Below are 57671 nucleotides of genomic sequence, written 5' to 3'. Positions count from 1 at the left end.
TGATCGGCGAACAGCCGAGCCACGGCTATGAACTGATCAAGGCAATCGACGCGCGCTCGAACGGCTTCTACGCTCCGAGCCCCGGCATGGTGTATCCGGCGCTCACGTACCTCGAAGAACTCGGGTACGTGACGGTGCAGATGGAAGGCAACCGCAAGCGTTACGAACTGGCCGACGCGGGCCGCGCCTATCTCGCGGCCAACCGCGAGCGTGCGGACCTGATGCTCGCCAAGCTCAGCCATATCGCGCGCAAGATGGATATGGTGCGGCGCGCGTTCGCCGGCGAAGCAGGCGGCGAAGCAGGCGGCAACGCAGGCGGCGAAGCAGGCGGCAACGCAGGCGGCGACGAGTTCGGCGGCGCAACGGGCGCAGGCGGCCACGGCTGGCTGCCCGAATTCATCGAAGCGCGCCGCGCGCTGAAGCACGCACTGCTGCTGCGCGACAACGCCTCGCCTGACGAGCAGCGCCGCATCGCCGCGATTCTCGCGCGCGCCACGGCTGAAATCGAACGCAAAACTGAAGACGGCGGCAAGGCCTGACGCCAGGCCTTGGGCCTCCCTCTCGTCCATCCAAAGGTGTTTCCGTATGCAAAACCGCTCCGATCTTGCGGTGACGCGCGTGCGCCATCCGCTGAAGTTTCGCCTGCTGCAAGTCACGCAGGTCCGGCATCTGACGCCGCACCTGACGCGCGTGACGCTGACCGGCGACGACCTGCACGACTTCGAGTCGGCGTCGTTTGACGATCATGTCAAAGTCTTCTTCCCCGCCCCGGGCGCGGACAAGCCGGTAATCCCGCAAGCCGGCCCAGACGGTCCGGTATTCGCTGAAGGCGACGCACGCCCGGTCGCTCGTGACTTCACGCCGCGCCGTTACGACCGCGCCACGCGCGAACTCGACCTCGAATTCGCCATGCACGAAGCGGGGCCCGCCGCCGAATGGGCCGCGCGCGCACAGCCCGGGCAATACCTCGGCATCGGCGGACCGCGCGGCTCGATGGTGATTCCGACGGGCTTCGACTGGCATGTGCTGATCGGCGACGATACCGCGCTGCCGGCCATCGCGCGGCGCCTCGAAGAATTGCCGAAGGGCACGCGCGTCGCGACCCTTATCGAAGTCGGCGATCCTTCCGCGCGCATCGAGTTCGCCACCGAGGCCAATGTGTACAGCGAATGGCGCTATCGCAGCGAAACCGGCGGTCGCGGCGTCGCGTTGCTGCAAGCGGTGCGCGAAACCTGGTTGCCGGATGGCGAAGGCTATGTGTGGGCGGCCGGCGAAGCGGCGACGATGCGCGCGGTGCGCTATCACCTCGTCAACGAACGCGGCATCGACAAGGCGAGGATTCGCGCCGCGAGTTATTGGAAACAGGGCGCAGTCGCCGTGCACGAAACGCTCGACGATTGATCGGCCGTTGCGGGCCGCGGCAGGCCGCACCGGTTGGTGGCGGCGATGGCCGGCATTTGCATCCGGCGTGTGGCGGGATATTCGATGGTGACGCTTCCCGGCCGTCGGTGAGAACGCGCCATGGTGACGTTTCCACGGCCATCGGCGAGGCACGCCACGGTGACGTTTCCACGGCCGCCAGTGAGACACGCCGCGGTGACGTTTCCCCGGCCGCCGGTGATCTGCACGATGTCGCTTCTGCTCGTGCCCTGATGCTTTTTTCAACCGCGCGCGCCCGCACCCGGAACCAACGCGCAGGCGCGAGACGACGCGCCCGCGTCTCCCTATCACGCTGCATCGGCCTCGCGCCGGTACAGCTTGATCACCGCGGAAAAATCGAGCTTGCCCGCGCCGTCCGTGCTCATCGCCTGATAAAGCTGCTGTGCGAGCGCGCCGAGAAAAACCGGCTGCCGCGCGAGCTTCGCCGCATCGGTCGCGAGACCGAGATCCTTCAGCATCAGGTCGGTGCCGAACCCGCCCGTATAGCCGCGCGACGCGGGCGCGCTCCCGATCACGCCGGGAAACGGGTTGCAGGTATCCGAACTCCAGCAGCGCCCGGTCGACGTATTCATGATGCCGGCCAGCACCTGCGGATCGATGCCGAGCGCTTCGCCGAGCGCCATCCCTTCCGCGACGCCCGCCATCGTGATGCCGAGCACGAGGTTGTTGCAGATCTTCGCGACCTGCCCGGTGCCGGTGTCGCCGCAATGCACGATATTGCGGCCCATCCCCGACAGCACCGGCTTCACACGCTCATAGTCGCTCGCGCTGCCGCCCACCATAAAGGTCAGCGTGCCCGCCACCGCACCGCCGGTGCCGCCCGACACCGGCGCATCGACGAATGCGTTGCCCTGCTGCTGCGCGAGTGCGGCGAACGCCTTGACGCTCGCCGGATCGATCGTGCTCGAATCGACGATCGTCACGCCGCGGGCGATGCCGGCCAGAACGCCATCGTCGCCGGTCAGCACGCTGCGCACGTGTGCGGCAGCCGGCAACATCGTCATCACGTATTCGACGTCCGTGGCCGCCGCTTTCGGCGAAGCGGCTGCCTGCGCGCCCGCTTCCACCAGCGTTTGCAGCGCGCTCGCGCTGACGTCGAACACCTGCAGCGCATGCCCCGCTTTCAGCAGATTGCGCGCCATCGGCGCCCCCATATTGCCGAGCCCTACAAAACCGATTTTCATCATGGTGTCTCCGGTTCCCGTTCGTCGCGTCCTATCGCGTGGCTGGCGTCAACGCAGGCTGATGGTCGTATTGACGCCGCTCGCCGGCTCGTCGTCGAACCAGCGCGCGGTGATCGTCTTGGTCTGCGTATAGAACTGCACGACCTGCTTGCCGTACGGTCCGAGATCGCCGAGCTTCGAGCCGCGCGAGCCGGTGAAGCTGAAAAACGGCACCGGCACCGGAATCGGAATGTTGATACCGACCTGGCCAATGTCGATCTCGCTCTGAAACTTGCGCGCCGCCGCACCGCTCTGCGTGAAGACGCCGACACCGTTGCCGAACGGGTTGCGATTGACGAGCGCGATCGCATCGTCGAGCGTCGGCACGTGCAGCACGACGAGCACCGGCCCGAAAATCTCGCTCGTATAGATGTCCATGTCGGTCGTGACATCGGTGAAGATCGTCGGGCCGATGAAATTGCCGTTTTCGTACCCGCTGACCTTCACGCCGCGCCCGTCGAGCGCAAGCGTCGCCCCTTGTTTCACACCGCTGTCGATCAAGCCGAGAATCCGTTCCTTCGCCGCGCGCGACACGACCGGTCCGACGTCGGTGTGCGGCTCGCTGCCCGCGTTCACCGTCAGTTGCTTCGCCTTTGCGACGAGTTCCGGCACCCACTCGCGCGCCGCGCCGACCAGCACCGCGACCGAGGTCGCCATGCAGCGCTGACCGGCCGCGCCGAAGCTCGCGCCGACCAGCGCGTTCAGCGACTGCTCGCGGTTCGCATCGGGCAGCACCACCGCGTGGTTTTTCGCGCCCATCATCGCCTGCACGCGCTTGCCGTGCTCGCTGCCGAGCCGGTACACATGCGTGCCGACGGCCGTCGAACCGACAAACGAAATCGCCTTCACGAGCTCATGCGTGCACAGCGCATCGACGACCGCCTTGCCGCCGTGCACGACGTTCAGCACACCTTTCGGCACCCCTGCTTCGAGCGCGAGTTCGACCAGCTGCATGGTCGACATCGGGTCCTGTTCGGAAGGTTTCAGCACGAACGTATTGCCGCACACGAGCGCCATCGGAAACATCCATAGCGGAATCATCGCGGGGAAGTTGAACGGCGTGATGCCTGCACACACGCCGATCGGCTGTCGCAGCGTATAGGTGTCGACACCGCCCGCGACGTTCTCCGCGAATTCGCCCTGCTGCAATGTGCCGATCGAGCACGCGTGCTCGACCACTTCAAGGCCGCGGAAAATATCGCCCTCCGCGTCCGGTATCGTCTTGCCCTGCTCAGCGGACAGCGTGTGCGCAATGCGCGGCATATGCTCGCGCACCAGCGCCTGATACTTCAGCATGATCCGCATCCGCGCGCCAATCGGCGTGTTCTTCCAGGTGGCGAACGCCGCATGCGCGGCGCGGATCGCGGCGTCGGTTTCCGCGGCAGTCGCAAACGGCACGCGCGCAAGCAATTGCTGCGTCGCCGGGTTCACGATGTCGCGCCACTCAGTGGATGTCGATTCGACAAACTCGCCGTCGATCAGCAATTTGACGGTGTCGACGTCGCGGCCGGCGACGGGGGTGGGAATGGCGCTCATGCTCGGTGTCTCCTTTGTCCGCATCGGACTGCGGGTATCGGTGGATGTCGGTGGGTATCGATGTCTGCGCGGCGCGCGCCGTCGCTGATGTATCTGAATCCGGCTCGCGCGCTCAGCGCAAGTCGGGGAAATCCTCTTCCCAGTACTCGCCTGGAAAACGTTCCGGCTGCCCGGTGCGCTCGTGCTCCCGGCAGCGCAACTCGACGCGGCGGATCTTGTCGGAGATCGTCTTCGGCAATTCGCTGAACTGCAGCCGGCGAATCCGCTTGTACGGCGAGAGCTTTTCGCGCGCGAAGCGGAACACATCGCGCGCCACTTCAGCGCTCGGGTCGAACCCCTGGCGCACGGTAACGAACGCCTTCGGCACGGACAGGCGCACCGCGTCCGGACTCGGCACCACCGCCGCTTCAGCGATCGCCTCGTGTTCGATCAGCACGCTTTCGATCTCGAACGGGCTCAACCGGTAATCGGACGACTTGAACACGTCGTCGGAACGGCCGACGTAGACGAGATAACCATCGTCGCGCCGCAATGCGACGTCAGACGTGTGGTAGTAGCCGTTGCGCATCGCCTGCCCGGTCGCCGCGTCGTTGTTCGCGTAGCCGGTCATCAGGCCGAGCGGACGCTGGGCGAGCGGCAGCGCGATTTCGCCTTCGTTCACGGGCTGATCGTCCGCATCGACGAGTTCGATCCGGTAGCCAGGCAGCGGCCGTCCCATCGAACCGGGCACGACCGGCTGCCCCGGCGAGTTGCCGATCTGGCATGTGGTTTCGGTCTGCCCGTAGCCGTCGCGAATCGTAATGCCCCATGCACGCCGCACGCGCTCGATAATCTCGGGGTTCAGCGGCTCGCCCGCGCCGACGATCTCACGCAGCGTCACCGGGTACGATGCGAGCGGCTCCTGGACCAGCATCCGCCATACCGTCGGAGGCGCGCAAAGCGTCGTCACCTTGCAGCGCACCAGCACCTCGAGCGTGTCTTTCGGCACGAAGCGCGCGAAGTTATGGACGAACACGCAGGCCTGCGCATTCCACGGCGCGAAGAAACAGCTCCATGCGTGCTTCGCCCAGCCAGGCGAACTGATATTCCAATGAATATCGCCCGGTTGCAGGCCGATCCAGTACATCGTCGACAGGTGGCCGACCGGGTAGCTTGCGTGCGTATGCTCGACAAGCTTCGGTCTGGACGTCGTGCCGGACGTGAAATACAGCAGCATCGGGTCCGTTGCAGGCGTGAGGCGGTCGGGCGTGAACAACGGCGATGCGTGTGCGGCGGCCGCGATATCGGTCCAGCCGGCGCGCGGCGCGCCAACCGAAATGCGCGTGAGTGGTTTATCGAGCGCATCGAACTTCGCGAGCTCCGCACTATCGACGACCGCGACATTCGCACCGCCGACGCGCACACGGTCACGCACGTCGTCGGCGGAAAGCTGCGTGGTGGCGGGCAAGACGATTGCGCCGAGCTTCATGGCGGCGAGCATCACATCCCACAGCTCCACGCGGTTCGGCAACATCAGCAGCAGCCGGTCGCCGCGGCCTACGCCCAGCTCGCGCAGAAAATTCGCGGTCCGGTTCGAGCGCTCGGCCATCTGCGCATACGACAGCTTCAGGCCGTCGTCTTCAGGACCGTCGACAATCCACAGCGCCGGGTTGTCGTTATCGCGCGCGACGGTATCGAAGTAATCGAGCGCCCAGTTGAACTCGCCGAGCGCCGGCCATTCAAACTCGCGATACGCGCGTTCGTAGTCGGTACGATGACGCAACAACAGATCGCGTGCCTCGACAAAGCCGTCGGCTGCCGTCATGGTTGTCTCCTATCCTGCGCCGCATACGGAGGTTAGCGCTGCAGCGCATCCCTCGACTCACATGGCGCATAGATCAGTGTTGGCGCATTGACGCAAACGCGCTCTATTGGCGAATCATTTTGCACTCAAACGTGGCGGGCGATAACCATTCTTTGAACTTCGCTTGTTCCTTCGTAGATCTGCGTAATGCGCGCGTCGCGATAGTGACGTTCGACCGCATAGTCTTCGAGATACCCATATCCGCCGTGAATCTGAATCGCATTCGAACAGACCTCTTCGGCCATTTCGGACGCGTACAGTTTCGCCTGCGAGGCCTCCGACAGGCACGGCCGCCCGGCGCTACGCAATCGCGCCGCGTGATGCACGAGCAGGCGCGCGGCGTTCAGACGCGTCGTCATGTCAGCGAGCATGTTCGCCACGCTCTGATGTTCCTTGAGCGGCTTGCCGAACTGCGTCCGCCCGGCCGCATACGCGCATGCCGCATCGAACGCGGCGCGCGCGATGCCGACCGCTTGCGCGGCAATGCCGATACGCCCGCCTTCGAGATTCGACAGCGCGATTTTCAGGCCCTCGCCGCGCTCGCCAAGCAGGTTTGCCTCGGGTACCGCGCATTCGTCGAGCGAGATCGGGCATGTGTCGGACGCGCGGATGCCGAGCTTTTTCTCCGGCGGTCCGACGTTGAAGCCGGGTGTGCCGGTCGGCACGATAAAAGCGGACAGGCCGCGCTTGCCGCGCTCCGGATCCGTCACCGCGAACACGATCGCGAGGTCCGCGCGCGAGCCGTTGGTCACGAACTGCTTGCTGCCGTTCAGTACCCACTGCCCATCGCGCAGTTCCGCGCGCGTGCGCAAGCTGCCGGCGTCGGAACCCGCCTGCGGCTCGGTCAGACAGAACGCGCCGAGCAGGCGCCCGGTGGCAAGCTCGCGCAAATAGCGTTCTTTTTGCGCATCGCTGCCGTAGTTCAGGACCGGCCCGCAGCCGACCGAATTGTGTACGCTGACCAGCGTCGCGCACGACGCGCAGCCGGCTGCGATTTCCTCTATCGCCAGCGCGTAGGCAATGTAATCCGTGAAGGTGCCGTCCCATTCAGGCGGCACGATCATGCCCAGCAGGCCGAGCTCGGCCATTTGCGTGACGACCGTATCGGGCAGCCGGCCGTCGCGGTCCCACTGCGCGGCGTGCGGCTTCAGGCATTCGACCGAGAAATCGCGTGCGGCGTCGCGAATCATCCGCTGCTCGTCGGTATAGAAGTCGTCCATGGCGTGCGCGGAATTCTCCGCATCGTGTGTGATACGACTCAGTGTAGGCGACGCGCTGGACAGGTTCGATGCCAGGCCCGATCATTGTGAGTGAGCGCATTTGCCATAACACACGCCCGCGTGCGGATGTGTGCAGTGCAAAATCGCGGCACGAACGGCCGCGACGCGCATTCAATCTGAGCGCGTTTGCCATAATGCAATGATTGCGAAAGCCGAAAAAGGCACGATCTCCGCGGTTCTCGTCGAAGAAACACTGGCGCTCGCGCGCGCTCGCGGCGTCGACGTCGCGCCGCTCGTCGCAGCGGCCGGCATCGCGCCGCCGCTGCTCGCGTCGCGCAGGAACCGCGTGTCCTCCGCGCAATATGGCGCGTTGTGGGCCGGCCTCGCGCGCGCGCTCGACGACGAGTTCCTCGGCCAGGATTCGCACCCGATGAAAAGCGGCAGCTTCATCGCGATGACGCGTACGGCGCTCACCGCGCGCAACGGCGCGCAGGCGCTCGCGCGCGCCGTCGGCTTTATGCGCCTTGTGCTCGACGATCTCAGCGCGCAACTCACGACCGACGAAAAGCGCACCCGCATCGCGTTCATCGAGCGTGACGGCGCACCGGCACCGACGATGTTTGCGTATGCAACTTACTTCATCCTCGTCTACGGGCTCGTGTGCTGGCTGGTCGGGCGGCGCATTCCATTGATCGAAGCGCGTTTTCGCTGCGCGGAGCCGCCGGCCGCACAGGAATACCGGCTGATGTTCTGCGACGACCTCGCATTCGGCCAGCCCGATTCGTATATCGATCTGTCGCCGGCATTCGCCGAACTGCCGGTCGTGCAGACCGCGAAGTCAGTCAAGACCTTCTTGCGCAATGCGCCCGCCAGTTTCGTCGTCAAATACCGTCACCCCGGCTCGCTCGCCGCGCGTGTTCGCCGCGCGTTGCGCGCGCTGCCGCCCACCGCGTGGCCGGGCGCAGACGGAATCGCACGGCATCTGCATATCGCTGAAGCCACGATGCGGCGTCACCTGAAGCACGAAGGCTATACGTACCAGTCGATCAAGGACGACCTGCGGCGCGAGCTCGCGATCGCGGCGCTGTGCAATGAGGATCGCAGCGTCGCCGATGTCGCCGCATCGGTCGGCTTCGCGGAACCGAGCGCATTTCATCGCGCGTTCCGGCGTTGGACCGGCATGCGTCCCGCCGATTATCGCGATACACATCGCGCCACACGTGCCGGTCTCACGCATTCGCCGGAATCCGACTAAGCTTAATAACACGCCTCCTTTCGAGGCCGGTCGCCGCCGGCGCCATGATCCGTCGAGCGGCGCACCGGCCGCCGACGATGAGAACCTACCCGACTCTCCCGTACCGGCAAACCGGCATGCGGTCCATGCACCTCACCGCATGTGGGCTGGCGCGGGCGGCGCGAGCGATCGCGTATCGAACCCTGCGCCGCGGGTGTCTGCGTGCGGTGCGCGCGGTTTTGCCGGTCGCGCTCGCAGCGCTGGCCGGCGGAGGGGGGACCGCCTTCAGCCCGCTTGCCGCGCAGGCCGCCGGCGCGCCGGGTGAGGTGGTCGTCATCCCGGTCAATGGTGCAATCGGCCCGGCGAGCGCCGACTTTATCGTGCGCAGCCTCGCGCACGCCGCGCAGGACCGCGCGGCTCTGGTGGTACTCCAGCTCGACACGCCGGGCGGCCTCGATACGTCGATGCGGCAAATCATCAAGGCGATGCTCGGCTCGCCGGTGCCGGTTGCCGCGTATATCGCGCCGGGCGGCGCACGGGCGGCCAGCGCGGGCACGTACATCGTCTATGCGAGCCACATCGCCGCGATGGCGCCCGGCACCAATCTCGGCGCCGCGACGCCGGTGCAGATCGGCATGGGCGGCGCGGATGAGCCGAAGCCCGGCGCGGCCCCCGCATTGCCGCGCGCCGCGCCCGGCGGCAAAGCCGATCAGCCGACGTCCGGCGCCTCCGCATCCCCAGCCGCCACGCCGCCCGCCGTCGATACGCAATCGACCGAAACGCGCAAGCAGGTGCAAGACGCCGCCGCGTACATTCGCGGCCTCGCGCAACTGCGCGGCCGCAATGCGGCCTGGGCGGAGCGCGCAGTGCGCGAAGCGGTGAGCCTGTCGGCACGCGAAGCGCTCGAACAGAAAGTGATCGACATCGTGGCGCGTGATATGCCGGACCTGCTACGTCAACTGGACGGCCGCGCCGTCACGACCGCGAGCGGCGAGCAACGGCTCGCGCTCGCGCATGCGAATGTGCTGACGTTCGAGCCGGACTGGCGCAGCCGCTTCCTGTCGGTCATTACCGATCCGAACGTGGCGCTGATCCTGCTGATGATCGGCATGTACGGCCTGTTCTTCGAGTTCGCGAACCCCGGCTTCGTGCTGCCGGGCGTGGCCGGCACCATCAGCCTGCTGGTCGGGCTGTTCGCGCTGCAATTGCTGCCGATCAACTACGTCGGACTCGGCCTTATTTTTCTCGGCCTCGCATTCCTGATTGCCGAGGCGTTCCTGCCGACGTTCGGCTCGCTCGGCTTCGGCGGCGTCGTCGCATTCGCGATCGGCGCGTTGATGCTGATCGACACCGACGTCCCCGGTTTCGGCATTCCGTTGCCGGTAATCGCGTGCGTGACGCTGTTCGGCGCGCTATTCGTGTTCGCGGTGTCGGGCGTGGCGTTGCGCGCGCGTAAGCGCCCGGTCGTGACGGGCTCGGAGGCGCTGATCGGCAGCGTCGGCGTGATGCTCGACGATGGGCTTACGCCGCCCGGCGGCAACGAAGGCGGCTCAGGCTCCGGCTGGGCGCGCGTGCACGGCGAGCGCTGGCATGTCGAAAGCGACGAACCGCTGCCGGCGGGCCGCACGGTGCGCGTCACCGGACGCCGCGGGCTCACGCTGACGGTCGTGGCGTCCGGTGCAACATCACAACAAGGAGAACGCAGATGATCGGTTTCACATTCGGTTTCAGCAGCATTCTGATTGTGGTCGTCGCGTTGCTGATCGCATCGTCGATCCGCATTTTTCGCGAGTACGAACGCGGCGTCGTGTTCATGCTGGGGCGCTTCTGGAAAGTGAAGGGACCGGGGCTCGTGCTGATCATTCCGGTCGTGCAGCAGGTCGTGCGGATGGACCTGCGCACCGTCGTATTCGACGTGCCGCCGCAGGATGTCATCACGCGCGACAATGTGTCGGTGAAGGTCAACGCGGTGGTCTACTTTCGCGTGGTCGATCCGGAACGCGCGGTGATCCAGGTCGCGCGTTATCTCGAGGCCACCAGCCAGCTCGCGCAGACGACACTGCGCGCGGTGCTCGGCAAACATGAGCTCGACGAACTGCTGTCCGAGCGCGAGCAGTTGAATGCGGATATCCAGAAAGTGCTCGATGCGCAAACGGACGCGTGGGGGATCAAGGTCTCGACGGTCGAGATCAAGCACGTGGACATCAACGAGACGATGATCCGCGCAATTGCCCGGCAAGCGGAAGCGGAGCGCGAGCGGCGCGCGAAGGTGATTCACGCGGAGGGTGAACTGCAGGCGTCGGAAAAACTGCTGCAGGCGGCGCAGATGCTTGCGCAGCAGCCGCAGGCGATGCAATTGCGTTACCTTCAGACGCTCACGACAATTGCCGCGGACAAGAACTCGACGATCGTGTTTCCGTTGCCTATCGATTTGCTGAACGCGGTGCTGGACCGGATCGGGAAGACCACGCCGACGTGAAGGCGGGGTTGTGTTTAGCCGACGTCGAGGAATCCCCTGCTGCCCGGCCGGCCGATTCATGTTTACAATCCGCCCCGTGGCTGTCCGACCACGGCCGCTTTGCTGGCAGTCTCCTTTGACAACAATACTCAACCCGACGAGAGAATCGGCCCATGGACTCGGTAAAACGGTATTTCGGTTTCGACGAAGCAGGCACGACCCTGCGCACGGAAGTGCTGGCAGGTGTGACAACCTTCCTGACGATGGCCTACATCATCTTCGTCAACCCCGCGATTCTCGGCGACGCAGGGATGCCGAAAGATTCCGTGTTCGTCGCAACCTGCATCGTCGCGGCGCTCGCGTCGGTCATCATGGGCCTCTACGCGAATTACCCGATCGCGCTCGCACCCGGCATGGGGCTCAACGCGTACTTCGCGTATACGGTCGTCAAGGGCATGCACTTTCCATGGCAGGCGGCGCTGGGCGCCGTATTCATCTCCGGCTGCCTCTTTATGATCGTCACGCTGTTTCGGGTGCGCGAGGTGATCGTCAACGGCATTCCGCATTCAATCAGGATCGCAATCACCGGCGGCATCGGGCTCTTTCTCGCGATCATCTCGCTGAAGTCCGCGGGCATCGTCACCGGCAACCCCGCCACGCTCGTCACGCTCGGCAACCTGCACGACGCGCATGTGGTGCTCGCGGTCATCGGCTTCTTCGCGATCGTCACGCTCGACTATCTGCACGTGCGCGGCGCGATCCTGATCGGCATCGTCGGCGTGACCGTGCTGAGCTTCTTCTTCGGCGGCAACGAATTCCACGGCATCGTCTCCGCGCCGCCGTCGATCGAACCGACGCTCTTCAAGCTCGACATTCATGGCGCGCTGTCGACCGGCATACTCAACGTCGTGCTGGTGTTCTTCCTCGTCGAACTGTTCGACGCCACCGGTACGCTGATGGGCGTCGCGAATCGCGCGGGCCTGCTCGTCGAAGGCAAGATGCACCGGCTGAACCGCGCGCTGCTGGCGGACAGCACCGCGATTCTCGCCGGCTCGGTGCTCGGCACGTCGTCGACCACCGCGTATATCGAAAGCGCTTCGGGTGTTCAGGCGGGCGGCCGCACGGGCGTAACCGCATTGACGGTCGCCGTGCTGTTCCTGCTGAGCCTGTTCTTTGCGCCGCTCGCCGGCGTCGTGCCGCCGTACGCGACCGCTCCGGCCCTGCTGTATGTGTCGTGCCTGATGCTGCGCGAATTGGCCGACCTGCCTTGGGACGACGCCACCGAAGTCGTGCCGGCCGCCCTCACCGCCTTGATGATGCCGTTCACCTATTCGATTGCGAATGGTGTCGCGTTCGGCTTCATTTCCTATGCGGGCCTGAAGCTGCTGACGGGGCACGCGCGGCAGGTGAAGCTGGTGGTCTGGATCATTGCGGTGGTGTTCCTGCTCCGCTTTTTCTATCTGGGTGCGGAGTAGCTTGCCCGCGCCAGCGGGCCGATCGTGCTTCGCGTGCGGGTAAACCGCGGGTAAACACGAGCGGGCGCGGTCCCACGGTTGTCGCCGGGCGACGGCGCGCCGCGCGCGACGACAGATGTCCGACGTTCCGGGGAAGGATTTATACGCGGACGTTTGCTTCGTAAAACCGCACATAGCCGCTGCGCAGCACCACGCACTGCGCGCGCGTCTCGTACAAAAGCCGCCTTGCCGCGGCTTCGATACGCTGACGGTGCGCGTCGAACGCGCCGAGCATGTCTTCGATGCGCGGCGACGCCGCGCCGAAATGGTCCTCGAGCGCCTCGGCGGTAATCATGCATTCCACCCTTTCACCATCGACCATCGCCGGAAACGCCAGCGTAAGCTCTCGCCCCGAATACTCGGGGGTTTCGTTCAGGAAAATGATCTGCATGGGAATTGCCTGCCGGGTTGAACGCATGTCGCCAGGGCCGCGCCTGCCCTTCGGGTGCCTTCATCGCGGAACGCGAGCGCGGGTCGAATCGTCGAGGACCGTGCGCAAGCGCACGATCCAGACGATTTCATTCACTTTAGACGACTTGCGCCGCGCCGCAAGTTTTCCGTTACCGCACCCCATGCCGGTGCAGACGAGCCGCGAATCCGGCCCTGCGGCGGTGCAAAACGGCGGGGGCGGCATCAGCGTCGCGGCACCGGATTCGGGGTCAGCGACACGCGCAAGCCGACCGGATATCAGCGGTTCAGCCGCTGCTCGCCGCTCGGCCACAGCGTCGGTATCGGCATCGGCGGCACGTATCCGATAGTGCCGGGCGCGATTGACGCAATCGACGCAATCGAAATTGACGGCTCGCCCAGCCGGAACACGTCCGTACGCTCGTCGAACACGCCATGGATGGCCAACACAATGCCTGCGTGCGTGACAAACGCCGCTATCGTCGAGATGACGTCTCCCAGCTCCATGCGCACCACGCCGTGTTCCGTCAAAACATGGCGATGAAAAAAGCGCCGCGACGCACTCGCGCATATCGCCGCGCCGTGCCCATGCTTGCGTGTACGGCGCGTCACGTCGAATGAACGTATAACACTTCTAATCATCTCGTCCGGCACATCAGCGCCACGTCCTGTAAGATGACTGCTGACTAGAATTGACATGCTGCAGTGCCAAATAAATGGCACGAAGAGATGCTGAAACCGGACGCTTCCCGCATGCAAACCGGTTCGCATTCCCACCGGAGACAAGCCTGTGAATCCTCGTTCCGCTATCGGGCAACCCGCCGCGCAACTCGAGGTGATCGCGCAAGCTCACGCGCGCTCGCGCGACTTCGGTCTGCATCAGCACGAGGCGCCCGATTTTCATCCGCTGCGGCACAACCTGTTGCTGGATCTCGTCGATCGCAATCAGTCGCTGTATTCGCATGCGCTGCCGGTGATGGAAACGCTGCATGCGCAAATCGTCGATACGCAAAGCATGGTGCTGCTCACCGACAGCAACGGCGTGATCCTGCATAGCCTTGGCGACAGCGATTTCGTCGAAAAAGCGCGGCGCGTCGCGCTGTGCGCCGGCGTTTCATGGGCAGAAGCCGACCGCGGCACAAACGCGATCGGCACCGCGCTCGCGGACGCGCAACCGACGGTCGTGCACGGCGGCGAGCACTTTCTGCATGCGAACCGCATCCTGACGTGTTCCTGCGCGCCGATCGTCGATCCGTACGGCCGCACGATCGGCGCGCTCGACGTCAGCGGCGACACACGCGGCGACACCCGCGGCTTTCACAAGCACACGCTCGCGCTGGTGCGGATGTCCGCGCAGATCATCGAGAACCATCTGTTTGCGAATCAGTTTGCCGACGCATTGCGCGTGCGCTTTCATGCGCGCGCCGAGTTCATCGGCACGCTGTTCGAAGGTCTTGCCGCGTTCGCGCCTGACGGCCGCTTCCTGTCGGCGAACCGCAGTGCGCTCTTTCAGCTCGGCCGCTCGCTCGCGGTGCTCGACCGGCAGCCTTTCGACGTGCTGTTCGGCACGCCGTTCGCAGCGCTCGTGCAGCAGGCGGAACGCGCGCCGAGCGAATGCATGACGCTCACGTTGCCAAGCGGCGTGCGCGTGGTCGCGCGAGCCGAGTGCCGGGCGCGGCCGGCATTCGTGGCCGCCCCAACGGCGCGCCGCGACGCGCGAGACCTCGCGCAAAGCGCAGGCGGCCGGGCCGCGACCGATGCCGCCGACACGCGCTCCGGCGCGCATCCCGCCAGCTTCGCCACGCTCGATACCGGCGACGCAAAAATGGCCGCGGTTCTGCGCCGGGTCGAGAAGATAGGCGAGCGCGACATTCCGCTGCTCGTGCTCGGCAAGACCGGCACCGGCAAGGAATGGCTCGCCCGCGCGTTTCATCACGAATCGCCGCGCCGCGCGGCGCCGTTTGTCGCGGTCAATTGCGCGTCGCTGCCTGAGACGCTGATCGAAGCCGAGCTGTTTGGCTACGAAGACGGCGCCTTCACCGGCGCGCGCAAGCGCGGCAGCGTCGGCAAGATCCTGCAAGCCGACGGCGGCACGCTCTTTCTCGATGAAATCGGCGACATGCCGCTTGCGCAGCAAGTCCGGCTGATGCGCGTGCTGCAGGAGCGCTCGATCGTGCCGCTCGGCGGCACACGTGCGATTCCGGTCGACGTGCGGATCATCTGCGCGACGCATCGCAACCTGCGCGAAATGATCGACGCCGGCACCTTCCGCGAGGACCTGTATTACCGGATCAACGGGCTCGTCGTCACGTTGCCCGCGTTATGCGAGCGGACCGATCTCGCGACACTCGTGCAAAGCATGCTGGACGCGCGGCGACGCGAAGACAGCCGGACCCCCGCGCGCGTGAGCGCCGACGTGCTCGCGCTGTTTGCGCAATGCCGCTGGCCCGGGAATTTGCGGCAGCTGTCGAACGTGCTGCGCACCGCGAGCATCATGGCGGATGGCGCGGACGCGATCGGCATCGAGCATCTGCCGGAAGATTTCCTCGATGAACATGCGGCCGCGCGCTCAAAGGCGGACGAAGAACCGTCCGTTGACATCGATGACAAGCACGCGTTCCGGACGCAGCATGGTTCGCCGTTCCGCGCCACGCCGCGCCCCCTTCAGCGCATGACCGAATGGCAAGCCGCGTTGATCGAGCAGACGCTCGCCCGCCATGGTGGCAACATCTCCGCGGCTTCGCGTGAACTGGGACTCGCGCGCAACACGGTCTATCGTTACCTGCGCATGCGCGGCGCGCACTGACCGCGCGACTGCGCCGATCTCGCGGCGGCGTAGGCCGGCATGCATCGACTGCCGCGGCCTTCAACATCATCCATCCTGCCGCCGGCAACTTCTGTCGCGCTCCCGGGTTAAGCTTCGGAATACACCCCACATACGCGCTCAGCAATGGCCACGCGTCACGAACTCAAACGATTCCGCACCAACCTCGCCGACGAACTCGACAGCGCCGCGTTGTATGACACCCTTGCGCGCGTCGAAAAAGAACCGGCACGCCGCGCCGTCTTCGCACAGCTGGCCAACTCGGAACGCGAGCACGCGAACATCTGGCTCGACAAACTCCAGGCAAGCGGCGTGCACGTGCGCGCGCACCGTCTGAGCGCGAAAACCCATCTGATGCGCGGCCTGATCCACACGCTCGGACCGTCGTTCGTGCTGCCGGCGCTCGCGGCAGCCGAAACCGCGGACCGCGACAAATATGCGCATCAGCCCGATGCCGCTCAGCTTTCCGCCGACGAACAGCGTCACGCGGCCGTTATGCAGGCGGTGGTCGCAGAAGACCTGCAGCGCGCCAAGTCGCTGCTCGCCGTGCGCGCGCGCCGGCACCGTGCGCCGTCTGCCGCACGGCCGGCGGTCGAGGCGGAGGCATGGCACAAGGGCATCGCGTCGGGCAACGATCTGCGGGCCGCGGTGCTCGGCGCAAACGACGGACTCGTGTCGAACTTCTGCCTGATGATGGGCATCGCGGGCGCCGGTACAAGCAACAAGGCAATCCTGCTGACCGGGCTTGCGGGGTTGATCGCCGGCGCGTGCTCGATGGCGCTCGGCGAATGGCTGTCGGTAACGAACGCACGCGAACTCGCGCGTACGCAAATCGCGAAGGAAGCGGACGAAATCGAGCACGCGCCGGACGCGGAGCGCCGCGAGCTCGCGTTGATTTACGAGGCGAAAGGCATCGACCCGGCGGAAGCGCAACGCGTCGCCGCACAAATCATGCATGACAAACAGAAAGCGCTCGACACGCTCACGCGCGAGGAACTGGGCATCGACCCGGCGCAACTCGGCGGCAACCCGTGGTCGGCGGCCGGTGTGTCGTTTTGCCTGTTCTCGCTGGGCGCGGTGTTCCCGGTGGCGCCGTTTCTGTGGACTCGCGGCGGTGCGGCGATTGCGCAGTGCGTGGCGTTGAGCGCGTTAGGACTGGCGGCGGTCGGCGTGTTCACATCGCTTTTCAACGGGCGAAGCGCCGCGTTTTCGGCATGGCGGCAGATTGCGATCGGTCTGATCGCAGCCGCGTTTACGTTTGGGGTCGGCCGTCTGCTGGGTGTGTCGATGTCGTGAATGCGCATCCCGCCTGCGGGTGCGGAGCACGTGCCGCGCGACGCCGCGCGTTAAACTCGGCTACGCTTTGCGACACCCGTTCACCGTATCTTTCACCATGCCGATTGAGCCGATTGCCATGACCGAGCCCGACGCCGCGTTTACCGTGCTCATCCAGCCTCTCGGCCGCACGTTCGAAGCACCCGACTCGTTGACCGTACTCGAAGCGGCTAGCTTCGCCGGCCTGCGGCTGCCGCGCTCCTGCCGCAACGGCACATGCCGCACCTGTCTGTGCAAGATGACCGCGGGCCGCGTGCGCTATCAGATCGAATGGCCCGGCGTCAGCGCCGAGGAAAAAGCGGAAGGCTATATCTTGCCCTGCGTGGCAATCGCCGAAAGCGACCTCGTGATCGAGGTATCGGGCGTGCAGCAGATATGAGCCGCTTGCGTTCGCGGCGTGAGCACGGCGATCCGCATGCTCGCACATCACACCTGCATGCTGACCATACGAAAACTCTGAAAAGCGATTCGACGCGGACGCTCCCCCTATAATCGTCGGCAGGCCAGCATCGCAGCCGTTCGAACTCCGCTCCACCCACTCCACAACAAGCACCCCAGCATGGACTTCGACGTGATCGTTCTGGGCGCCGGCATTGTCGGTGTCTCATCGGCTGTGCATCTGCAGGATCGGGCGCTACGGGTCGCGCTGGTCGATCAGCGTGGCCCCGGCGAAGAAACGAGCTTCGGCAACGCGGGGCTGATCGAGCGTTCATCGATCGTTCCGTACGGCTTTCCACGCACCCTGCGCACCCTGTTGCGCTACGCGCGCAACCAGTCGACCGATCTCTATTGGGACTACAAGGCGCTGCCGGCATACGCCGGATGGCTGATGCGCTACTGGTGGGAATCCGCGCCGCGGCGCCACGCGGCCGCCGCGCGCGACATGCTGCCGCTCATCAGCGCGTGCGTCACGGAACACGATGCGTTGATCGCGCGCGCCGGCGCCGCTCATCTGGTGCACGACGGTGGCTGGGTCGAGGCCTATCGCACGCAGGCCGCGCTTGATGCCGAATGCGCGGCGGCCGAAGCTGCCGCACGCGTACACGGCCTGCGCGTCGAACCGCTCGACGCCGCGGCGTTGCGCGCGCGCGAGCCCGGCATCGGCGAAAGCCTGTGCGGCGCTCTGCACTGGCGCGATCCGAAAAGCGTGCGCAGCCCCGGCGCCCTCGTGAAAAGTTACGCGCGACTGTTCGAAAGCATCGGCGGCACGTTCGTGAATGGCGACGCGACGACGCTACGCGCCGATGGCGGCGCATGGACCGTCGACACGCGGTCCGGACGGCTGAGCGCGCGACACGTCGTGGTCGCGCTCGGCCCGTGGTCCGATAAAGTGTTCGCGCCGCTCGGCTATCGCATTCCGTTGCGCGCGAAGCGCGGTTATCACATGCATTACCGGCCGACGCGCCCGCTGCTGTCGATGCCCGTCATCGATATCGAGCGCGGTTACGTGGTCGCGCCGATGGAACACAACCGGCTGAGGGTCACCACGGGCGCCGAGCTGGCGCTGCGCGGCGCGCCGCCTACCGGCATTCAGCTCGCGCGCGTCGAGCCGCTTGCACGCGAGGCGTTCGGCATCGGTGAGCGGCTCGATGCGGCGCCCTGGCTCGGCATGCGGCCCTGCACGCCGGATATGCGACCGGTGATCGGACCCGCGCCGCGGCATCCGGGTCTGTGGTTCGCGTTCGGCCACAACCATCATGGGCTCACGCTCGGGCCGGTCACGGGCCGGCTGCTCGCCGAGATGATCACCGGCGCCGCACCGTTCACCGACCCACGGCCCTATCGCGCGGAGCGGTTCGGCTGACTGTTCGGCTGACTGTTCGGCTGACTGTTCGGCTGACGGTTCAGGCGCCGGCGGCACGCCCGCGCCGCCGCAAATGCTATATGCCGTGGCGCTGCATCACCACTAACAGCAGCGACAGTGTCACGAGCGACGCGAGTGTCGAATAGAGAATGGTCTGCGACGTCACGTGCGCCTCGCGTCGATAGAACTCGGCGAGCATGTACGGTCCCGTGCCGGTCGGCAGTGCGGCAAGCAGCACGGCCATATCGACGGCGTCGGCCGGCAGCGCGAACACGCGTGCCGCCATCCACCACGTGAACGCGGGCTGCGCGACGAGCTTGATCGCAGTGAATACGAGCGATGTCCGCCGGCCGTTGCCCGCCGGCCGTTTCTCCGCGAGAAAGAGCCCGAGACTCACCAGCGCGCAGGGACTGGCGGCGCCGCTCAACAGCTTGAGAAACGTCTCGGCGCTGTGCGGCAGCGTCCAATGCGCGCTCGCCACCAGCGCACCGGCGATCGGCGAAACGATCAGCGGATTTTTCGCAAGCGAACGCAGCACCTTCAGGCCGAGCTTGTGTGGCGCGCGCTCGGCCTGCAAGCCGACCTCGATCAGCACAATGGCGAACGCGAACAGCACGCACGCGACGATGATCGTCGCGATGGTCGTCGGCGTGAGGCTGGCGTTGCCGAACACGATCATTCCGAGCGGAAAGCCGATGTAACCGGTGTTCGGATAGGACGCGGCGATCGCGTCGACGCTCGCGTCCGCGAGATGCCGTCCCTGCACGAGCCGCACCACCACCACGCCCAGAAACACCGCGGCGCACGCAACGGAGAACGTCATGACGAAGCCCGGCTGGTCGAGCTGACGCCAGGTGGAATGCGCCATCGTGTCGAACAGCAGCGCGGGCAGCGCGAGCCACACGACGAAACGGTTCAGTTCGGAAGCCGCAGTGGGACCGAGCAAATTGCGCCGCCGGCAAGCGAAGCCGGCGAAGATCAGCGCGAAGACGGGAAGCAGGATTTCGAGCGTGGACAGCATCAGTTGCGCAATGGGCGGACAGAGCCCGTCAGGGTAAACCTGAACAACGATACAATCCAATGCTGATTGAATCTCTCAACAATACTTTTTTTGCATCGTTCGCATCATGATCGACGTGAAGCCGCTCCGCTACTTCGTCGCGCTCGCCGAAACGCGCCATTTCGGCCGCACCGCCGCGCGGCTCAATCTGTCACAACCGCCATTGAGCCGGCAGCTGGCGGCGCTCGAAGCGTCGCTCGGCGTCACGCTGATCGAGCGCAACTCGCGCAACGTCACGCTGACCGCCGCCGGCGCGCGCTTCTACGCGGACGCGAAGGCCATTCTCGCCGCGCTCGACCAGGCGGGCCGCAACGCGCGCGCCGCGGTGCTCGGCGAGCGCGGCGAGCTGACTATCGGCTTCACGATGTGCGCCGCGTACAGCGTGCTGCCCACTTACGCGCGCAGCTACAGTGCGGCCTTTCCGGACGTCAAATTGAACCTGCAGGAAATCGTGTCGAACGACCTCGCGCCGCAAGTGCTCAGCGCGCAGCTCGACGCGGCGATCATGCTGTCCGGCGCGCTGCACCACGGGCTGGCCGCGCGCACCGTGCTGACCGAGCCGCTGTGCGTCGCGCTGCCGCGCCGGCATCCACTGGCACGCGCGCGGCAGCTTCGCATCGCGCAGCTCGCGCCAGATCCGTTCGTGATCGCGGTGCGGGACGTCAGCGAAGCGCTGCACACGACGATCGTCGAACACTGCCGCGCAGGCGGCTTCGAGCCTGACGTGCGCTTCGCGGTGCGTTTGCAGCAGACCGTATTGAGTCTGGTCGATGAAGGGGCGGGGGTCGCGCTGGTGCCCGCGTCGATGCAGCGGGCGCAGCTGGCAAACGTCGTGTTCAAGCCGCTTGTGAACGCGCCGTCGATTTCCCAGGTGCTGGTGTGGCTGCCGGCGAATCGCAACCCGTGTCTTGCGCGATTTCTCGAACAGGTCGCGCAGCCCTATGCCGGCGCGCATCAGGCGAAAGACGGCCGTCGCGCAAGTACCACGCGGGCCGTCTAACGCGGTGGCCGCGGCGTCAGCCCGCGAGCCGCTGCTCCGCCTGCGCCGCACGTTGCACGCGCTGCATGCGTTCGGCGAGCGCGCCGAACAGCAATCCGGTCGTCGCCCACAGCAACGCCTGCATGCCGAGCGCCGCCACGCGGAATTTCCACAGCACGACCGCGGGGAAAGCAGCCGGCACCTCGTTGATATCCGGCAGGCCGGCCTGCACCGCGGCGATGATCGCGATGAACACCACGCCCGCGACGATCGCGCCGTTCCACGCACCGACGCGCGCCGCCGCGTGACGCCGCACCTTCATCGAAAACACGAGCGCGGTCAGCGAAATCGCGATCATCAGGAAGTAGAGTCCGGTGCGGTAGCCGATCGTTTCAGGGTCGCCGACCGACGGCGGATTGGGCGGATACTTGAGGGCCGGCACGATCGCGACCGCGATAAACGCGCCGAGCGCAAGCCATGCGGACAGCGCGCGTACGCCCAGCTTGCCGACGCGGCCATACAGATACGCGAAGGTCAGCGAAAACAGGCCGCCGATCGCCGCGCCATACACGACGACGCCGGTCGCGAGACCCAGGCCCGCCTGCGTGCCACGGCTCACGAGTTCCGGCTCGGGTGCTTCGCCCTTCGCCGCGTCTGCTTTCTCTTCGAATGAAATAGCCTGGTTGACCTGCGGTTCGCCGGCCACACGGGCGAATCCGAACGTGAGCAACCCCGCGGCGATGCCTGCGAGCATCCCGCGCACCAGCAATTTACCAACCATGGTTCGCCTCCTGCGTCAGTGGCAGGGGAAGCCAAGCAGATGGCGGCCGTCGTGAACGAATTCGTGCACGTACATGCCCGGAATCAGCGAAGTCGCGCCCTCTTCCGCCCCGACGAAATACAGTGCGAGCAGCAACAGGAGCCCGCCGAATACGATCCACGGCAGCAGTTCGCGCAGCGGAATCGGGGTGGGTGCGGCAGCCGGCTCGAGCGCGTCGAGCGATTTGAAAACAGCGTCAGTCATGACGGACATCTCCCTGGGGTTACGCGCCCCGATAGACGATTGGAAAGAAGAAATGGCGAAGCCTGGGTCTGACTTCCGGACCAACCAGTGGCCGTTTACAGTGGCGCGACCGCGCCGGACTTGCACCGGCTTCCACGCCTCGCGTGGCGTTTATTCTACGCGCTAAACTGTGCGACGCCTGAAACGCCGCGCCCGGCTCGCCGATGAGTGCGCCGGGCGCATCGAATGGAATGACATGCAGACACGTGTATCGCTGATCAGCCACGCATCGACCGCCGCGCAACGCCGTGCGGCGTTCGCCGGCGCGCACGAAGCGCTCGACGCGCGCGGCGTCGCGCAAGCGCAAGCGTATGTGCAACACGGGCGCCTCCCGGCCGGCTGCTCGCACGCCGAACGCGTGCACGCGCTGACGAGTCCCGCGGCGTGTGCGCGCGATACCGCACTGGCGTTCGGCCTCACAGCGACCATCGCCCCTGAACTTGCCGACACACATTACGGCGCATGGGAGGGCCAACGTATCGCCGACGTCGCGGCGCAAGCGCCGCAGGCGCTCGAAGCGTGGCTGCGCGACCCCGCCGCGGCGCCGCCCGGCGGCGAATCGTTCGAAGCCGTCGTGACGCGCGTCGGCGCATGGCTCGACGCGCTTGCGGCGAGCCATCCGGCCGACTTCAACGTGGTGGCCATCACCCACGCAGCCGTGCTGCGTGCCGCGCTCATTCATGTGCTGCGCGCGCCAGCCGCATCGTTCACGCAGATCGAAATCGCGCCGCTTGCTTCGGTCGAACTGCGCTATTCAAAGCGCGGCTGGATGTGGTTGGCAGGTTGGCAAGGGAACCAGCGGGCGTGAGCGCGGCGTAACCCGTTGCATCGCGAACGCACCGTGCGCACCAGCAGGCCGGGACGTGAAATACACATCCGATCGGGGGATGTTGCCAAGGTCCGCGCATCGATATCATTGCCCTTCCGCAATGGCCGGTCATGTGCGAGCGGCATCCTGGACATACCGACCAATGCCGCTCTATCCCGATATCGAAGACAAAATTTGTGCGCACTTGCGTCGCGTGGCCGAAGGCGAACGTGTGAAGGCAATAGCCATCGGTCGACTCACTGACGATCAACACCGGGCCATCAGCAAGCTACGGCTGTCTGTGGGGCTGCCGGGTCTGGACGACCCGGAAATCCTGCTGGTCGGACGTCATATGCATCAGAGCCGCGTGGTCAAGGATCGCTACAGCGTCGACGACGTTTTATGTCAGATCGGCAGTTCGCTCGCGGAAACGTCGATCATTCACGGCTCGTCGAAAATGACGATCGTCCAAAGCACGATACTGCGCGCCGACGGCTATGGGTCGATGGTCAGGGATGAGGCTGTGCTTGAGTTGCTCGCCCGCAAGCCGAAGGCGGAACTGTTCTCCGTGATTCCCAAAGGCGACATATCGCCTGCGAGACGGGAACAGAAGCAGAAAAAGGAAAGGCCGCTCGAGAGCGGCCTGGAAACTCGATGAATTTGCTCGCCCGGGTAACGAAAAGCTGGTCCGGCGCCCCAGCAAATTCAACGTTGCAATCCTATCCGTTATTGGCGGTTCGCGCAAGCCGCCACGGACAGCGAATCACACACGCTCAACCGGCTCAACCCGCTCAATCCGGCTTGTCGTCCGGCCCGCTCATCCGCGGCATCAGCGAATCGCTCGCCCGCGAGATATCGAGCACCTTGCGTGCGGACTCCACGCCCACCACCGGCAATCCGCGCGGGTCGAGCAGGCCGAGCTGCGCGAGCACGGTTGCCTGATCCCAATACACGTGCAGATTGTCGATCTTGTCGCCGCGAAAACAGATCACCGCGACCATCGCGACTTCGAAGTACTTGCCGGTCGGCTCGACGCCCGGCAGCATCCATTGCATCTCGCAGGTGTGCGTGCAGCTGAACACGAATTCGTCGACGATGCGGTCGACGCCGACCGTAAACGACACCGGCACATGCTGCGCATCCGGCGGAAACGAGTACATGAACTGTTCGATATAGAAGCGCTTGAGCGACTCCTTGCCGATCCCGCCCGTCATCGTCGGCACGTCGTTGAAATACGGGTCGGCGACCATCGTGTCCATCACCGCTTCCGCGTCGCGCGTCACGTACTTATGGTACGAGTGCCGCTTCCACACGCGCTCGATCGCGTAGACCGGCCCCATCGTCTTCTTGAGCAATGACAACGAGCGCGAATACGACAGTGACGCGGCAGTCCGGTCGAACTCGGGACCGGGCACCGTGAACGACTCCCCGCATTCGTATTCGTGAACCGTGACACCCGGCCGGTATTCGAACGCCGCGCGAATCTTGCCGCGCACGAGCACGTCGTTCGCCGAGGCGACACGTCCGGCCAGATGCAACACAAACGGGCAGCGCAGATACCGCGCATCGGAAAGACTGCCCTCCAGCGACGCGCCGCCATAGCCGACCGCACAATCGACGTCGGTGCGCGCCGCCGCGAGCACCGCCAGGCTGCCGCCGAGCCCGAAGCCGAGCGCGCCGACCTTGCCGTCTTGCGCCGGATGTTCGCGCAGCGCTTCGAACGTCGCGTTGATGTCGTCGACCGCATGTTCGAGGTCGAGCCGCCGCTCGAATTCGTGCGCACGCTCGAGGTCGGCGCCGTGCCGGCTGAACGACGCGCGCGGCGAGAGCCGCCAGTAAAGGTCGGGCACGACAACCACGTAGCCTTCCTCGGCATAGCGCCGGGCCATCTGCTTCGTATGATCGTCGATGCCGAAGATATCGTGCAGCAGCACGAGGCCCGGCGCACGATCGTGTCCGGGCAATGCGATATAGCCTGTGAAACCCTGGCCATGGCTCGCAGCGATTTCAATAAAGTCGTCCATCTTGTTGTCGCGCCGGGGTCGGTGCTTGCGTGAGAGCCAATAGGTTTCCAGAACGTCTTCGGCGCACCAATATTCCAAACGAAAGAAAATTGAAAGCATCATGGCGTCGCATCGGCGCGCCATCGCGCTAAAGCGGTGCACCGATGCGCGCGCGCACTGCTGCGGTGCAATACAAAAACCCTTCGCAGTGCGCGCATTCCGTTGCCAGACAAGGATTCCATCGTTTGTTGCCGAGTGGCATGACCGTTGCTTTAAGCGATCGTCCCCTGCAAAGACGCAGGGCGGCATCGAGCGGGAACGCGTCACGCCATCGGCGGCGGCCCGCGCAACACCTGGCGGCAGTCCGCGCGCGGCAATTCACCGCACCTGGCGGACGGCGGCCGATACCGGTCGGGCAATGGCGTTCGACGTACGTCGCATCGGGTTCCTGTGACCTGCTGCGCGATACCTCGGCAGAACGGACATCATGAGCAAACCCCGACTCGTCGTCATCGGCAACGGCATGGCCGGCATTCGCACGCTTGAAGAATTGCTGACGATCGCTCCCGATCATTACGACATCACGGTCTTCGGCGCCGAGCCCCATCCGAACTACGACCGCATCCTGCTGTCGCCGGTGCTGGCCGGCGAGCAGACCTTCAACGACATCGTGCTCAACCCGCTCGAGTGGTATGAGCAGAACGCCATTCGCCTGCATCTGGGCAAGTCGGTCGAAAAGATCGACCGCGTGCGCCGCAAGGTGGTGGCCGCGGACGGCACCGAAGTCCCGTACGACCGCCTGCTGATCGCGACCGGCTCGACGCCGTTCATCCTGCCGGTGCCGGGCAACACGCTCAAAGGCGTGATCACGTACCGCGACATCTACGACACGCAATCGATGATCGACGCAGCCGCCGTGAAGCGCCATGCGGTCGTGATCGGCGGCGGCCTGCTCGGGCTCGAAGCGGCCAACGGGCTGAAGCTGCGCGGCATGGACGTGACCGTCGTGCACCTCGCCGACACGCTGCTCGAGCGGCAGCTCGATGCGACCGCGGGCAGGCTGCTGCAACGCTCGCTCGAAGCGCGCGGACTCAAGTTTCTGCTCAGCAAGTCGACTGCGGAAATCGTCGGCAACGAGGCGGGCGAAGTGAGCGGCGTGATCTTCAAGGACGGCGATGCGATTCCCACCGATCTCGTCGTGATGGCTGCGGGCATCCGCCCGAACACCGCGCTCGCCGAAGCGGCCGGCCTGCACTGCAATCGCGGCATCGTCGTGAGCGACGCGCTGCAGACTTACGATCCGCGCATCTATGCGGTCGGCGAATGCGTGAGCCATCGCGGCATCGCCTACGGCCTCGTCGCGCCGCTCTTCGAGCAGGCGAAAGTCGCCGCGAACCATCTCGCGCTGATGGGCATCGGCAGCTACAAGGGCTCGGTGCTGTCGACCAAGCTGAAGGTGACCGGCATCGACCTGTTCTCGGCCGGCGATTTCATGGGCAGCGACGGCACCGAGGAAATCGTGCTGTCGGACCCGGCGGGCGGCGTCTACAAGAAGCTCGTGATCAAGGACGATCAACTGGTCGGCGCGTGCCTGTATGGCGACACCGCCGACGGTGCGTGGTACTTCAAGCTGCTGCGCGAAGGCCGCAAGCTCGGCGAGTTGCGCGATCACATCATGTTCGGCGAATCGAGCGTCGGCGACGCGGGCGTGCAAGGACAAAGCCGCGCCGCCGCGATGGCCGACACCGATGAAGTGTGCGGCTGCAACGGCGTCTGCAAAGGCACGATCGTCAAAGCGATTACCGAAAAGGGCCTGTTTACGCTCGACGACGTGAAGAAGCATACGAAAGCGTCGAGCTCATGCGGTTCGTGCACCGGTCTTGTCGAGCAGATCCTGATGAGCACGGTCGGCGCGAACTTCCAGGAACCGCCGAAGACGAAAGCCGTCTGCGGCTGTACGGACCGCAACCACGCCGAAGTGCGCAAGGCGATTCGCGACCATCATCTGCTCACTCACCGCGAGGTCTACGACTTTCTCGAATGGCGCACGCCGAACGGCTGCGCGACGTGCCGGCCGGCGATCAACTACTACCTGCTGTCGACGTGGCCGCGCGAGGCGGTCGACGATCCGCAAAGCCGCTTCGTCAACGAGCGCGTGCACGCGAACATCCAGAAGGACAACACGTTCTCGGTAATCCCGCAGATGAAAGGCGGCGTGACGAACTCAGCCGAGTTGCGCCGCATCGCGGACGTCGCCGACAAATACAACGTGCCGATGGTGAAGGTGACCGGCGGCCAGCGTATCGACCTGTTCGGCATCAAAAAGGAAGACCTGCCGAACGTGTGGAAGGACCTCGGCATGAAGTCCGGCCACGGCTACGGCAAATCGATCCGCACCGTGAAAACCTGCGTGGGCAGCGAGTTCTGCCGCTTCGGCACGCAGAACAGCACGCAGATGGGTATCGATCTCGAGACGATGCTCGCGAATATGTGGGCGCCGCACAAGACCAAGCTCGCGGTGTCCGGCTGCCCGCGCAACTGCGCGGAAGCCGGCATCAAGGACGTCGGCGTGATCGCGGTGGAGAGCGGCTGGGAGTTGTATGTCGGCGGCAACGGCGGCATCAAGACCGAGGTCGCGCAATTCCTCGTCAAGGTGAAAACGCCCGACGAAGTGAAGGAGTACAGCGGCGCCTTTATCCAGCTCTATCGCGAGGAAGCGTATTACCTCGACCGCACCGTGCACTACATCGCACGCGTCGGGCTCGACTACGTGAAGCAGAAAGTGGTCGACGATGCGGCGAACCGCAAGGCGCTGTACGAACGGCTGCTCTATTCGCTCGAAGGCCTGCCCGACCCATGGGAAGCACGCATCGGCGGCATGCAGAAGAACGAATACATCCCGCTCAAAGTCGTGGCCTGACGTCTCCGGTGAAAGGATAGAACCATGGATATGCAAGTGACCCGCGCGTGGACGCGCATCTGCACCGTCGCCGACATTCCGCCGCTCGGCAGCCGTGTGCTCGAACGCGCGGACGGCAATATCGCGCTGTTCCGCACCGCGCAGGACAACGTGTTTGCGCTGCTCGACCGCTGCCCGCACAAGGGCGGCGCGCTGTCGCTCGGCATCGTGCACGGCGAGAGCGTCACGTGCCCGCTGCACGCGTGGAACATCGACCTTGCGAGCGGCGTCGCGAAAGCGCCAGACGAAGGTTGCGCGCGCCACTTTCCGGTGCGTGTCGACGAGGACGGCGCAGTCTATCTGTGTCTCGAGTAGTGGCGCGCGGCACCCGCGGGCGGCACGGCCCATCGCATTGCGCGCCGTGCTGTCCTGCGTGTTGCGCTAAGGAGGCTGGATGAAAACTGTCACCCGTTCCACCTGCTGTTATTGCGGCGTCGGCTGCGGCGTGCTGATCGAAGCGGAGAACGGACGCATCACCGGCGTACAGGGCGACCCCGAGCACCCGGCCAATTTCGGCAAGCTGTGCAGCAAAGGCATGGCGCTGGCCGACAGCGCTCGCAGCCAGACCGGCCGCATCCTTCAGCCGCAACTGCGCACGCGGCGCGACGAGCCGCGCCGCGACGTGCCGTGGTCCGAAGCGCTCGATACGGTTGCACAGCGCTTCGCCGATATCGTCACCGAACACGGGCCCGATACGGTCGCGTTCTACGCGTCCGGCCAGTTGCTGACCGAAGACTATTACGTCTTCAACAAACTCGCGAAGGGCCTCGTCGGCACCAACAACATCGATACGAACTCGCGCCTGTGCATGTCGAGCGCGGTGAGCGCGTACAAGATGGCGCTCGGCGCGGACGGACCGCCGACCTGCTACGAAGATCTCGAACAGGCGCACACCGTCATGTTCGCCGGCAGCAATATGGCGTGGGCGCATCCGGTCCTGTTTCGCCGGCTCGAAGCGGCGAAGGCCGCGAACCCGGCAATCCGCTGGATCGTCGTCGATCCGCGGCGCACCGATACCGCCGCGATGGCCGACCTGCATCTCGCGATCGCGCCCGGCACCGATGTCGCGCTCTTCAACGGGATGTTGCATCACCTGATCTGGGAAGGCCTGATCGATCGCGCGTATATCGATGCGCACACAAGCGGTTTCGCCGAGCTCAAGGCGCTCGTGCGCGAATTCACGCCGCGTGTGGCGGCCGAGCTGTGCGGCATTGCCGAGCGCGACCTGCTGCAGGCAGCCGAATGGTTCGGCGCAAGCCCCGCTGCGCTGTCGCTGTATTGCATGGGATTGAACCAGTCGAGCCACGGCACCGACAAGAATCTCGCGCTGATCAACCTGCATCTCGCGACGCGGCAGATCGGCCGCCCCGGCGCCGGACCGTTTTCGCTCACGGGCCAGCCGAATGCGATGGGCGGCCGCGAAGTCGGCGGGATGGCGACGATGCTCGCCGCGCATCGCGAGATCGGCAATGCCGCGCACCGCGAAGAAGTCGCGCGTTTCTGGGGCCTCGCCGACGCCGCGCGTCTGTCGGCCGCCCCGGGCCTGCCCGCGGTCGACATGTTCGAGGCGGTGCGCAGCGGCAAGATCAAGGCGATCTGGATTGTGTGCACGAACCCCGTGCATTCGATGCCGGACATCGCGAAGGTACGCGAAGCGCTCGACACGGCCGAATTCGTCGTCGTGCAGGACGCATTCATGCAAACCGATACGGTGCCGTACGCGGACGTGCTGCTGCCCGCCGCGAGCTGGGGCGAAAAGGCCGGCACGGTCACCAATTCGGAGCGGCGCATCACGCGCGTGCGCGCCGCGGTCGCGCCCGCCGGCGACGCGAAGCCCGACTGGTGGATCGCGAACGAAGTGGCGCGCCGCATCGCGAAGCGGCTCGAACGCGAAGCGCCGAGGTTCGGCTTCGAGACGACCGAAGCGGTCTTCGACGAACATCGCGCGTTGACCGCGGGCCGCGACCTCGATATCGGCGGCATCAGCTACGCGCTGCTCGACGCGGCCGGTCCGCAGCAGTGGCCGTTCCCGGCCGGCGCCGCGGGCGGCGCCGCGCGCCGTTACACCGATGGGCAGTTCGCCACCGCGGACGGCCGCGCGCGCTTTCATGCGACGCAATACCTGCCCGTCGCCGACGAGGTCAACGCGCGGTTCCCGTTCCGTCTGACCACCGGGCGGCTGCGCGACCAGTGGCATGGCATGAGCCGCACGGGCCGCGTCGCGAAGCTGTTCTCGCATGCGCCGGAGCCGGGGTTGACGATGCACCCGGGCGATGCCGCGCGGCGCGGTCTGGCCGAAGGCGACCTGGTGCAGGTGAAGAGCCGGCGCGGCGCGCTGGTCCTGCCGCTGCAGGTGTCGGACGACGTGCAATCCGGCTCGCTATTCGCCGCGATGCACTGGAACGGGCAATTCGCCGCGAGCGGCGGCATCAACGAAACGACGTATGGCGCGGTCGACCCGCACTCGAAGCAGCCGGAACTGAAGCATGCGGCGGTGCGCGTCGAGCGCGCGGACCTGCCGTGGCGCATGATCGCGGCGCGGCGCGGCGACGCGCTGGCGCTGCAGGCGACGCTGCAACCGCTGCTGAAGGAGTGCGCGTACGCATCGGTCACGTTCGACGCGGACGATCTCGTGATCCTGCGCGCCGCGCACACCGGCGCGCCGCAAGGCTGGATCGAGCGCGTCTATGCAGCGCTCGGGATGCCGTCCGGCGACGACACGCTCGAGTACCGCGACGCGCGGCGCGGGCTTGACAAGCGGGCGATCTGGCGCGACAACGTGATCGACGGCTTCGTGCTGGCCGGCGACACTGCCAACGGCGCCGCATTGCTGGCAAAATTGCGCGACGCGAAACCGTGGACCGGTCCGCGCTTTGCCGCCTTCGCGGCGCTGCGCGTCGAGCCCGCGGTGCGCGATCGGGTCGTGTGCAGTTGCATGCAGGTGAAAGCGTCCCGCATCAACGAAGCGATCGCGAACGGCGCGAGCGTCGCCGAGCTGAAGGCGACGCTCGGCTGCGGCACCGTGTGCGGGTCGTGCGTGCCGGAACTGAAACGGCTCGTCGACACCGCCGCGGTCGCCGGCTGACGCGACGCGCGCGAAGCGCTCCCTGCCCTGCTGAAGAATCGAACTGGAAGACCATGCTGCGTGTACTGCTCGTCACCGACACCGACAAGCCGATAGGCGAGTTGCGCGAAACGCTCGCGCAGCTCGGCTACGAGATGCTGGCCGGCACGGCGACGCCGCAGGCGCTGCACCGGAGCGTCGAAAGCGAGCGGCCCGACGTGATCATCATCGATACCGAGTCGCCTTCGCGCGATACGCTCGAGCAGCTCGCGGTCATGAACGCGACCGCGCCGCGCCCGGTGCTGATGTTCAGCAACGACGCGAACCAGCAGCTGATTCGCGATGCGGTCGGCGCGGGCGTGACCGCTTACCTCGTCGAAGGCCTCGCGACCGAGCGCCTCGCGCCTATTCTCGAAGTGGCGCTCGCGCGCTTCGCGCAGGAATCGCAACTGCGCGAACGGCTCGCGCAGGCCGAAAACGAACTCGCCGAACGCAAGCTGATCGATCGCGCGAAACGCGTGCTGATGGAGCGTCAGAAAATGACCGAACATGCCGCGTACGCGACGCTGCGCAAACGGGCGATGGACCAGAGCATCAAACTTGTCGACGTCGCGCGCCAGATCGTCGCGTCGGCGGGTTTGCCGCCATGATGGGCTGCTTATGACTCAATCTGCACACTCCCCCGCACCGGCCGCTGCGCGCCCCGCAAGCGGCGGCCTCGAAAAGACGCATCTGCGGCTCGGATTTGTCGCGCTCAGCGACGCCGCGCCGCTGGTAGCCGCGAAGCTCTACGAATTCGGCCATGCGCACGGGCTCACGCTCGAACTCGTGCGGCAGCCGTCGTGGGCCGCCGTGCGCGACAAGCTGATCTCAGGCGACCTCGACGCCGCGCATGCGTTGTATGGGCTCGTGTACGGCGTGCAGTTGGGCCTCGGCGGCCCGCAACACGACATGGCCGTGCTGATGGTGCTGAACCGCAACGGCCAGGCGATCACGCTGTCGCGCCGCCTGACCGAAGCGCTCGCCGAATGCGGCACGCTGCCGCAAGCGCTGGCGACGCTCGGCCGCAAGCCGGTCTTCGCGCAGACCTTCCCGACCGGCACGCACGCGATGTGGCTCTACTACTGGCTCGCCGCACAACACGTCCACCCGCTGCGCGACATCGAAAGCGTCGTGATTCCACCACCGCAGATGGTCGACGCGCTTGCGCAGGACCGGCTCGACGGCCTGTGCGTCGGCGAGCCGTGGAATGCGGTTGCGCAGGCTCGAGGGGTCGGTGCGACGGTTGTGTATAGCAGCGAGATCTGGCCGGACCATCCGGAGAAAGTGCTCGCATGCCGGCGCGATTTCGTGAGCCGCTATCCGAACACATCGCGCGCACTCGTGCAGACGATGCTCGAAGCGTGCCGCTGGCTCGATGAAGACCGTCATGGCGAAGAAATCGCGCGGCGGCTCGCGCAGCCCGAATTCATCGGCGTGCCCGCCGACATGATCGCACCGCGCCTGCAGGGCGAGCCGGTGCATGCCACGCGTTTGCCGGTGCGTTTCTTCGCCGGCGGCCACGTAAACTACCCGCGGCCCGATGATGGCGTGTGGTTTCTCACGCAGTATCAGCGCTGGGGAATGATTGACAGACGTGACGACTATGCGGCAATGGCCGCGCAGATCAACCAGACGGCGCTGTATCGTGAAGCGGCGCACAACGTCGGTGTGCCGGTGCCGGACAATCGTGCTTCGCAGGTGTTGATCGATGGCCGCGTGTGGGATGGTACGGATCCGGTGGGATATGCGGATACGTTTGCGATACGAGGGGTTTGACACGCAGCTTTTTGACGGAGCGGTTGCGGCACACTACCACAGCACACTACCGCAGCACATTACCACTGCTCACTACAGCGGCACACCACAGCAGCACACTACGGGCGCGCCTGCCGCCGGTCACCGAACGCCCCGAGGCTTGCCGCGAAACGCCGCGCACACTCGAGTCCGAACGGTGTCGGCGCGATGCCGCGATCGTGCGCCACGTCCGCGCCCATCCGCCACGCGGCGATGCGCTTGCCGTAACAGGTCAGCGTGTCCAGCGATTGCATCACGAACACGATTGTGGGCAATAGTTGCGCGTACAAGCGTTCTGCACGTGCGGCATCGCCCGCTGCAAACGCCTGATAAATTGCGGCCTGCCAGTCGAACGTATCCGGCGCGACAATCAGTCCCGCACAACCTGCACGCAGATTGTCGACGAGTTCCTGCCCGCCTCTGCCGTTAAACACCGCCCAAGGTTTGCCCAGCGCGCGCAGACGTTCGATGGTCGTCTGAATCGTGACGGCGGGCCCCTCGCCCTTCAGCCAGCGAAACTGCGGGCATTGGGCGGCAAGCGCAACGACCGATTGTGTGGACAGGCCGACGCCGAGATACTCGGGCGCGTTCTGGATACCGGCCGGCAAGCGCGTGCGTTGCATGACCGCCGCAAAGAAATCGAAATAGAACGATTCCGGCCGGCCGCGCATCGAAGGCGGTTGCAAAATCAGACCTGTTGCGCCGCGATCGGCCGCGTAATCGGCCAACGCAACCTGCGCATCCACCGTATCGCCGGTGACCGTTACCGCGAGCGGCACACGCAATGCAATATCCGCCGCCGCCCAGTCGATGACGCACTGCTTCTCTGCGAGCGACAGACGGTTCACCTCGGTAGCCAGACCGAGAATGACCACGCCGCTCGCACCGGCTTCGATCGTCGCGTCGACCTGCCGGCGCATCATGTCGCGATCGAGCCGGTTCTGCGCGTCGAAGTACGCGTACAGCACAGGCCACATGCCGGCCGGCGCAGACAATGTTCCAGCGGTGCTCATCGCGCGTCGCGCTCAATGCGATTCGCGCGGCACCGGTGCGCCGCTCGAACCGACCAGAAAATCGAGGTCCGCGCCCTGGTCCGCCTGCAACACGTGCTCGACATACAGCCGGTAATAGCCGCGCTGCGGCAATTCGGGCGCCTGCCATTGCGCGCGACGGCGGGCGAGTTCCTCGTCGGAGACGTCCAGATGCAGCCGGCGCGCCCCCACGTCGAGTTCGATCATGTCGCCGGTGCGCACCAGCGCGAGCGGCCCGCCCGCGGCGGCCTCCGGCGACACGTGCAACACCACCGCGCCGTACGCGGTGCCGCTCATGCGCCCGTCGGAGATACGCACCATATCGGTAATGCCTTTTTGCAGCACCTTCTTCGGCAGCGGCATATTGCCGACTTCCGCAAAACCCGGGTAGCCTTTCGGGCCCGCGCCCTTCAATACCATCACACAGTGTTCGTCGATATCGAGTGAATCGTCGTCGATCTTTTCATGCAACTCCTCGACGTTCTCGAACACCACCGCGCGGCCGCGATGCTTGAGCAGCGACGCGGTAGCGGCCGACGGCTTGATCACCGCGCCGTTCGGCGCGAGGTTGCCCTTGAGCACCGCAATGCCCGCGTGCGGCTTGAACGGCTCGGCGAACGTCGTGATGACCTGCTGGTTGTAGTTCGCGGCGTCGCTCACGTTGTCCCAGATCGTCTTGCCGTTCACCGTCAGTGCATCGCGATGCAGCAGCCCCTGTTCGCCCAGTTGACGCAATACCGCGGGCAAACCGCCGGCGTAATAGAAGTCTTCCATCAGGAATTCGCCGGACGGCTGCAGATTCACGAGACACGGCACCTCGGAGCCGAGTTCCCAGTCTTCGAGCGTCAGCTCGACGCCGATGCGTTTCGCGAGCGCGATCAGATGCACAACCGCATTGGTCGAGCCGCCGATTGCCGCATTCGTGCGAATCGCGTTTTCGAATGCCTGACGGGTCAGGATTTTATCCATGGTCAGGTCGTCGCGCACCATGTCGACGATACGGCGCCCGGCCATATGCGCGAGCACCTGACGGCGCGCGTCGACCGCCGGGATGGCCGCATTGTGCGGCAGCCCCATGCCGAGCGATTCGACCATCGACGCCATCGTCGACGCGGTGCCCATTGTCATGCAGTGGCCGCGCGAGCGGTTCATGCACGATTCGGCCTCGACAAACTCCTGCTGCGTCATCGTGCCGGCCCGCACCTCCTCGGACATTTGCCAGACGCCCGTGCCCGAGCCGAGCGTGCCGCCACGAAAGCGGCCGTTCAGCATCGGACCGCCGGACACCGCGAGCGCGGGCAGATTGCATGACGCGGCGCCCATCAACAGCGCGGGCGTCGTCTTGTCGCAGCCGACCAGCAGGATCACGCCGTCGATCGGATTGCCGCGAATCGACTCTTCGACATCCATCGACGCGAGATTGCGAAACAGCATCGCGGTCGGGCGCAGATTCGTTTCACCGAGCGACATCACCGGGAATTCGAGCGGCAAGCCGCCGGCTTCGCGCACGCCGCGCTTCACATAGTCGGCCAGTTCGCGGAAATGCGCGTTGCATGGGGTGAGTTCGGACCACGTATTACAGATGCCGATCACCGGGCGGCCATCGAATTCGTCATGCGGAATACCCTGATTTTTCATCCAAGAACGGTGGATGAAACCATCTTTGTCGTCCCTGCCGAACCAGCTCTGCGAGCGGAGCTTGCGCATGTCGCCTCCTGTATCCTTTTTTGGGGTTGCCGTCTGTCGCGGCGAGTGTTCAGCTTACCCCATCGGCACCCCGCCGGCAGGAACCGCGTGCACGCGCGAGGCCGTGTTATCCCTTATGCCGGCGGCTTGTTGTCGCCGCTTTGCACCATCAGCAGTGTGCTGATGGCCGCAATGTCGTCGAGATTCAGCGTCGCGGTATCGGCCTTCAGCTGCAGCAGCGCGACAATCGTGTCATAACGCGCAGCACGCCAGTCGCGCTGCGCGACATACAGCGCATTCATCGCACGCAGCACGTCGGTGCTGGTGCGGCTGCCGACCTTATAGCCGGCCTGCGTCGCGGCCAGCGTGTCGCGACACGCAGCGACAAAGTCGAGCAGCATCGCGGTCCGCTCGCGCCCCGCTTCGTAACGGGCAAAACTGTCGCGCGCGGCCGCTTCGGCGTCGCGTTGCGCCGCAAGCAAACCGTTGCGCGCCTTGTCTTCGAGTGCGGCGGACGCCCGCACTTTCGCCTGCAGTTCGCCGCCGGAGAAAATCGGCACCGTCACCGTCAGCATCGCGGTGGTCGTGGTCGTCGGGCGCGCGTAGCCCGCCGCCGCACCCGCAGGCGTGTAGGTCGCCGTCACGCCCGCAACCGGATAGTGCGCAGCTTGCGCCTTGCTGACGTCGTACTGCGCGATCCGCCAGTCGAGTTGCCGCATCTGCACATCGAAACCATGCTCGCGCGCCTGCGCCGCCCATGCATCCGGGTCGGCGGGCGCAGCAGCAGGCAGCACCGTGGCGCCGTTCAAACGCACCAGCGGCTCGAAAGGCGCGCCCGTCACCTGCTCGAGCGCCCGACGCTTCGTTTGCAGCGCGTTCTGCGCGACGCGTTGCTGCAAAACGATTTCACTGCGCAGCGTCTGCGCTTCGCGCAAGTCGATGACGGTCGCCTCGCCCGCATCGCGCCGGCGCTGCAACTGGTCGGATTCGGCATCGACGGCCGCGAGGTAATCGTCGATGCGGCGCAGCTCGTCTTCCGCGGCCAGCTCATCGAAATACGCCTTCGCCGCGCGCAGAATCGACGCCTGCTGCGCACCGCCGAATTCGACCGCGCCGCGCGCTTCGATAACGTCGGCCTGCTTGTATGCGGTCCAGCGCGTCCAGTCGAACAGCGGCTGCGTCAGGCTGACGGTCCAGCCGCTTTGCCAGTACGTGCTGCGCGGAAAATCCTCGGTATCGATGCGGTTATAGCCGCGCCCCCAGCCGCCCGACAGCTGCGGCAACAGCGCGGCGCGCGCGGTGGGCACCGCCTGGCGCGCCGCGTCGTATGACGCACGCGCTTGCGCGACATTCGCGTCGTGTTCGACGGCCTGTTCCACTACCTGCGGCAGATCCGCCGCCGATGCGTGGCCGTGACTGAACAGCAGTACGGCAAGCACGCTCGCTGTCAGGCGTCGATCAATCATGTGCAGCCTCCGTGACGAGGCTCGGTTGCCCCGGTGTCTCGCGCAGCAACGCGCCATCGTGCAGCCGGTAACGGATGTCGAATGCCGCGGCCAGCGTCAGGTCATGCGTGATCACGACCACCGTGCATTCGAGCTGCCGCAGCAGCGCGGCGATATGCCGGACCGACAACGGATCGAGATTGGAGGTCGGTTCGTCGAGCAACAGCAGACTGCGCCGCTGATACAGCACACGCGCCAGCAGCAGTCGCTGGCGTTGCCCGGCCGAAATATTCGCGATCGTGTCGCTGATCACGGTGCGGGTGCGCATCGGCAGACGCATCACGTCGTCGAGCAGGCCGACCGCGGCGAGCGTCGCGTGCACGCGCTCTTCATCGACGCTCGCCGCAAACAGCGACACGTTGTCGGCAATCGAGCCGTGCAGAATCAGGTCGCCCTGGCGCATATGCGCCGCGTGGCGGCGAATTTCGTCGACGCTCAGATTGCGCCAGTCGATGCCGTTCAGCGCGATGTGCCCTTGCTGCAGCGGCTCGGCTGCGGACAGCAGCTTGAATAGCGTCGACTTGCCGCTGCCCGATGGGCCAATGATCGCAATCTTGTCGCCGCTGACAATATCGATGCTCGCGTTTCTCAGCACCGGCTGGTCCGACACGCCGTAGCGGAATGTCACGTCGCGCACCTCGATCTGCTCGAATGCGCGGACCTCCGCCGCTCTCAGGCTGTCCGCGAGCGGCGTGTAACGTTCTTCTTCACAGTCGGCGATATCGGCCACGCGTCCCGCCGGCACGCTCAGCATCAGATACGAAAAGCCCGCGTTGATCGCATGCGCAAAGCGCTCCGAAAGCAGCGATTTGTAGATCAGGAACGAGTAGAACACGCCGACGGACACCGTTCCGCTCAGCATCAGGCGCGTGGCGAACCAGGTAATTGCAAGCGTGTCCGCGTAATTGACGAGCTTCAGGATCGCATCTCGCGTATTCGTCAGGCGCGCGCTCGACAGCGTCGCCGCGATATATGCGTTGTACTGCGTCATAAAGAGCGCGGTGCGACGCGTCTCGCCCCGCGCGAGCTTGATGAGCGATGCCGCGCGGATGGTTTCGATCAGCGCGTCGTCGCAACGCGCCGAGCGCTCGACCACCAGCGCGTGGGTGTCGCGCATGCGCGCGAACATGGCCACCGCAATCGCGACATAAATGGCAAACATCGCCAGCGCGACCAGCGTGAGGCGCCGGTTTTGCATCAGCATCAGGCACAATGCCAGCAGGCCGACCGTCACGTCGATGCACAGCGACACAACAGTACGCGTCGCGTACACGCTGATTTCGTCCTGCGCCTTGACGCGCGCGAAGACATCGCCGACATGGCGCTTCTCGAACCACGACATCGGGTTGCGCAGCAGGTGGCCGAGCAATCCCTCGGTCGAATTGATCCGCACCCGGCCGTGCAGCAGTTCGACGAGCGTCGCTTCAACGTAGTGACTCAACGCGCCGGCCGCGAAAATGCTGGCGAACGTCAGCACCAGCACGCTCAGCAGATTCAGGTTGTCGGCCGCCACGACATAGTCGAGCACGAGATTCCCGAGGTAAGGCATCGCCAGGATCGCGAACTGGCTGCCGAGCGCGACCCATAGCACCTTCGCGAGTTGCTGCCGGAGCGACGGGTTCAGCGCCCGCACGCGCGCGAGCGCCGCCGGAATTCGCGACTTCGCGCGAATGCGCGGCAGCGCCGGCGTCGCCGCGCATTCGAGCAGATAGCCCGACGCGCTCGCGACGAACGTATCGATCGAGATGCGTCTTCTGCCGGTAGCCGGATCGATGACCTGCACGTAGCCGCGGCCGGCCTTCTCGAACACCACGAAATGCGCGCCGCCGAAGTGCAGGATCGAACCACGCGCAATCGAGTGCAGATCGGCCGCCGAATCGAAACGATAGGCCTGCACCGCGAGGCCGAACTCGACGGCCACGTCATACAGGTCCATCAGAGAAAGGCCGTTAGCCGAGATGGGCCGGAACGCCGACAGTTCGCGCGGTTCGGTCGCCCGGCCAAGATTGGACAGCACCATTGCAAGACAGGCATAGCCGCATTCGGCCACTTCGTTCTGGTAGATGATGCGCACGCTCAGCCCCTCCATACACGGAACAGCGGCGCGAGCACCCACTCCGCAATCGTTCTTCTTTCGACGACGATGCTGGCCGTCGCCCGCATGCCCGGCAGGATGTCAAAGTGCTGCCCTTCGTAATCGAACGTGCGGCCGCGCAGCGTCGTCCATGCCATGTAGCTGTCGCCGGCTGGCTTGCCGGCATTTTTCTGGTTGCCGTCCGGCGTCGCGGGGGCGTCCACCGTCGTATCCGATAGTGCGTCGATACGCGCCTCGTACGTACCGAACTTCGCGTATGGAAACGCATCGAATTTGAGCCGTACCGTCTGACCGATCCGCACGAATCCGCGGCGCCGCGATGGAATCAATAGAGCGGCGCGCAGGCGGCGGTCGTCGCCGGTCGCGATCACCAGCGCCACATCTTCGGGCGCCAGCATGCGGCCGGGCACGAGACTCGAAAACGTGACCGTGCCCGCTTTCGGCGCGGAAATCGTCGTATCCTGGCGGGACTGCTCGAAACGCAGCTGGATGTCCTGCACGTCGCGCGCATGACGCGCGTCGAGTTCCTTCGATTGCGCGTCGAGATCGGCGCGCGTATTGCGCAACGCGCCGATTTCGCCGACCAGTTGCGCACGCCGCGCGATGCTCTGCGCGACGCTCGCCTTCGCCTGATGGACTTCCGCGCTGGCGTCCTCGACGCGGTTTGCGGTGACAAAGCCGGCGGCGGCTTCAAGCCGCCGCAGCTTGCGCTCCGATCCCGCGGCCAGCGCATCCGTCTGCGCGATCTGCTCGTCGAGCGCGGACAGTTCGGCGCGCCGGCTCGCGTCGGTCGCGCGCGCACCATCCAGTTGCGCGCGCAACTGCGCTTTGCGCTGCACCCACTGCGTATCGGCGGCCGCCAGCTGTTCGTCATGCATCCGCGCATCGAAGTCGACGCGCTGGCGGCCGTCGCTCGCGAGCGACAGGTCGCGCTGCAGCCTGAAAAGCGGCGCGCCCTGTGCGACCTGCGTGCGCGGCTGAACGTAGATCGACGACACCAGCCCGCTGATGCCGCGAATTTTCACTTCGGATGACGACACGATTTCGCATGGCACGTCCTGCTTGATTTCAATCTCGCGATTGAACGCGAAGACGATCGCCGCCATGAGCAGCGCTGAGCTCGCATAGGCAATCCATCGCCACGGGACGTCGCGAAACTGGGGCAGACTGGTTGGATCCATTGCAGTAAGGCAAAAACCCGCCACGGCAGGCGGCAAAGAGGGCTGGGAAGTCGCGGTGCGGGCCGTGCGCCGCACGTGTCAGCGGGACGGAGAAAACGAATAGATCGCCGAATGGCCGGTCACGAGCGAACGGGCGAAGTTATCGGTGAGCGCGCTTTCGATGCAATCCGCGACACGTTGGGGCGCGTCCGCAGCCGCGAGCGGGATTGCATCGCACAGCTGCGCACCGAACCGTCCTCGCTCGAAGCGCAAATAGAACGGCAACAGCCATGCGTCGGCAGGCGCGCCCAGACGAAACACACCGTGGTGAATCCGCGCCGCGCGGCCGAACATCGTGACATTGACTGTTTCCATCGGAAAGCGCATCAGCGTGTAAGGCGGCACATCCGCGAACAACACCACCACGCCGTTGCGCCGCAGCGACCGGGCCACCCGCAGACCGAGGCCGTGGCGGTTTTCGCCGCTGTAGGTGTGCAGCACGTCGATCGCCGGAATCAGCGCGTCGTCGTCGCCATACAGATTGCGCGGCACGCCGGATACGACGCCGATCGACTCCAGCCCGAGCTGCTTGCGCAGTTCGTCGACCACATAGATGTTCGCGTACTGGGACACGTAATGAAGCGGCGCGACGATAACCGGCCGCCCCGGCGCCTGGGCTTTCAGTACGGCCATCGTGTTTGCAATAGCCGCGGCAACCGCCTGCAGATCCGGCCATGTCTCGGCACGGCATAACTGCCGGCCGAAATGCAGCCGCTGATCAATCAGCCTTTCAAGACGCGCGCCAATCAGCACGTCACGCCGTTTCAGCGCTTGCAGCCGCAGCACGTCTCGGCCGGTTTCCCATCGCTCGAGGCCGGCCCAACGCGCGCGTGCGTCGACGATGCTGCGTATCGCCCATCCCGCCAGCGCCAGGTGCTCGATCGTGCGCAGCGACATACGGCACAACAGCCGCGCACGGAGCCGGTAATGCCATACCGCGCCAAGGCGCACGGCACGCAACAGAAGGCGCCACGGGGAAAGCAGAAATTTCATCGATTCGATGCCGCGCCAACCGGCGTAACCGCGGCGCTTTCCTGCACGCTGCAAGAATGCGCCGCGGGCGCGGGCGCCTGAAGCGGCGTTACCCGATTAGTGGTGCGACGGCGGAGGCGTGGGCGTTTGCGATGCGCTCGCCTGCACCACGACTATCGACGTGGACGTGGCGGAGCTGTAGCCGCCCTTGTTGCTGCCACCGGCGATGCCCGCATGCGCCAATGCGTGACGGTCGATTTTTTGCATCGTCAGCTCACTTTCACCACGACGACCGTCGTCGCCTGGGCGGAACTCGAACTACGCTTATTGCAGCCCCCCGCAACCTTGGCTTCGATCAATGCATTACGCTCAATTTTCTGCATGGTCAGCCTACCTTCACCACGACCACCGACGTCGCGCTGGCGGAGGCGGAGCTACGCTTGTTGCACCCACCGGCGACGTTGGCTTGAGTCAATGCGCTGCGATCGATTTTCTGCATGTTTTTTTACCCTCATTGGTTAATGACAAACGGTCCGAATGCATCGTCCGAAAGGTCGATTCGAACCGACTGCAGTATCCGGATTGCCGATCGCAAGGACTATAGGAATTCTTCGAATTTACGTGATCGACCGTAAAATATCGTCACTTTGCTGCGTAAGCAGCCATCGACGGCTAGAATCGCGGCGTTACGAAAGCTGCGGTCATGCACCGCATTCAGCATGCACGCACCATCATATGAACCCTTGTCACGCGAGCTCCGGATCGCCGTCGCTGACGATCATCCGGTGATCCGCCATGCAGCCGCCGCCGCGTTCAGCCGTGTCGCCGGCATGTGCATCGCCGCCAGTGTCGCGTCGGGCGCTGAACTGCTCGACGCATTGCAGACCGGAGCATGGCATCTGATCGTCACCGATCTGTTGATGCATGGCGTCGAAGCCGATCGCGACGGATTGCATCTCGTGAGGCGCCTGAAGCGGCTCTATCCGGCTACGCCGATCATCGTGTTCACGATGGTCCGCAATCGCGACATCCTGCAGGAGCTCGACCAGATGGACGTGGCCGGCATCGTGACGAAAACCGAAAGCGTCGGCATATTCATTGAAGCGGCGCTCCAGGTTGCACTGCATTCGCAGCGGTACCGGTCCGCGGGCGTGAAGTCGATTCTCGACGGCTTGGGTCCGAGCGCGCCGGCACTGGCCGATCGATCGTCGCTCACCGGCAAGGAGCTCGAAGTGATTCGCATGTATGGAGCCGGCCTGTCGCTCACCGACATCGCCGCACGTGTGAGCCGCTCCGTTTCCACCGTCGCGACACAAAAAGGCAACGCGATGCGCAAGCTGGGCATGACGTCCAATGCCGAGCTGATTCGCTACGCGCAGATCAACCGGCTCATTCAATAAAAAAACCGCACAGGCAATGGCCTGCGCGGCTCGTGTTTCGCAACGATGTTCAGCCGTTCACGCGTGCTGTCGCCGCGTGGCCGGCACGCGTCAGAAATTGAAGTTGTCGATATTGCTTGCGTCGAACGTGGTCGGCGGTCCGAGGATCACCTCGCCGCTCGCGCCGATCGTGCGCTTGCCGAGCTTGCCCGCTTCGAACGACTCGCCTTCCTTGCCGGTAATCGTGCCCGCCGCGAGGTTCGCGGCCGCATACGCGGCCAGATAGCCGAGTTGACCCGGATCCCATAACTGGAACGCCTTGACCGTGCCGTTCTTCACGAACGCGCGCATCTGGTTCGGCGTACCGAGGCCGGTCACCGCCACCTTGCCCTTGCTCGACGACGTCGAAATATAACGCGCCGCGGCGGCGATACCGACCGAGGTCGGCGCAACGATCGCCTTCAGATTCGGATAGGCCTGCAACAAGCCCTGCGTTTCGACAAACGACTTCTGGTCGTCGTCGTTACCGTACGCGATCTTCACGAGCTTCATCTTCGAATACTCGGGTTTCTTCAGCTCCTCCTGCATCCATTTGATCCAGGTGTTCTGATTCGTCGCGTTCGGCGTGGCCGACAGAATCGCGAACTCGCCTTCGCCGCCCATCAGTTTCGATACGAGCTGAATCTGGCCGCGGCCAATACTCTCCGCATTCGCCTGATTGACGAACACTTGCCGCCCTTCCGGCGCGGTGTCCGAATCGAATGTCACGACCTTGATGCCTTGCGACATCGCCTTCTTCAGATACGGCACAAGCGCGTTCGCATCGTTCGCGGCGATCACGATCGCGTCCTGCCGTTGCGTGATCAACGTGTTGATATACGACACCTGCGATGACGCGCCCGCATCCGACGGGCCGACCACCTTGCCGTCACCCTTGAACTCCTTGATGGCGGCCATGCCGCCGTCGTCGGCGATCACTTCGTACGGGTTGTTGATCTGCTTCGGCACGAAGGCGATCTTCAAGCCGCTCTTGAGGTCGGCCGCATGCGCGCCGCCGGCGATACCCAGCATCGCCGTGCCTAACAGCGCCGCCGTGGCCACCGCGGCGGCCGCACGAGCGGCCGCGGTTCTCGCGTAAAGCAGGGGTTGATGCATTGCGTGTCTCCTCGCTGGAATGGACGGGCCACGTGGGCCCGGGTTGTTGATATGGTTCAGGTCTTTGCCGCAGTCTTCGCAAGAAAGCGCCGGTCTCGCATCGCCCGCCAGCGGGCAACCAGATTCGGAATCAGCACGGATGCCAGCAGCAACGCACCGGTGACGATCGTCAGCGTTTCGCTCGATACGTCGTCGAGCGTCAGCGCGTTCTTCAATACGCCGATGATCAGCAGCGACAGCAGCACACCGATCATCGAGCCGCGTCCGCCGAAAATGCTGACGCCGCCGAACAGCACCGCGGCGATCACCGACAGTTCGAATCCTTCGCCGTTGTCGCCGCGCGCGCTCGTAAAACGCAGCGTATAGACGATACCGGCCAGCGCGCTCATCGCGCCCGACAGCACAAACGTGGTGAGCCGGATTCTGGCGACCTCGATGCCGGAAAACGCGGCGGCCGTCGGGTTCGCGCCAATCGCATACAGGCTGCGGCCGAACGCGGTGGCCTGCAGCAGCACCGTAAACAGCACCGCGCACACGATGACAATTACGAACGGCAGCGGAATAAAGCTTGCACCGAGCGTATCCATGCCGAACGCCGTGTAGGGCGGCGGAAAATCCGCGACGGCCTGGTCGCCGAGCAGCACATAAGCCAGCCCGCGAAACAGCGCGAGCGTGCCGATCGTGACTGCGAGCGACGGCAGGTTGAGCCTGACAATGACCAAACCGTTCAACAGCCCGGCCAGTACGCCGAACAGCAGCACGAGCACGATCACCGCGGGCATCGGCAGGCCCATATGCCACAGCACGCCCATCAGCGCGCTCGATGCGCCGAGCACCGATGCGACCGACAGATCGATTTCCGCCGCGACGATAATCAATGTCATCGGCAATGCCATCAACGCGATCTCGGTCAGATCGGCGAGCACGTTCGACAGGTTCGCCCCCGTCAGGAACACCGGCGACAGCACCCGGCCGAGCCCGAGCGACAGCACGAGCACGATCACGAGCAGCGTCTCCCAGCGCAGCGGCGTCTGGCGCTTGCGCGTGAGCAGCGCGGAATCGGGTTTAGCCATGATCGCGTTTCCTCATCGTGCGTTTGGCGACGGAGCGGGCGAGCAAAGTATCGGCCGCGATCGCGGCGACGATCAGCGCGCCTTCGATGGCCTGCTCCCAGAATGGCGACACATGCAGCACGACCAGCGCAATGCTGATCACGCCGAGCACCAGTGCGCCGAGCGTCGCACCGAGAATCGTGCCAACGCCGCCGGTAATCGCCACACTGCCGACGACCGCCGCCGCCACCACCTGCAGTTCGATACCCTTCGCGGTGCTGGCATCGACCGTGCCGAACCGCGCGAGCCACAGCGCGCCCGCAAAGCCGGCAATCGCGCCGGACAGCAGAAAGCCGGCCATCACACGCCGTTCGACGTTAACGCCCGCAAGCCGCGCCGCTTCCGGGTTCGAGCCGATCGCGTAGTGCTCGCGGCCGCCGCGGAAATGCTTCAGATACACGCCGAGCGCAATCAGCACCGCGGCGGCGATCAGCGCAAGCGTCGGAATGCCGAATGCCGCACCGGTCGCGAGTCGCGAAAACGCATCGGGCAAGCTCGTCGCGTTGATCTGGCCGCCGTGCACCCATGCGTAATCGGCGCCGCGGAAAATATAGAGCGTCGACAGCGTCGCGACCAGTGACGGCACGCGGCCGACCGCGACCAGCAGCGCGTTGATGCCGCCCGCGACAAGGCCGATCGCCAGCCCCGCCGCCAGCGCGACCAGCACCGGCATATGCGGGAACGCCACGTACAGACTGCCGACCGCATAAGCGCTGATGCCGACCGTCGAGCCGACCGACAGGTCGATATGCCGCATCAGGATCACGACGGTCATGCCGGCCGTCAGCAAGCTGATGATCGACACGTTCAGCAGCACGTCTCGCAGATTCTGCAGATTCAGGAATTGCGGCCGCGCGAGCGCGGTGCCCGCGATCAGCAGCAGCAGCACGATAAACAGCGTCGTTTCGCGGCTTTTCGCAACGGCCCCAACGAAACTTCCGGCGCGCGGCGCGGCGCGCTTGCCGGCCTGCGCGTGAACCGGCGCGGCATGGGTCGACGAATGGCGCATCATGCGGCGTGCCCCCATTGGGCGGCGTGCTGGCCGAGCGCCGCGCTCATGATCCGTTGCTCGCTCGCATCGGCACGCGCGATTTCGGCGCTGATCCGCCCTTCGTGCATCACCAGCACGCGGTCAGCCATGCCGAGCACCTCCGGCAGTTCGCTGGAAATCATCAGCACCGCCATGCCGTTGTGCACCAGTTCCGATAGCGCGCCATACACTTCCGCCTTCGCGCCGACGTCGATACCGCGTGTCGGCTCGTCGATGATCAGCACGTTCGGGTGGGTCGCGAGCCATTTGCCGAGCACCACTTTCTGCTGGTTGCCGCCGGAAAGCGTGCCGGCCGCGGCACTGGGGTCGTCTGCCTTCAGGCGCAGACGTTTTCCCCAATGCGTGGCGAGCTGCGTCTCGCTGCGCGTGAAGATCAGCCCATGACGCACGAGCCGGCCGAGCACCGTCATCGACGCGTTGCGTGCGATGCTCAGTTCGAGCGCGAGGCCCTGCTGGCGCCGGTCTTCCGGCACCAGTGCGAGACCCGCGCGCACCGCCGCGGCCGGACGTCCCGGCGCAAGGCGCTTGCCGCCGATGTGAACCTCGCCCGCATCGTAGGGGTCGATCCCGAAGACCGCGCGCGCGACTTCGCTGCGGCCCGCGCCGACGAGGCCCGCGAGCGCCACGATCTCACCCGCGCGAACCTCGAACGAAATATCCGTGAATACGCCGATACGCGTGAGCCCACGCACCGCGAGCCGCACCTCGCCCGGCGTCACGTCCGCTTTCGGATAGAACGTTTCGAGATCGCGGCCCACCATCTTCGCGACAATCGCATCGGTGGTGAGCGTCGAAGTCGGTGCGTCGAATACCTTCGCGCCGTCGCGCATGATGGTAACGTGCTGGGTCAGCACGAACACTTCGTCGAGCCGGTGCGTGATGAACAGAATCGCAACGTCGCGTTCGCGCAGCTTGCGCACGATCGCAAAGAGCCGCTCGACTTCCGGCAGCGACAACGCGGCCGTCGGCTCATCCATGATCAGCACGCTCGCATTCAGCGACAGCGCCTTGGCGATTTCAATCACCTGCTGGTCCGCGATCGACAGGCCGCGCACCAGTCGATCCGCCCGCAGATCGACGCCGAGCGACGCGAGCAGGCCGTTCACTTCGTCACGCATCGCGTCGTATTGAATGCGGCCGACGCGGTCCACCGGCTGGCGTCCCATATAGATGTTCTCCGCAATCGACAGATCGAAGAACAGCGTCGGTTCCTGATAGATCACGGCGAGGCCCGCGTCGCGCGCTTCGGCCGGCGTCGCAAAACGGCGCGGCGTGCCGTCGATATAAAGCTCGCCGCTATCGGGCTGATGCACGCCCGCGAGAATCTTCACGAGCGTGGATTTGCCCGCGCCATTCTCGCCGAGCAGCGCATGCACTTCGCCGGCTTTGAGCACGAGTTCGCCGTCAGACAGCGCGCGAACCCGGCCGAACGATTTGCTCGCGTGTTTCAGTTCCAGCCTCGGCACCGCGTCGGTGTGTTGCTGCACTGCGTGTCTCCTCCAGCAGGCGGCATCGTATGTGCCGCGTTGTTACGGTTGCGCTTGAGATGCGCTTGAGGTCCGCTTGAGTTGCGCCTTTTCGCTGCGCTTTTGCCCGATCACGGGATCTGTTTGGACCGCGTTCAGATGCGATAGAGCCGCTCCGCATTGCGCACGAAAAGCGCCGCTCGCTCCGCGTCGCTCGCACCGCCGACAATCGACGCGTACGCGTTCCACAAATCCGCATACGACCCGAACTGCCGGTCGACCGGGAAATTCGACGCGAACATTGCGCGCTCGACGCCGAACGCATCGATCGCTTCCAGCACGTAAGGCCGCAGGCTCTCGATCGTCCAGCGCTGATCGAACATCGCAAGGCCACTGATCTTCACCGCCACGTTCGCGCAGCCTGCGAGCTTGCGCATGCCGTCGCGCCACGCGCGAAAACCCGCGACGCTGTCGCGATCGACAAACATGCCGGCGTGATTCACGATGAACTGCGTATCCGCATGTTCGCGCGCAAGCGTAGCGGCTTCATCCATCTGCGACGGATACAACTGCATATCGAACGACATCTGGTGGCGCCGCAGCAGCGCAAAGTTTGCGCGCCATGCCGCATCGCGCATCAGATGCCGGCCGATATAGTCGTACAGCTTGTTGTCGTGCACGTTCAGGATCTGCCGCACGCCGCGCGTATTCGCGAAGGCCGCATGACCTTCCAGTATTTGTGCGGCATCCGGCGACGACAGATCGACGCCCGCGACGATCCCGTTCGGCATGCGGCGCGACGCGGGATGATCGGCGATTTCTTGCAGCCAGCGCGTTTCCTCGACCGGATCCGCCGGATCGTGGTTCGCTTCGACATGCACCACTTTCAGTACTTCGATCGGCTGCGCATCGGCAAGCAGATCGGCGAGCAGATAGTCATGCTGCAAGTCGCGCGCGTCGCCGACGAACGACACGCCGGGATTGGCAAGCCACGGATAGTGATGCGTCTTCAGGTCCCACAGGTGAATATGCGGGTCGACCACTTGCATGGAGCGTCCTTTGTCCGTTGAACGTCGTCAGTTCATTTTGCGTCGCGTGTTTCAGCGCTTTTTCAACGCGCTTTTTCAAAATCAGGCAGACGGAATACCCGTGTTAGCGGCTGTTGCAGCGGCGTGTGACCGGCAGCGGTCTGCATGATGTCCGCCATGTAATCCCACCATTTGCGCATCACGTCGAGATGCGGCAGCTGGTCCATCGTGTGATCGCCGGTGCGCGTGAGCACCGCAAAAAGATGTTGCGTCGCCTCATCGTAGAAGATCGAATAGTCGCGCACGCCGGCATGATGCAATGCGTCAACCAGCTCCGGCCAGATCTGCGCGTGGCGGCGTTCGTATTCGTCGCGCATGCCGGGGTTCAGCAGCATCCGGAAAGCGATTGTCTCCATGTCGCGTTGTCTCCCGTTCTGTCTTTCGAGCCGGACGTGGTTTTCATGCCGTGTGCGGCGCTTGCCGGGCACTTTCGCGGTCGCGCGTATGCAGCGACTATAATTCGGGCGTCGATAGCCTCTCAATCCGTTGTTCGGATAGGGCGATACCGAAACCGGATCGCACAGCTCATGAGCCAGAATGCCGCAACCGTTGCCCTGATCAACCGGCTCAAGTTCAAACATCTTGCGCTGCTCGTCGCGCTCGACGACACGCGCAACGTCCATCAGGCCGCCGACGCGATCAACGTTGCGCAGCCGAGCGCGAGCCGCATGCTCGGCGACATCGAGGAAGCGCTCGGCTTTCTGCTGTTCGAGCGCAATGCGCGCGGCATGCAGCCGACGCCGCTTGGCGTCGTCACGCTCGCGTACGCGCGCCGCGCGCTGGCCGAACTCACGCGCTTCGCCGCCGACCTCGACGTGAAGCGCAAAGGCGGTCACGGGCAGCTGACGGTCGGCGCCATCATGGGCGCCGCGCCCGATCTGCTCGCAATGGCGGTCGCGTCGCTGAAGACCGAGCGGCCGCTGCTCAACGTCTGCATCCTCGGCGAAACCAGCGACCAGGTCGTGCAACTGCTGCACCGCCGCGAAATCGACCTCGCGCTCGGCCGTCTGACAAATCCGCTGCAGCACAACGATTTCAGCTTCGAGCCGCTCGCGCGCGAGACGCTGCTGCTTATCGTGCGCGCGGTGCATCCGCTCGCGCGGCGCACCGCGTTGACGCTGCCGGAGCTGATCGACTGGCCATGGGTGGCCCAACCGATCACGAGTCCGGCGCGCGTGCTGTTCGAAGAAGAGCTCGCACGCGCGGGGCTCACGACGCCCGCCAACCTGACCGAATGCGCATCGATCTTCGCGACCCTGCAACTGCTCGAAAACTACGACGCGGTCGCGATGCTGCCCGAATCGGTGGTGCGCGATCACGTGCGCGGCAAGCTGCTGGTCGCGCTGCCGGTCGAAATCGGCAAGAGCCTCGCGGGCTTCGGCATTCTCACGCGCAAGGAAGAGGCGCTGGCCGAGCCGGCTGAACGCTTCATCGAATTGCTGCGTCAGCATTCGCTCACGCTAAAACGCGATACGCCGGCGGCGACGGCTGGCGCAGCCGGCGGCGCGGCGCCGGCCGACCGCGTGACGCCCGCGCACTGAACGCCGCCGCGTCGGCCGCGCGTCATTGCAGGTTCACGAACAGACCGCCGTCGACCAGCAACGCCGCGCCCGTCACATAGCGCGCGCGGTCCGACGCAAGAAACACCACGCAATCGGCAACGTCGTCGGGACGTCCGAGCCGCCCGAGCGGAATGCGCTTTTCGAAGTACGCTTTCTTTTCTTCGTCCGCGAGATCGTCCGCATTCAGGTCCGTTGCAATCGTGCCGGGCATCACCGAATTGCAACGAATGCCGTACGGCCCGAGTGCGATCGCGCACGATTGCATCAGCGAATGAACGCCGGCCTTGGTCGGCGTGTAGTGCGTCTGCATGCCGCCGCCCACCAGCGCGCTGATCGAGCTCGTCGCGACGATCGCGCCGCCCGCGCCTTGCGCCTTCATCTGCTGCGCGGCGGCTTGCGTCACATAGAACGCGCCGTTCAGGTTCACCGCGACCGTCGTTTCGAGCACATCGGCCGGCATATCGAGAAACGCGTGGAACGGGCAAATACCCGCGTTGCTTGCCAGCACATCGACCTTGCCGAACGCTTCGACTGTGCGGCGCACGAGCTCCGGCCCAGTGGCCCGCTCCGCGACGTTGCCTTCGACCGCGATCACGCGGCGGCCGAGCGCTTCGATTTCGTCGACGACCTCCGCAACCGCCGAGCGGCGCCCATACGATGCGTCGTTGTCGCCCCAGTAATTGATCGCGACGTCCGCGCCTTCTGTCGCGCAGGCAACCGCAATCGCGCGGCCGATGCCGCGCGAGCCGCCCGTCACGATCACCGACTTGTCTTTCAGCAGCACTGCCGTCTCCTTCGTTTTTCTGGCTTGGCAATCCATGCGCGCTGTTCAGTGCACGCCTTCTAGTGCTCGTAGGGCCGCACGAGCGCGCATTCCGGATTCAACCGCACGCCGAAGCCCGGTGTGTCCGGCACTTTCAACCGGCCGTTGACGGGCACCGGCTCGTCGAGCAGCAACGGTGTGAACATCGGCACCACCTGATCGGCTTTCGGCGCCATCATCAGGAACTCGGAGAACGGCGAGTTGTGCCGCGTCACGACGAAGTGATAGCTGTACACCGACGATCCGTGCGGCACCACCAGCACGTTATGCGCATCGGCCAATGCCGAAATCTTGATCAGTTCGGTGATGCCGCCGCACCAGCCGACATCCGGCTGGATCAGATCGCAGCACTCCATCTCGAGCAGCATCCGGAACCCCCAGCGCGTCGCTTCGTGTTCGCCGGTGGACACCATCATGCCGCGCGGAACGTTGCGGCGCAGTTCGGCGTAACCCCAGTAGTCATCGGGCGGCAATGCTTCCTCGATCCATTTGAGCCCGTATTCGTGCGCTGCTTTCGCGAACTTCGTCGCATACGTGACGTCGAGACTCATCCAGCAGTCGTACATCAGCCAGAAGTCGTCGCCGACGCGGCTGCGCATGTCGGCGAGGCGCTCGATGTTCTGCTTCAGGCCCGCCTCGCCTTCCGCGGGGCCATGCTGCAACGGCAGCTTGCCGCCGATAAAGCCCATGTCTTTCGCGAGGTCCGGCCGCGCGCCGGTCGCGTAGAACATCAGCTCGTCGCGCACCGGGCCGCCCAATAACTGGTACACGGGCTCCTTGCGCACTTTCGCGAGCAGATCCCACAACGCGAGATCGACGCCGGAAATCGTGTTGAGCACGACGCCCTTGCGGCCGTAGTACAGCGTCGAGAAGTACATCTGATCCCACATCTTCTCGATGTCGGTCACGAGTTGCCCTTCGAGAAAGCGCGCGAGATGCCGCTCGACGATAAACGCGCCGATCTCGCCGCCGGTCGTCACCGCGAAGCCGACGGTGCCGTCGCTCGCCTCGATCTCGACGACCAGCGTGCCGAGCACGTTGATGCCGAACGACTGGCGGCTTTGCCGATACTCGGGGTAGCGCGCCATCGGCGTCGCAATGTGGTCGTCGATCCAGTGGCCGCCGGGTTGATCGTGATAGTCCGCGCCGCCGCCGCGGACGACAAAGGCACGCACGTGCCGGATGGTGGGCATCGTCATGATGAAAGACTCCGTTGTGTTGTGCGGGTTCTCCGGGGTATCCCGGCCGTCCTGGTTGTGCGCGCAACCGTCAGGCATGCACGGACGTGCGTGCGTGCGGAACGGACGCGCCTGAGCGCGAAACCGGTCGACGGGTTCGCTCGAACCGGTCAGTAAGTCGCGCGTCCGCCGGACAGATCGAATACCGCGCCGGTGCTGAACGCGCAGTCTTCCGACGACAGCCAGAGGATCATCGACGCCGCTTCCTCGGGCAGCAGGAAACGGTTCATCGGAATCTTCGACAGCATGTAGTCGATATGCTCCTGCTTCATCGAATCGAAGATCTCGGTCTTCGCCGCGGCCGGCGTCACCGCATTGACGAGAATGTTCTTCGTCGCGAGTTCCTTGCCGAGCGATTTGGTGAGGCCGATCAAGCCCGCCTTCGATGCGCTGTAGTGCGACGCGTTCGGGTTGCCTTCCTTGCCCGCCACCGATGCGATGTTCACGATGCGGCCGTAGTTCTGTCTGATCATCAGCGGCACGATCGCCCGGCACGTCAGGTAAGGGCCGATCAGGTTCACGTCGATGACGCGGCGCCACATGTCCGGCGCCAGTTCCCAGGTCGTGCCGTTGCCGCCGGTGATGCCCGCGCAGTTGATCAGCACATGAATCGCGCCATGTGCGGCGACGGTTGCATCGACCGCGTTGCCGATCGACGCCTCGTCGGTCAATTCGACGGTGGCGGCCGACACGGCGCCCAGTTCGGCGAGTTCATTGCGACTGCGTTCGAGCCGTTCGGTATCGATATCCCACAGCGCGACTTGCGCGCCCGAACGCAGTGCGCGTTGCGCAACCGCGTAGCCGATGCCGCGCGCACCGCCGGTGATGACGACGACGCGGCCCTCCAGATCGATCTGATTCATCGTTGCGCTCCTGTGCGGCGCGCGGGCTGCGCACGCCGTCATCGTTATGGGCCGGCTTTCTTGACTGCTGTTTGTCTGCTGCTGGCCGGCTTATTGTCGGTTTCGGGTCCGGTCAATATAAAGCGGCACGTGATGCGGGAACAATCCGCGTATTGGATGGGGTGATAGCAAAAGTGGATCGCGGCGGCGGACCGCGGCATCACGACCGCATGTCGGTCAGTGCAAGCGATTGGTTGAAGGTCGAGCAGATGCTGTTTGACGGCGGCATGGCCAATCGGCGTGCGCTATCGAGCGAATGGATAGCGGCGCATGGAAGCGCAGGCCATACGCGAGCGCACCCTGCTTCGGGGGTATTGAGTGTGGGTTTATACCGAACGGGGGTTTGTCGCGAACTTGTCCGCGTTGAGCTATTTTGGCTTCGGCGCGGATAGGTGGTTCGCATCGAGCGAACCCGGGGCGCGGAAGCGCGGCAATCGTACGCAGGTTGAATCCAGCCGCCGCAAGTGGAATTTTAGGGGTGTGCCTTCAACACGCACCACACGGCATCTGCTCACGTGCATGCCGGCGCGGCATACACGTGAGCGTGAAAAATCAGTGCGCGCTGCGTGCGCCGCGCGTCAACGCCTCGAACAACTGCTCCGCCTCGGTCAATTCCTCGAGCGCCCGCTCGAGACGCGACACCGCATCGGAGTGGCTGATCGGCATCTCCCCTTCAGTTTCTCCGCGCACCAACCGGAACGCCTGCTCGACGTCTCGCGTCGCGCGCATATAACGCGCCGCCGCACTCGATTCGCGCGAATTGGACATGGCTGCCATGATGGTTCTCCGTCTGCCTGCCTATGGAACAGACACCAGGTTACCAGGGCGGCCAGGGGCTGTCCAGGAACATCTGCACGGTGTTGTAAACAGTCACACTATCCGCAACGCGCAGGTGTGCGACACGCATCAGCGGCACTCACGCAGACCTCGCAAAACCTCGCGAGATCGCGCGGGAGTTAGCTGCTCATGTACCAGCCGCCGTTCACGTTGATCGTCTGGCCGTTCATATAGCCATTGCTCGCGAGCAGCACCGCGACATCCGCGATTTCGTCGACCGTGCCGAGACGGCCAACCGGAATCACTTCCCTTTTGATGTTCGGATTGCCCGTCACCATATCCGTTTCGATCAACGCGGGCGCGATCGCATTCGACGTCACGCCGGTCTTCGCAAGCAGCGTCGCATAGCTATGCGCGAGTCCGATCATTCCCGCTTTCGACGCCGCATAGTGCGGACCGATCACCCCACCCAATTGCGCGGCGACCGACGACAGCATGATCAGCCGTCCCCACCCGCGCGACACCATGTCAGGCGCCACTTCCTGCGACGCGAGAAAGGCCGATGTGAGGTTCGTCGAGATCGTCTCGTTCCAATCGTCAACGCTCAACTGCTGCCACGGTTTTGCATAACCGATGCCCGCGTTGTTCACCAGCACATCGATCTTGCCGAATGCCGCACGCGCGGCGTCGGCCATCTTTCTGATGCCGGCCGCGTCGCGCATGTCGACCTGAATCGCGATGGCCCGCGCGCCGCCCGCTTCGATCTGCCCGACCGTTTCGCGTGCCGCCGCGGCCGCATCCTTGTAGGTCAGCGCAACCGCCATGCCGCATTGCGCATAAGCCAGCGCGATAGCCTTGCCGATACCGCGGCTCCCGCCCGTAATGAGCGCAACCTTTCCTGCCAGATCCTTCATGACAAGCCTCCTGACTTCGACTCTCCACTCTCCGACTGCCGGTGACAGCCGCGCATGCGGACTGCTTTTCCGGATGAATCCGGTTGAGAAAGCCGCCGCGAGTCGGAGTTCCCCGCGTTCGCGCCGCAGCGCGCGAGCAATTTTGTCAACGGCGCATTCGCATCACTTGATAGACTGGCGGCCTGGCAAAACGATGGAAAGAACGCGTGAGCATCGGGGAATACTACAAGCGGCTGGAACTGCCTGAAACCGCATCACCGGAAGAGATCAAGCGAGCGTATCGACGCCTGAGAGCGAAATACCATCCCGACCGCAACAAGGGCCGCGAATCAAACGTCGAGCCCATGTTCAAGCGGATTCAGGAAGCCTTCGAAGTGCTCACCGGCGCGCGCGCACCGGCCCCGCATGCCCGGCCCGCCGCGCCGGAAACCAGGCGCGACGCGAACGCGCGCGCACCGCAAGCGCCTCGCGCGGACGAACGCGACATGCGCAATCCATGGTCCTCGGCCCACCCGTGGCAAGCGTATCGGTCCGGCGAAGAAGGACCGCCGATGCGCGGCGCGAACCGGCACGACAAACTCTACGTACCGCTCGACGTGGCGCTGAACGGCGGCGAGGCGCCGACCAGTTACCAGATAACCGCGCCCTGCCGGCAGTGCCGCGGCATGAGCGCGCGCTTCAACGCGGGACCCTGCCCGGACTGCGCGGGACTGGGCAAAACCGCCCAGGGCGCGCGTTGCGGCAGTTGCGCGGGCACCGGCCGTTCAAACGTGAATCGCTGTCCGGCATGCCAGAACACCGGCGTCGACAGCCACTGGAAAACCGATCAGGTCACGGTGCCCGCCGGCGCCTGGGACGGCCAGCAACTGACGCTGACCGGCGGCGGCTTCCCCGGTTCGAATGGCGGCGGCGCCGGCGATGCGATCCTGTCGGTCGTCATCCTGTGCGGCTCCGAGATTCAGCGCGATGGACTCAATCTGGCGAGCGAACTGAAAATCGACTTCGTGACCGCGACACTTGGCGGTCCGTACGAAACGCATCTGCTCGGCCGCAATTTGAGCGTCGCCGTGCCGCCGAATTCCGCGCAAGGCAGCGTCATCCGTCTGCCCGCGCACGGGCTGTCCGACGCGTCAGGCAATCGGGGGGAACTCCGGCTTCATGTCGTACTCGCGATGCCGGCTGCCGTCACCCATCTGACCGACGCACAGCGTGCCCAGCTCAAGCAGATGTTCGACGATGCGGCGCGCCGCGGCGACGATTCGCAATAGACCGGCGCTACGGCAAGCCGCGTCTTTTTATTTTCGGATAGATCCGTTTCCTTTAGAAGGGAGCGGCCACTTGGGCGGGCCTCATACCCCATACCCGCTTGACGCGACCTGAGTGCACCCTGTCAATGCCCAGCGCAAAGCCATAACGCGAACCCGGGCGTCAATCTGATCGTAGCGTTTTTCGATGGCACGATCGAGCATCGAAAAAACGCGCATCGAATGCTTTCGCGACGGCAGACACATCGATACCTGCACGGGCGGCGTCGGGTGATGCCCGGCAAATGGCGGGCGCTTGCGGCGCGTTCCGGTGAGGTGGTCGATTCCGATACGGGTAGGTATTTTCGATAGCGCGTGGCTGCGTGGCTATGTGCGTGCGTGACGTTCAATGCGCAATGTCAGTGCGTGACGTCGCCGTCCGCAGCGAGCAGATCGATCAATGCGGTCGCGCCACGCTGCCATGAGCGGTCGGTATTGCCGCGGATATCCACGGAACGCTGGAACACGGTCCGCCCGCTCGCGACCTCCTCGACCCGCAGATTGATGTTGAGGATCAGATTGCTCACCTTCTGCACCCAGCACACGCCCACGCGCTCGACACCCAGCTTGCGGCCGATTTCGAGTTCACAGCCGTTGCATGCATTGAGATTCTGCGATGCGGCCAGTGAGGAGATCAGCGCGCCTGCCGGCGCATTGTCCGCGACGCGGTACAGCGCACGTTCACGCAACTGGCCGCGCAATTCACCGCTGACCATGCGCACGCGCGCGAGGTCCTGCTGCGTGGTGGCCGCGTCGTTGTATGCGGCGTTATCGTCGATCAGTGTGCAATCGATCAGCGCAAGCGACTTCGCCGGCGCGGCGGCCTGAGCCGCACTCAACGCAAACCACATCGCAATGCCGAGCATCCACGCGGCGCTGAGCGCGAGCACGTATGCGGCAGAGTGTTGGCTGTTCGATGCCGCCATGATGGTTGTCCTCGCAAGGAATGGGCGTTCGCGGCTGGCGTTGACACGCAGGTTGCAGGTTGCAGGTTGCCGCACCGGTCACGGGCCACGGGGCACCAGTCACTAATCACCAGTCACGGATTGCCGGTCGCGCACCACGAATCGCGAGTCGAGAACCGGGAACCGCACCACACAGCCCCAAGCGCCGCCATCATACGCCGCAAGACGTTCCGCGCTATGCTTGGCGAACCCGCCGCGCGGGCCGATGCCCTAGCGGTAAACCGGCGCAGCCGCCCTATCACGAGGAGTCCCGCGATGACCGACACCCAGAAACCGACGCAAGCGCAAGAACCCTCCGACGATATCGATCCGCAGCTGCTCGAGCTGGCACACGAGGTGTTCGAGCTCGCGAGGCGCGGCGACGCCACGATGCTTGCGGCGGTAATCGAAAAAGGCGTGCCGCCGAACCTGCGCAACGACAAGGGCGATACCCTCGTGATGCTCGCGGCTTATCACGGCCATGAAGATGCGGTGCGCACGCTGCTCGAGCAAGGCGCGGACCCGAACCTGCGCAACAACAATGGCCAGACGCCGCTTGCGGGCGCCGCGTTCAAGGGCTTCAAACCGATCATCGAGATTCTGCTCGATCATGGCGCGGACGTCGAAGGCGCATCGCCGGATGGCCGCACCGCACTGATGGTGGCCGCGATGTTCAATCGCACCGAGATTGTCGACCTGCTGATCGCGCGCGGCGCGAATCCGCAAGCGCGCGATGCAGGCGGCAACTCGGCCGCCGATGCCGCCGCGCGCATGGGCGCCGCCGACACCACGGCGCAACTCGCGGCGCAACGCACAGCGAAACCGCGCGACTGACG

Annotated in this window: 51 protein-coding genes and 1 riboswitch (1 of these 52 only partly in view); of the genes, 22 read left to right on the top strand and 29 right to left on the bottom strand. The window is 65.0% G+C overall.

Going from position 1 to position 57671, the window contains the following annotated elements:
- Positions 1-539: the 3' portion of a PadR family transcriptional regulator gene (locus HV675_RS05555; protein ID WP_175109784.1), read on the top strand. 241 nt of this gene lie to the left of the window's left edge; 539 of the gene's 780 nt are visible here — the last part of the coding sequence; its start codon lies off the left edge, out of view; it ends in the stop codon at positions 537-539.
- Between the two features lie 46 nt (positions 540-585).
- The gene (locus HV675_RS05550) at positions 586-1401 is read left to right on the top strand and encodes a siderophore-interacting protein (RefSeq protein WP_175109783.1); all 816 of its coding nucleotides are present in this window, start codon (positions 586-588) and stop codon (positions 1399-1401) included.
- A gap of 326 nt (positions 1402-1727) precedes the next feature.
- Here the strand turns inward: HV675_RS05550 and mmsB are convergent, their stop codons facing one another.
- The 4 genes from mmsB to HV675_RS05530 all read right to left on the bottom strand — a co-directional run bounded on the left by mmsB (position 1728) and on the right by HV675_RS05530 (position 7262).
- A complete protein-coding gene (gene mmsB, locus HV675_RS05545; RefSeq protein WP_175109799.1) occupies positions 1728-2624 on the bottom strand; it encodes a 3-hydroxyisobutyrate dehydrogenase in 897 nt (298 codons plus the stop codon).
- A gap of 48 nt (positions 2625-2672) precedes the next feature.
- Positions 2673-4199, bottom strand: a complete 1527-nt coding sequence (locus HV675_RS05540) for a CoA-acylating methylmalonate-semialdehyde dehydrogenase (RefSeq protein ID WP_175109782.1) — start codon at positions 4197-4199, stop codon at positions 2673-2675.
- A gap of 112 nt (positions 4200-4311) precedes the next feature.
- Complete coding sequence (locus tag HV675_RS05535; protein WP_175109781.1) at positions 4312-6003, bottom strand: AMP-binding protein; 1692 nt, start codon at positions 6001-6003, stop codon at positions 4312-4314.
- A 125-nt stretch (positions 6004-6128) separates the two neighbouring features.
- Positions 6129-7262 (bottom strand): acyl-CoA dehydrogenase family protein, encoded by a 1134-nt coding sequence (locus HV675_RS05530; RefSeq protein ID WP_175109780.1) that lies wholly within the window; start codon positions 7260-7262, stop codon positions 6129-6131.
- Positions 7263-7461: 199 nt separating this feature from the next.
- On the opposite strand from HV675_RS05530, the gene HV675_RS05525 reads away from it, so the two are divergent.
- The 4 genes from HV675_RS05525 to HV675_RS05510 all read left to right on the top strand — a co-directional run bounded on the left by HV675_RS05525 (position 7462) and on the right by HV675_RS05510 (position 12429).
- Positions 7462-8517: an AraC family transcriptional regulator gene (locus HV675_RS05525; RefSeq protein WP_175109779.1), complete on the top strand. Its 1056-nt coding sequence runs from the start codon at positions 7462-7464 to the stop codon at positions 8515-8517.
- Positions 8518-8594: 77 nt separating this feature from the next.
- On the top strand, positions 8595-10205 hold the full coding sequence (locus HV675_RS05520) for an NfeD family protein (protein WP_175109778.1): 1611 nt from the start codon (positions 8595-8597) through the stop codon (positions 10203-10205).
- On the top strand, positions 10202-10975 hold the full coding sequence (locus HV675_RS05515) for a slipin family protein (RefSeq protein ID WP_175109777.1): 774 nt from the start codon (positions 10202-10204) through the stop codon (positions 10973-10975). The genes HV675_RS05520 and HV675_RS05515 overlap by 4 nt, the downstream gene beginning before the upstream one ends.
- A 152-nt stretch (positions 10976-11127) precedes the next feature.
- A complete protein-coding gene (locus HV675_RS05510; protein WP_175109776.1) occupies positions 11128-12429 on the top strand; it encodes an NCS2 family permease in 1302 nt (433 codons plus the stop codon).
- A gap of 139 nt (positions 12430-12568) precedes the next feature.
- On the opposite strand, the gene HV675_RS05505 is transcribed toward HV675_RS05510, so the two are convergent.
- Together HV675_RS05505 and HV675_RS05500 are read right to left on the bottom strand one after the other, a co-directional pair.
- Positions 12569-12859, bottom strand: a complete 291-nt coding sequence (locus HV675_RS05505; protein ID WP_175109775.1) for a DUF1488 family protein — start codon at positions 12857-12859, stop codon at positions 12569-12571.
- A 296-nt stretch (positions 12860-13155) separates the two neighbouring features.
- Positions 13156-13575 (bottom strand): DUF2964 family protein, encoded by a 420-nt coding sequence (locus HV675_RS05500; protein WP_175109774.1) that lies wholly within the window; start codon positions 13573-13575, stop codon positions 13156-13158.
- 91 nt (positions 13576-13666) lie between these two features.
- Here HV675_RS05500 and HV675_RS05495 point away from each other — a divergent pair, with 91 nt between their 5' ends.
- The 4 genes from HV675_RS05495 to HV675_RS05480 all read left to right on the top strand — a co-directional run bounded on the left by HV675_RS05495 (position 13667) and on the right by HV675_RS05480 (position 18839).
- Positions 13667-15682 carry a sigma-54-dependent Fis family transcriptional regulator gene (locus HV675_RS05495; protein ID WP_175109773.1) on the top strand — a complete coding sequence of 672 codons (2016 nt, stop codon included), beginning with the start codon at positions 13667-13669 and terminating at the stop codon, positions 15680-15682.
- A 144-nt stretch (positions 15683-15826) separates the two neighbouring features.
- On the top strand, positions 15827-16996 hold the full coding sequence (locus tag HV675_RS05490; RefSeq protein WP_175109772.1) for a VIT1/CCC1 transporter family protein: 1170 nt from the start codon (positions 15827-15829) through the stop codon (positions 16994-16996).
- A 118-nt stretch (positions 16997-17114) separates the two neighbouring features.
- Complete coding sequence (locus HV675_RS05485) at positions 17115-17414, top strand: 2Fe-2S iron-sulfur cluster-binding protein (RefSeq protein WP_175109771.1); 300 nt, start codon at positions 17115-17117, stop codon at positions 17412-17414.
- Positions 17415-17594: 180 nt separating this feature from the next.
- Positions 17595-18839, top strand: a complete 1245-nt coding sequence (locus tag HV675_RS05480; RefSeq protein ID WP_175109770.1) for an NAD(P)/FAD-dependent oxidoreductase — start codon at positions 17595-17597, stop codon at positions 18837-18839.
- 76 nt (positions 18840-18915) lie between these two features.
- On the opposite strand, the gene HV675_RS05475 is transcribed toward HV675_RS05480, so the two are convergent.
- On the bottom strand, positions 18916-19860 hold the full coding sequence (locus HV675_RS05475) for an AEC family transporter (RefSeq protein ID WP_175109769.1): 945 nt from the start codon (positions 19858-19860) through the stop codon (positions 18916-18918).
- Positions 19861-19966: 106 nt separating this feature from the next.
- On the opposite strand from HV675_RS05475, the gene HV675_RS05470 reads away from it, so the two are divergent.
- On the top strand, positions 19967-20899 hold the full coding sequence (locus HV675_RS05470; protein WP_175109768.1) for a LysR family transcriptional regulator: 933 nt from the start codon (positions 19967-19969) through the stop codon (positions 20897-20899).
- 16 nt (positions 20900-20915) lie between these two features.
- Here the strand turns inward: HV675_RS05470 and HV675_RS05465 are convergent, their stop codons facing one another.
- Together HV675_RS05465 and HV675_RS05460 are read right to left on the bottom strand one after the other, a co-directional pair.
- The gene (locus tag HV675_RS05465; RefSeq protein WP_175109767.1) at positions 20916-21659 is read right to left on the bottom strand and encodes a CbtA family protein; all 744 of its coding nucleotides are present in this window, start codon (positions 21657-21659) and stop codon (positions 20916-20918) included.
- A 15-nt stretch (positions 21660-21674) separates the two neighbouring features.
- Entirely contained in the window at positions 21675-21902 is a 228-nt protein-coding gene (locus tag HV675_RS05460) for a CbtB domain-containing protein (protein ID WP_175109766.1), read from the bottom strand.
- A gap of 42 nt (positions 21903-21944) precedes the next feature.
- Positions 21945-22084, bottom strand: a riboswitch (cobalamin riboswitch).
- Between the two features lie 53 nt (positions 22085-22137).
- Here HV675_RS05460 and HV675_RS05455 point away from each other — a divergent pair.
- Positions 22138-22749 (top strand): histidine phosphatase family protein, encoded by a 612-nt coding sequence (locus HV675_RS05455; protein WP_175109765.1) that lies wholly within the window; start codon positions 22138-22140, stop codon positions 22747-22749.
- A 163-nt stretch (positions 22750-22912) separates the two neighbouring features.
- A complete protein-coding gene (locus tag HV675_RS05450; protein ID WP_175109764.1) occupies positions 22913-23407 on the top strand; it encodes a hypothetical protein in 495 nt (164 codons plus the stop codon).
- Positions 23408-23540: 133 nt separating this feature from the next.
- Here HV675_RS05450 and HV675_RS05445 read toward each other — a convergent pair whose 3' ends face one another.
- The gene (locus tag HV675_RS05445) at positions 23541-24773 is read right to left on the bottom strand and encodes a dienelactone hydrolase family protein (RefSeq protein WP_175109763.1); all 1233 of its coding nucleotides are present in this window, start codon (positions 24771-24773) and stop codon (positions 23541-23543) included.
- A gap of 466 nt (positions 24774-25239) precedes the next feature.
- Between HV675_RS05445 and nirB the strand changes: the two genes are divergently transcribed.
- From nirB to HV675_RS05420, 5 genes are all read left to right on the top strand, one after another.
- A complete protein-coding gene (nirB, locus tag HV675_RS05440) occupies positions 25240-27672 on the top strand; it encodes a nitrite reductase large subunit NirB (protein WP_175109762.1) in 2433 nt (810 codons plus the stop codon).
- Positions 27673-27702: 30 nt separating this feature from the next.
- Positions 27703-28026: a nitrite reductase small subunit NirD gene (gene nirD, locus HV675_RS05435; RefSeq protein ID WP_175109798.1), complete on the top strand. Its 324-nt coding sequence runs from the start codon at positions 27703-27705 to the stop codon at positions 28024-28026.
- A gap of 79 nt (positions 28027-28105) precedes the next feature.
- Positions 28106-30796: a nitrate reductase gene (locus tag HV675_RS05430; RefSeq protein ID WP_175109761.1), complete on the top strand. Its 2691-nt coding sequence runs from the start codon at positions 28106-28108 to the stop codon at positions 30794-30796.
- 53 nt (positions 30797-30849) lie between these two features.
- Positions 30850-31425: an ANTAR domain-containing response regulator gene (locus HV675_RS05425; protein WP_175109760.1), complete on the top strand. Its 576-nt coding sequence runs from the start codon at positions 30850-30852 to the stop codon at positions 31423-31425.
- A gap of 10 nt (positions 31426-31435) precedes the next feature.
- Positions 31436-32593 carry a CmpA/NrtA family ABC transporter substrate-binding protein gene (locus HV675_RS05420; protein ID WP_175109759.1) on the top strand — a complete coding sequence of 386 codons (1158 nt, stop codon included), beginning with the start codon at positions 31436-31438 and terminating at the stop codon, positions 32591-32593.
- Between the two features lie 98 nt (positions 32594-32691).
- On the opposite strand, the gene HV675_RS05415 is transcribed toward HV675_RS05420, so the two are convergent.
- The 7 genes from HV675_RS05415 to HV675_RS05385 all read right to left on the bottom strand — a co-directional run bounded on the left by HV675_RS05415 (position 32692) and on the right by HV675_RS05385 (position 41387).
- Positions 32692-33624: a dihydrodipicolinate synthase family protein gene (locus tag HV675_RS05415; RefSeq protein ID WP_246270106.1), complete on the bottom strand. Its 933-nt coding sequence runs from the start codon at positions 33622-33624 to the stop codon at positions 32692-32694.
- A 12-nt stretch (positions 33625-33636) separates the two neighbouring features.
- Complete coding sequence (locus tag HV675_RS05410; protein ID WP_175109758.1) at positions 33637-35349, bottom strand: IlvD/Edd family dehydratase; 1713 nt, start codon at positions 35347-35349, stop codon at positions 33637-33639.
- A gap of 113 nt (positions 35350-35462) precedes the next feature.
- Positions 35463-36794 (bottom strand): TolC family outer membrane protein, encoded by a 1332-nt coding sequence (locus tag HV675_RS05405; RefSeq protein WP_175109757.1) that lies wholly within the window; start codon positions 36792-36794, stop codon positions 35463-35465.
- Positions 36787-38907, bottom strand: a complete 2121-nt coding sequence (locus HV675_RS05400; protein ID WP_175109756.1) for a peptidase domain-containing ABC transporter — start codon at positions 38905-38907, stop codon at positions 36787-36789. Before HV675_RS05400 ends, HV675_RS05405 begins: the two co-directional genes overlap by 8 nt.
- A gap of 2 nt (positions 38908-38909) precedes the next feature.
- Positions 38910-40109 (bottom strand): HlyD family secretion protein, encoded by a 1200-nt coding sequence (locus tag HV675_RS05395; RefSeq protein ID WP_175109755.1) that lies wholly within the window; start codon positions 40107-40109, stop codon positions 38910-38912.
- A gap of 78 nt (positions 40110-40187) precedes the next feature.
- Entirely contained in the window at positions 40188-41141 is a 954-nt protein-coding gene (locus HV675_RS05390) for a lysophospholipid acyltransferase family protein (protein WP_246270105.1), read from the bottom strand.
- Positions 41142-41237: 96 nt separating this feature from the next.
- A complete protein-coding gene (locus tag HV675_RS05385) occupies positions 41238-41387 on the bottom strand; it encodes a hypothetical protein (protein WP_175109754.1) in 150 nt (49 codons plus the stop codon).
- Between the two features lie 476 nt (positions 41388-41863).
- On the opposite strand from HV675_RS05385, the gene HV675_RS05380 reads away from it, so the two are divergent.
- On the top strand, positions 41864-42520 hold the full coding sequence (locus HV675_RS05380) for a response regulator (protein ID WP_175109753.1): 657 nt from the start codon (positions 41864-41866) through the stop codon (positions 42518-42520).
- A gap of 90 nt (positions 42521-42610) precedes the next feature.
- Here HV675_RS05380 and rhaS read toward each other — a convergent pair whose 3' ends face one another.
- The 6 genes from rhaS to HV675_RS05350 all read right to left on the bottom strand — a co-directional run bounded on the left by rhaS (position 42611) and on the right by HV675_RS05350 (position 48727).
- Positions 42611-43570 carry a rhamnose ABC transporter substrate-binding protein gene (gene rhaS / locus HV675_RS05375; protein ID WP_175109795.1) on the bottom strand — a complete coding sequence of 320 codons (960 nt, stop codon included), beginning with the start codon at positions 43568-43570 and terminating at the stop codon, positions 42611-42613.
- Positions 43571-43710: 140 nt separating this feature from the next.
- Positions 43711-44727, bottom strand: coding sequence for an ABC transporter permease (locus HV675_RS05370; RefSeq protein WP_175109752.1), 1017 nt, complete (start codon positions 44725-44727; stop codon positions 43711-43713).
- Positions 44720-45778 (bottom strand): ABC transporter permease, encoded by a 1059-nt coding sequence (locus HV675_RS05365; protein ID WP_175109751.1) that lies wholly within the window; start codon positions 45776-45778, stop codon positions 44720-44722. The genes HV675_RS05370 and HV675_RS05365 overlap by 8 nt, the downstream gene beginning before the upstream one ends.
- Positions 45775-47304, bottom strand: a complete 1530-nt coding sequence (locus HV675_RS05360) for a sugar ABC transporter ATP-binding protein (RefSeq protein WP_175109750.1) — start codon at positions 47302-47304, stop codon at positions 45775-45777. Before HV675_RS05360 ends, HV675_RS05365 begins: the two co-directional genes overlap by 4 nt.
- Positions 47305-47438: 134 nt before the next feature.
- The gene (locus tag HV675_RS05355) at positions 47439-48332 is read right to left on the bottom strand and encodes an amidohydrolase family protein (protein WP_175109749.1); all 894 of its coding nucleotides are present in this window, start codon (positions 48330-48332) and stop codon (positions 47439-47441) included.
- A 62-nt stretch (positions 48333-48394) separates the two neighbouring features.
- On the bottom strand, positions 48395-48727 hold the full coding sequence (locus HV675_RS05350; protein ID WP_175109748.1) for an L-rhamnose mutarotase: 333 nt from the start codon (positions 48725-48727) through the stop codon (positions 48395-48397).
- A gap of 171 nt (positions 48728-48898) precedes the next feature.
- On the opposite strand from HV675_RS05350, the gene HV675_RS05345 reads away from it, so the two are divergent.
- Entirely contained in the window at positions 48899-49912 is a 1014-nt protein-coding gene (locus tag HV675_RS05345; RefSeq protein WP_175109747.1) for a LysR family transcriptional regulator, read from the top strand.
- Between the two features lie 22 nt (positions 49913-49934).
- On the opposite strand, the gene lra1 is transcribed toward HV675_RS05345, so the two are convergent.
- The 5 genes from lra1 to HV675_RS05320 form a co-directional block, all read right to left on the bottom strand.
- Positions 49935-50717 (bottom strand): L-rhamnose 1-dehydrogenase Lra1, encoded by a 783-nt coding sequence (lra1, locus tag HV675_RS05340; RefSeq protein WP_175109746.1) that lies wholly within the window; start codon positions 50715-50717, stop codon positions 49935-49937.
- 59 nt (positions 50718-50776) lie between these two features.
- On the bottom strand, positions 50777-51955 hold the full coding sequence (gene rhmD / locus HV675_RS05335) for an L-rhamnonate dehydratase (RefSeq protein ID WP_175109745.1): 1179 nt from the start codon (positions 51953-51955) through the stop codon (positions 50777-50779).
- Positions 51956-52104: 149 nt separating this feature from the next.
- Positions 52105-52857, bottom strand: coding sequence for an SDR family NAD(P)-dependent oxidoreductase (locus HV675_RS05330; RefSeq protein WP_175109744.1), 753 nt, complete (start codon positions 52855-52857; stop codon positions 52105-52107).
- Between the two features lie 591 nt (positions 52858-53448).
- Positions 53449-53673 (bottom strand): hypothetical protein, encoded by a 225-nt coding sequence (locus tag HV675_RS05325; protein WP_175109743.1) that lies wholly within the window; start codon positions 53671-53673, stop codon positions 53449-53451.
- A gap of 179 nt (positions 53674-53852) precedes the next feature.
- On the bottom strand, positions 53853-54587 hold the full coding sequence (locus tag HV675_RS05320; protein ID WP_175109742.1) for an SDR family NAD(P)-dependent oxidoreductase: 735 nt from the start codon (positions 54585-54587) through the stop codon (positions 53853-53855).
- Between the two features lie 206 nt (positions 54588-54793).
- Here HV675_RS05320 and HV675_RS05315 point away from each other — a divergent pair, with 206 nt between their 5' ends.
- A complete protein-coding gene (locus tag HV675_RS05315) occupies positions 54794-55855 on the top strand; it encodes a DnaJ C-terminal domain-containing protein (protein ID WP_175109741.1) in 1062 nt (353 codons plus the stop codon).
- A gap of 395 nt (positions 55856-56250) precedes the next feature.
- On the opposite strand, the gene HV675_RS05310 is transcribed toward HV675_RS05315, so the two are convergent.
- On the bottom strand, positions 56251-56817 hold the full coding sequence (locus HV675_RS05310; RefSeq protein WP_175109740.1) for a DUF3280 domain-containing protein: 567 nt from the start codon (positions 56815-56817) through the stop codon (positions 56251-56253).
- Between the two features lie 294 nt (positions 56818-57111).
- Between HV675_RS05310 and HV675_RS05305 the strand changes: the two genes are divergently transcribed.
- Positions 57112-57669 carry an ankyrin repeat domain-containing protein gene (locus HV675_RS05305; RefSeq protein WP_175109739.1) on the top strand — a complete coding sequence of 186 codons (558 nt, stop codon included), beginning with the start codon at positions 57112-57114 and terminating at the stop codon, positions 57667-57669.
- The last annotated feature ends 2 nt before the right edge of the window (positions 57670-57671 follow it).

The organism is Paraburkholderia solisilvae (genome assembly GCF_902859875.1).
In the GTDB taxonomy this organism is placed as follows: domain Bacteria; phylum Pseudomonadota; class Gammaproteobacteria; order Burkholderiales; family Burkholderiaceae; genus Paraburkholderia; species Paraburkholderia solisilvae.
This window is presented reverse-complemented; position numbering and strand designations above follow the sequence as displayed.

Excerpts from the sequence above, each read along its gene's own strand:
- HV675_RS05305 (WP_175109739.1), top strand. The coding sequence starts at position 57,112 with ATGACCGACACCCAGAAACCGACGCAAGCGCAAGAACCCTCCGACGAT.
- HV675_RS05540 (WP_175109782.1), bottom strand. The coding sequence starts at position 4,199 with ATGAGCGCCATTCCCACCCCCGTCGCCGGCCGCGACGTCGACACCGTC.
- HV675_RS05450 (WP_175109764.1), top strand. The coding sequence starts at position 22,913 with ATGCCGCTCTATCCCGATATCGAAGACAAAATTTGTGCGCACTTGCGT.
- HV675_RS05390 (WP_246270105.1), bottom strand. The coding sequence starts at position 41,141 with ATGAAATTTCTGCTTTCCCCGTGGCGCCTTCTGTTGCGTGCCGTGCGC.
- HV675_RS05415 (WP_246270106.1), bottom strand. The coding sequence starts at position 33,624 with ATGAGCACCGCTGGAACATTGTCTGCGCCGGCCGGCATGTGGCCTGTG.
- HV675_RS05520 (WP_175109778.1), top strand. The coding sequence starts at position 8,595 with ATGAGAACCTACCCGACTCTCCCGTACCGGCAAACCGGCATGCGGTCC.
- HV675_RS05535 (WP_175109781.1), bottom strand. The coding sequence starts at position 6,003 with ATGACGGCAGCCGACGGCTTTGTCGAGGCACGCGATCTGTTGTTGCGT.
- HV675_RS05310 (WP_175109740.1), bottom strand. The coding sequence starts at position 56,817 with ATGGCGGCATCGAACAGCCAACACTCTGCCGCATACGTGCTCGCGCTC.
- HV675_RS05325 (WP_175109743.1), bottom strand. The coding sequence starts at position 53,673 with ATGGCAGCCATGTCCAATTCGCGCGAATCGAGTGCGGCGGCGCGTTAT.
- HV675_RS05530 (WP_175109780.1), bottom strand. The coding sequence starts at position 7,262 with ATGGACGACTTCTATACCGACGAGCAGCGGATGATTCGCGACGCCGCA.
- HV675_RS05470 (WP_175109768.1), top strand. The coding sequence starts at position 19,967 with ATGATCGACGTGAAGCCGCTCCGCTACTTCGTCGCGCTCGCCGAAACG.
- HV675_RS05350 (WP_175109748.1), bottom strand. The coding sequence starts at position 48,727 with ATGGAGACAATCGCTTTCCGGATGCTGCTGAACCCCGGCATGCGCGAC.
- HV675_RS05485 (WP_175109771.1), top strand. The coding sequence starts at position 17,115 with ATGACCGAGCCCGACGCCGCGTTTACCGTGCTCATCCAGCCTCTCGGC.
- HV675_RS05320 (WP_175109742.1), bottom strand. The coding sequence starts at position 54,587 with ATGAAGGATCTGGCAGGAAAGGTTGCGCTCATTACGGGCGGGAGCCGC.
- HV675_RS05425 (WP_175109760.1), top strand. The coding sequence starts at position 30,850 with ATGCTGCGTGTACTGCTCGTCACCGACACCGACAAGCCGATAGGCGAG.
- HV675_RS05525 (WP_175109779.1), top strand. The coding sequence starts at position 7,462 with ATGATTGCGAAAGCCGAAAAAGGCACGATCTCCGCGGTTCTCGTCGAA.
- HV675_RS05405 (WP_175109757.1), bottom strand. The coding sequence starts at position 36,794 with ATGATTGATCGACGCCTGACAGCGAGCGTGCTTGCCGTACTGCTGTTC.
- HV675_RS05515 (WP_175109777.1), top strand. The coding sequence starts at position 10,202 with ATGATCGGTTTCACATTCGGTTTCAGCAGCATTCTGATTGTGGTCGTC.
- HV675_RS05345 (WP_175109747.1), top strand. The coding sequence starts at position 48,899 with ATGAGCCAGAATGCCGCAACCGTTGCCCTGATCAACCGGCTCAAGTTC.
- HV675_RS05455 (WP_175109765.1), top strand. The coding sequence starts at position 22,138 with ATGCAGACACGTGTATCGCTGATCAGCCACGCATCGACCGCCGCGCAA.
- HV675_RS05475 (WP_175109769.1), bottom strand. The coding sequence starts at position 19,860 with ATGCTGTCCACGCTCGAAATCCTGCTTCCCGTCTTCGCGCTGATCTTC.
- HV675_RS05330 (WP_175109744.1), bottom strand. The coding sequence starts at position 52,857 with ATGAATCAGATCGATCTGGAGGGCCGCGTCGTCGTCATCACCGGCGGT.
- HV675_RS05490 (WP_175109772.1), top strand. The coding sequence starts at position 15,827 with ATGGCCACGCGTCACGAACTCAAACGATTCCGCACCAACCTCGCCGAC.
- HV675_RS05430 (WP_175109761.1), top strand. The coding sequence starts at position 28,106 with ATGAAAACTGTCACCCGTTCCACCTGCTGTTATTGCGGCGTCGGCTGC.
- HV675_RS05505 (WP_175109775.1), bottom strand. The coding sequence starts at position 12,859 with ATGCAGATCATTTTCCTGAACGAAACCCCCGAGTATTCGGGGCGAGAG.
- rhaS (WP_175109795.1), bottom strand. The coding sequence starts at position 43,570 with ATGCTGGGTATCGCCGGCGGCGCGCATGCGGCCGACCTCAAGAGCGGC.
- HV675_RS05355 (WP_175109749.1), bottom strand. The coding sequence starts at position 48,332 with ATGCAAGTGGTCGACCCGCATATTCACCTGTGGGACCTGAAGACGCAT.
- HV675_RS05445 (WP_175109763.1), bottom strand. The coding sequence starts at position 24,773 with ATGGACGACTTTATTGAAATCGCTGCGAGCCATGGCCAGGGTTTCACA.
- HV675_RS05395 (WP_175109755.1), bottom strand. The coding sequence starts at position 40,109 with ATGGATCCAACCAGTCTGCCCCAGTTTCGCGACGTCCCGTGGCGATGG.
- HV675_RS05465 (WP_175109767.1), bottom strand. The coding sequence starts at position 21,659 with ATGGTTGGTAAATTGCTGGTGCGCGGGATGCTCGCAGGCATCGCCGCG.
- HV675_RS05410 (WP_175109758.1), bottom strand. The coding sequence starts at position 35,349 with ATGCGCAAGCTCCGCTCGCAGAGCTGGTTCGGCAGGGACGACAAAGAT.
- HV675_RS05420 (WP_175109759.1), top strand. The coding sequence starts at position 31,436 with ATGACTCAATCTGCACACTCCCCCGCACCGGCCGCTGCGCGCCCCGCA.
- HV675_RS05480 (WP_175109770.1), top strand. The coding sequence starts at position 17,595 with ATGGACTTCGACGTGATCGTTCTGGGCGCCGGCATTGTCGGTGTCTCA.
- nirD (WP_175109798.1), top strand. The coding sequence starts at position 27,703 with ATGCAAGTGACCCGCGCGTGGACGCGCATCTGCACCGTCGCCGACATT.
- HV675_RS05500 (WP_175109774.1), bottom strand. The coding sequence starts at position 13,575 with ATGTCAATTCTAGTCAGCAGTCATCTTACAGGACGTGGCGCTGATGTG.
- HV675_RS05365 (WP_175109751.1), bottom strand. The coding sequence starts at position 45,778 with ATGATGCGCCATTCGTCGACCCATGCCGCGCCGGTTCACGCGCAGGCC.
- HV675_RS05460 (WP_175109766.1), bottom strand. The coding sequence starts at position 21,902 with ATGACTGACGCTGTTTTCAAATCGCTCGACGCGCTCGAGCCGGCTGCC.
- nirB (WP_175109762.1), top strand. The coding sequence starts at position 25,240 with ATGAGCAAACCCCGACTCGTCGTCATCGGCAACGGCATGGCCGGCATT.
- HV675_RS05370 (WP_175109752.1), bottom strand. The coding sequence starts at position 44,727 with ATGGCTAAACCCGATTCCGCGCTGCTCACGCGCAAGCGCCAGACGCCG.
- HV675_RS05550 (WP_175109783.1), top strand. The coding sequence starts at position 586 with ATGCAAAACCGCTCCGATCTTGCGGTGACGCGCGTGCGCCATCCGCTG.
- HV675_RS05385 (WP_175109754.1), bottom strand. The coding sequence starts at position 41,387 with ATGCAAAAAATCGACCGTCACGCATTGGCGCATGCGGGCATCGCCGGT.
- rhmD (WP_175109745.1), bottom strand. The coding sequence starts at position 51,955 with ATGACGATGCCCACCATCCGGCACGTGCGTGCCTTTGTCGTCCGCGGC.
- mmsB (WP_175109799.1), bottom strand. The coding sequence starts at position 2,624 with ATGAAAATCGGTTTTGTAGGGCTCGGCAATATGGGGGCGCCGATGGCG.
- HV675_RS05510 (WP_175109776.1), top strand. The coding sequence starts at position 11,128 with ATGGACTCGGTAAAACGGTATTTCGGTTTCGACGAAGCAGGCACGACC.